Source organism: Snodgrassella sp. B3837 (genome assembly GCF_026535955.1).
Taxonomy (GTDB): domain Bacteria; phylum Pseudomonadota; class Gammaproteobacteria; order Burkholderiales; family Neisseriaceae; genus Snodgrassella; species Snodgrassella alvi_E.
Genome location: NZ_JAFNPI010000002.1, coordinates 48,859 through 106,529, shown reverse-complemented (window position 1 = coordinate 106,529; position 57,671 = coordinate 48,859). Strand labels below are relative to the sequence as shown.

Below are 57,671 nucleotides of genomic sequence, written 5' to 3'. Positions count from 1 at the left end.
GCTGAAACTCCATTTTGCGTGCTTTCTTATCAAGCATGGAAATGTGAATTTCAGTATCGTATATGCTCTTCAGCTCCAGCAGCTTTTGATATGTGGCAATTAATTCTTTATTTTCAGGAGTGCGCATGATTTGCCCTTCAAGAAATTCACGGCACTTATTAAATTCTTCGGTTCTCATGGCTGTCTTATTTTGATATTCATAATAATAATTAATTTTACACCATTTAATCTTTTAAGCGTTGGAAAAATGAGTATATGACAAATTTATGCTCAAGTTGTATTGAAGCTACAAGTCAAATCTATAGTGGCATTGAATTAATTGGATGTATCTATTGATATTTATGTTTCAAAATAAGAAATTGATTTGTTGTTGCTGAATAGTTTGTATATTGAATGGTTTTTCTGCTTAAATTTTAAGCACCTTAAAATTGGATTGATTCATCTTGTTTTTTTTAAGTTATCCACAGATATACTCACAAATTTTGTGAAATTCTAGTCAGGCATCTGCCCTAACAGCATAAAATAGATTTAGCATATAAATATTCTTTACAATATGATTTATATCAATTTTTATATTTTTATGATGTAGCACAAACTTTGCTTATTTTTTAAATTTTGCGCGTTATTAAAGAAAGAGGCATGTCTGATTATGCTTTGAATTTGGATACAGTTTTGGTTCTGAAATCGGGGAGATGATGTTTATAAAATCAATTGTTTCATACCATTATGATATGAAAACAATCGATCAATGAAACATAGAGATAATTCAATGCTGTTTAGGTTTGAGGAAATGGCCAATCTAGGCTGTTAATAACATTTCTATTTATTAAATTTATAAATCAGTAAGTTATAAATTAGATTCTATTTCAGCCATTTTAGGTCTTGACATTAATTTTCTAATACCAATATATCTATTAATTAAAATTTTAATAAAGGAAATCTGATGCGATTCGATAAGCTTACAGCAAAGTTTCAGCAGGCATTGCAGGATGCTCAGAGCATTGCTTTGGGTCAGGATGCCGGATATCTTGAGGCTGTTTTTGTATTGAAAGCCTTGCTTGATGATGTGGATAGTGGCAGCGCTGCAATATTGACACAGGCTGGGGCCAATCTGGCACAAGTGAAACAGCAAGTTGAAACCACTATTAATGGTTTACCTAAGGTATCTGGTCAGGGCGGAGAAATTCTGCCGAGTACCGAGTTACAGCACATTTTGAACTTGATGGATAAGGCAGCTACCAAGCGCAATGATGCGTATATCGCCAGTGAATTATTTCTGCTAGCTGCGGTACAGGAAAATGGGCAATGTGGCCGTATTTTGAAACAAGCAGGCGCTACTGAAGATAAATTGAATATGGCTATTGATGCCGTACGTGGGGGAGCGAGTGTGGATAATCCTAATGCAGAAGACCAACGTGAAGCACTGAAAAAATATACAACTGATTTAACGGAAAAAGCCCGTGCCGGCAAACTGGATCCTGTAATCGGACGAGACGATGAAATCCGGCGCACTATTTTGGTGCTGGAACGGCGTACCAAAAATAATCCGGTACTGATTGGTGAACCGGGTGTGGGTAAAACTGCTATCGTTGAGGGCTTGGCTCAGCGGATAGTCAATAATGAAGTACCAGACTCTCTACGCAATAAACGGCTGCTGATGCTGGATTTGGCGAGTTTGATTGCCGGTGCTAAATTTCGAGGAGAATTTGAAGAACGGCTTAAAGCTGTATTGAACGATTTGGCTAAAGATGAAGGCAATACGATTATTTTTATAGATGAAATTCATACTCTGGTTGGTGCTGGTAAGGCTGATGGAGCCATGGATGCAGGTAATATGCTCAAGCCAGCGTTGGCGCGTGGAGAATTGCATTGTATTGGTGCAACTACTTTGGATGAATACCGCCAGTACATTGAAAAAGATCCAGCCTTGGAACGGCGTTTTCAGAAGGTGCTGGTGAAAGAGCCTACGGTTGAAGATACTATTGCAATTTTGCGTGGCTTGCAGGAACGGTATGAAATTTATCATGGTGTGGAAATTACCGATCCGGCTATTGTGGCCGCAGCAGAATTGTCTAACCGCTATATTACTGACCGCTTTCTACCCGATAAGGCAATTGACCTAATTGATGAAGCTGCTTCACTGATTAAGGTGGAAAGCCAGTCTATGCCGGAAAGCATGGATAAGCTGAAACGGCGAGAAATTCAGCTAGAAATTGAGCGCGCATCTTTGGTGAAGGAAGATGACGAAGCCAGTAAAAAACGTCTGGCTTTATTGGATGAAGAATTGGATAACGTTAAGCGTGAATTTGCCAATCTGGATGAAATTTGGAAAGCCGAGCGTGCTAAAGCCCAAGGCAGTGTAACCATTAAAGAACAGATTGATCATCTTAAAGTTCGTATGGATGCACTAAAACGTGAGGGCAAATGGGAGGACGTGGCCAAGCTGCAATATGAGGAATTGCCACGACTTGAAGCTCAGTTACAGGCAGCAGACAGCGGTCAGCATGATACACAGCCAAACAAACTGTTACGCACTAAAGTTGGCTCGGAAGAAATCGCAGAAATTGTATCGCGTATGACAGGTATCCCTGTATCGAAAATGATGGCTGGTGAACGTGAAAAACTACTGAAAATCGAAGAAGTATTGCATGAACGTGTGGTAGGTCAGGATGAAGCTGTTAGAGCTGTAGCTGATGCAATTCGCCGCTCACGTTCTGGTCTGGCTGATCCTAATAAACCTTACGGCAGCTTTTTATTCCTTGGACCTACCGGTGTAGGTAAAACAGAGCTATGCAAAACACTGGCTAGCTTCCTGTTTGACAGTGAAACTCATCTTATTCGTGTAGACATGTCGGAATACATGGAGAAACACTCTGTAGCACGCCTAATTGGTGCGCCTCCCGGCTATGTTGGTTATGAAGAAGGCGGCTTCCTGACCGAGCAGGTACGACGTAATCCTTATAGTGTTGTGTTACTGGATGAAGTAGAAAAAGCCCATCCAGATGTTTTTAACATTTTGTTACAGGTACTGGATGATGGGCGTTTGACAGACGGACAGGGACGTACTGTCGATTTCAAAAACACGGTAATTGTGATGACATCTAATATTGGTAGTCAGGAAATCCAGAAGATGGTGAGTGATGATTACGAAGCCATTAAAGCAGTCGTAATGGAAGAAGTGAAACAATACTTCCGGCCTGAGCTAATAAACCGTATTGATGAAGTGGTGGTTTTTCATAGTTTGAATCAGTCTAATATCCGTGCAATTGCGAATATTCAGCTCGCAGGGCTGCGCAACCGCTTGGAAAAAATGGATTTGCACTTGCAAGTTGACGATGCTGCTCTGGATGTACTGGCTAAAGTGGGCTTCGACCCTGTATACGGAGCCCGTCCTTTGAAACGCGCTATCCAGACGGAAATTGAAAATCCGCTGGCTAAGGAATTATTAGCTGGTGATTACGCGCCTGACAGTACGATTATGTTAACTGCTCAGGATGGTGTTCTGACATTCGCCTGATTGTTGTAAAAGAAACCTGCTCAAAAGCAGGTTTCTTTTTAATAATGCATAACAATTGTATAAGCATAATTTTTGTATGATCAGAATTCGATTGATGGTTCATGAAATTGTCAGTTTCTAACTACATCTTTTTTATTGACTGATTTCTCATCAATCTTAAAAATAAATTCTCATTAATGTATTCCAATATTTAAACTTTATTCGTTTAAATAATTAAAATTATTAATTTTCAAAATTGTATTTATTAATATCATTCAAAAACTTTGATTTTAATCTCTAATAAGACTACATCCATTAAAATATAATTTATTAACATATTTACAACTCTATTTTAAAAGTAAGATAATGTTATTATCGCTTTTAAATATATTAGCGATGCATTACTTTTTATAGTTGTGATATTTTTTGGGAGATTTATATGCACTCTTCTTTAAAAACAATAAAAATAGCGCTATTAACGTTATGTCTTTCAGCTGCGTTTAACACTCAGGCAAACACAATTCAGAATAATTGCAAAACGCTACATCTGAATAACTGCCCTACACCTGTTGACAAAAAACTGCCAAATGTTAAAAACATGCTGACATGGAATCAGCAGCAGCGTGCAATTGGTTTTCGTAATGATTACCGCTCGTATGCTGGTGATGTGTTTCATGCAGCAGGCGGTAAACCTTTACCACGTGCAACACAAAATCTTAATCAGGTAAGTTATCAACTTCATGGCCAGTCTTATCTGTTGAAAGACTATTTAAAACGCAACAATGTAACCGGTATGATGGTTATAAAAGATGGTAAAGTGGTTTGGGATTATTATGCCAACGGTAATAACCCAACGACTTTATGGACGTCCCGGTCTGTAGGTAAATCGATTGTATCCACTCTAGTGGGTGTGGCTCTTAAAGAAGGTAAAATCAAATCTCTAGATGATAAGGTGGTCAAATATAATCCTGATGTACGTGGTACTGCATGGGAAAACGTTACAATTCGTCAATTGTTGCAACATACTTCAGGCGTCAACTGGAACGAAGACTACACCAATCCTCAATCTGATTTTGCGCAGCTAACCCAATGCGAAGCACATCCCAACACTTATACCTGTGTCAACAATTTAGTTAAAAACCCACAACGTAAAGCCTACGCCAAACCAGGTACAGCTTGGTCTTATTCTTCAGGTGGCGCATGGTTGCTAGGTGATACTCTTGAAAAAGCCACTGGTGAAAATATTGCCAAATATCTTCAGGATAAAATCTGGCAGCCTTTTGGCATGAGTCGTGATGGTGTATGGCATAGTTATGCAGTAGGCAAACATGATGTTGGTGCTCATGGTTTTAATGCCACACTTGAGGATTGGGGTAAATTTGGCCTGTTTGTGATGAATAACGGCAAATTACCGAATGGTCAGCAAATTCTGCCGGCAAACTGGGTAAAAGATGCGCGTAGCTGGAATCAGGCCAAAAATTCAGTAAGCAAGCTACATCCAGAGGGTACTTATGGTTATGAATGGTGGAATAATAGTGTACCGGCTAATGCTGCTGATGTAGCACCCAAAACTGGGCTAAACAGTAAAGATACCATGTGGGCTCTGGGTATTTACGGTCAGATTATAATGGTTAATCAGGCGCAAAAACTGGTTATTGTACAGTGGTCTACATGGCCGAAAGCTGAGCCTTCTATGCTGGAGCAGCCATTGGAAGCTTCACTGATGTTTAATGCCATTGCCAACAAACTGGCTTCTTAACTGCTATTATTAAGCTTAAGACCCCTGCACCAGCAAGCTAAAACACGGTTGCTGGTGTTTTTTCTTGTATATATTAGATGAAAGAAATTGATTGTGGCAAAAGAGATTGAACGTAAATTTCTGGTAAGAGGCAATGGCTGGCGGGGCATGGTACCTGCAAAACATTATTGTCAGGGCTACCTTTCCACCATCAAGGAGCGCACAGTGCGTGTGCGTTGCTGTGGTAATGAAGCATGGCTAACCATTAAAAGTACAACTCAAGGCATTACGCGTACAGAATTTGAATATCCTATACCGCCGGATGAAGCACGATATATGATTCAGCATCTGGCCGAACAACCTATTATTGAAAAATATCGTTATTGCATACCATTGAATGGTCTTGTGTGGGAGATTGATGAATTTCTGGGCGCTAATCAAGGACTGATTGTGGCTGAAGTGGAACTAAACCATGCACAGGACGAAATTATTTTGCCAGAGTGGATTGGCGAGGAGGTATCAGATGATCCACGCTATTACAACAGTAATCTGGTCAGCAAGCCATTTAGCCAATGGTAGAGTAAACTTTTATTGAAGCCAAACTGGCTTAACTGACCATAGATGTGTAGTTTATTCTTCACCCAACAGTTGTTCACGACTTAGCAAGAATACAAAACCATCGCCCCCGCTAGTGGATAGCCATGTAAATGGCAACTCTGGAAATGCCTGCTCAAGTATTTCTCGATTGTGACCAATTTCTACCACTAATACGCCATGAGGATTCAGATAACGAGCAGCCTGCTGAATGATTTGTCTGGTTACATCCAGCCCATCCTCACCACTGCCAAGTGCCAGCTCAGGTTCATGTAAATATTCTTCCGGCAGCTGCTCAACAGACTCTGCATCCACATATGGCGGATTAGAAACTATCAAATCATACGTATTGTCTATACCAGTAAATAAATCTGTATGAATTAAATTAATTCGTTCCTGCAATCCATAGTTTTCTACATTGATTGCGGCTACTTCAAGCGCATCTAGACTGATATCAACAGCATCAATTACCGCATCTGGATAGCAATGCGCCATCTGGATTGCCAGCGCCCCACTACCAGTACACAAATCCAGTGCACTGTGTACCAGCTCGTCATATTCTATCCATAACCGCAGAGGTTCGCCTAATAGTTCGTAAATAAATGAACGTGGCACAATCACACGTTCATCCACATAGAATTCATATTCGCCCTGCCAAGCCTGATTGGTTAGATAAGCTACAGGTATACGCTCACTGATACGGCGCTGTACCAGATGTAGCAAGGTGCCTTTTTCTGTATCCAGTAACCGCGCATCTAAAAAAGGCTCGAGAGTATCCAGCGGCAAATGTAAGGTATGCAAAATCAAATAGGCAGCCTCATCATAGGCACTATTATTTCCATGGCCGAAAAACAGTTTGGCTTCTTCAAACTGACTGACAGTAAAACGTAAAAAATCTCGTACACTATGCAATTGCTGTGCAGCTGCATCAAATACAGACATGAATCACTCCGGCAATAAAATCAAATGCAGATTATATCAGCTTGTGCGGGAATCTTTCGGAGGCTATTCTGGCTTGCTGTACGTTCAGTAATGAGGGAGTAAGCGCTGATTATGCGGATGATTGACAAACGGCTTCAGCAAACGACGGAAATGGAGTAGATGCGAATGCTGTCTACTATCACCGGCCAGTGCCAGAAAATAATCTTGTACCAGTTGTGCCTGCTGCTCCATATTTAGCTGGCCGAAGTATTTAATTTCATTCAAAGGCGGATAACGGTAGGCACGGCGGTGATGATAACCTGCTTTCATTGCTAGGTAGACACCGGCCAATAAAACTGGAAAACCATGCTGGCTCTGCCATACATGTATTAATTCATGAATTAGCCATGCTTGCCGGCTGAAAGAGGTGGCTACAAAATCATCTGTGAAATAAGCAGCTGGAAAATAAATACGATTGCCGCAGGTAATGGCTGCATGCTGATGAAACTGCCACCAAGCTCCGAAAACAATCTTTACTTCTGACCAATTAGCTGCATGACCAAGTAAATTTGTAACCAGACGCAATTCATTATCTGTTAACGAACGCTCTATCATATTAATTCCGGATATTACGGTGTGTTTTTCTGTACGCTACCCAATTCCAACCATTCCAGACCAAAAAATAGCCAAGAGTAGCCAGAATCATCCCTAGTATAGGTACGCCAGCAAGCAAAGGTTTGCCAAATTGTATCACCCATTGCCACAACTCCGAACCCAGATGACCAATGGTTAAAGCCGGCAAGGCAGGCATTTCTACACCCCATTGCCCATACATCAGACCGGCACCTATTTCATAAGCACAGTAATAAAGAGGTACATAAGTTAACGGATTAGTATAGAGTGTAGTTAACAATGCCAGTGGTAAATGTGTACGAACAAGGTAAGCCACAATAAGTGCGGTAAAAAATTGTGTTGGACCTGGCATCAGACCACAAAACATTCCAACAGCCACTGCCGAAGCAGCCCGTTCACGATTAAGCTGCCAAAAATAGGGTCGGTCAAACCAGCGTGCGAATGGCTTAAACCAAGGCGAGGCAAATAATGAAGCTTGTGTCGGCATTTTGTATTTAATCTGCCGTATCCATTTAGCCTTTTTATTACGCATTACATCTCTCGGGACAAGAAAGCTGCATTGTTAAATATTCCTATACAGATCTAACTGAATTGATGAAGTCGGAACCCTTTTTTGTTCATCTGCAAAAATTAATTTTTCTCCAGCATACGATGTTTCTTTTTAACCAAAACATACACAGCACCATCATTGCGCTCATTAGGCTGAGCATAGGCAAGAACTTCGGGATGGGCCATCAACCAGCGCCGTACCAGCGTTTTTAATATCGGCTGATAGTCTTTGGAACCCAGACCACTGCCATGAACAATTTCGCCCACGACACCGTATTGCTGTATATATGCGATAAATTCGTTAAGCACTTCCTGTGCTTCTTCTTGTCTGTAACCATGTAAATCCACATAAGCCACTATCGGCCAATGTCTGGCTTGCAAACGTTTAATATCAGCCATACCACGGCCATTTTTACTAAACACCACAGGTGCACTATCTTCCTGATTTTCACCAATATAAAAATAGCTTTCCGTATCCAGCAGCTCTTCCTGATGCTGACGAGGTTTAATCGGACTAGTGTCACGTGGATGCAGAAACTGATTTCTGGCTTTTAGCGGCACAATATCCTTACCCATCGCTTCACTGAAAGTGATATCTGTTTGACGCTTTGCTGCTTGCTGTGCCCGTTGCTGCTCTTCAGCCTGACGCTGAGCTCTGGCCTGTTTACTCAGTTGTTGCAACTTTTCTTGAAATGAATTTTCAGCCATATCTGTAACCATTCATATCTAAATACCATTTCCATGATTTTAGCAGAGGCGCAAACTCCAAGTTAAGCTTGACCTTTATTAACTTTGTAAGCGTTTTAGATAGGATTCGTGCTGATTTTCAGTTATCCTAGTGCTGTATAAAATATATTCATTCAGGAACAGATTTTATGACGGCAACTAATGTCTCTCCAAGCTCAGGTAAAGAAACTGATGTCATTATTGTCGGTGCCGGTCCGGCAGGATTGAGTCTGGCACGTGCACTGGCACCATCAGGACTATCAATTACCGTAGTAGAAAAGCAAGATTCGGCTACGCTGGCAGAACCACCGTTTGATGGCAGGGAAATTGCCCTGACCCATTACTCAAAGGAACTCATGCAACAGCTGGATATGTGGGACAAAGTACCGGCAAATGAAATTTATCCTTTGCGTGATGCCAAAGTAATCAATGGTTATTCGAATTATCAACTACATTTCGAACAACCAACTATGGCACGCGGTAAACCAGCGAATACTTTAGGTTTCCTAATCAGTAATCATCATATCCGCCGTGCGGCCTATGAAGCTGTCACCCCTTATAAAAACATCAACTTGATTGGTGGACATAGCATTATTGATGTCAGAAATGAAGATAGCAACCACATCGAAGCCACTCTGGATAACGGGCAAACCATAAGCGCCAGATTGCTCATTGCTGCTGATAGCCGCTTTTCAAACACTCGCCGTCAATTAGGTATATCCGCTCAGATTCATGATTTCGGACGTACGGTGATTGTATTCCGCATGCGTCATACCCTGAGCAATCAGCATACTGCTCTGGAATGTTTCCATTATGGCCGTACATTGGCTTTGCTGCCCTTAGAAGAAAATATGACCAACTGCGTGGTCACCATTAATAATGAACGCGCTGGTGAAATTCTAAATATGTCTCCTGCACAACTGGCGGCAGATATTACCAAGCAGCTCAAAGGCAAATTGGGTGACATGCATCTGGTCAGCACTGTGCATCATTACCCGCTTGTTGGCGTTCACGCCAATGCATTCTATGCCCACCGTAGTGCCCTGATTGGTGATGTCGCAGTGGGTATGCATCCGGTTACCGCCCATGGTTTCAATCTAGGGCTGAGTGGAGTTGGTATCCTATCCAAACTAATCATTGAAGCGGTACAGAAAGGTAAAGACATTGGCGGCCAAACCCTATTGGCACAATACCAGCGTCAGCATATGCCGCATACACGGATGCTTTATCATGGCACCAATGCCATGGTGTCGTTGTTCACCAATGACAGCCATCCTGCTCGGCTGATGCGATCTCTGGTATTACGCATCAGCAATAATCTACCACCAGTGAAAAAACTTATCAGCAAACAGCTCACCGGCTGATATACAAATAATATTTTGAAAAAATGCCTGCTGTAATTAATTTATAGCAGGCATAATTACATAAAAATTTCTAAGCTAAATTAGACCCTGATTGATTTGCTGTAACAATGCCGAAGAATGCTCACTTTGAGTAATTGGACGCCCCATAACCAAATAGCTGCTGCCTGCAGCCAAAGCAGCTTTAGGCGTCATGATTCGACGCTGATCGTCTTTGATGTCAGTACTGAGACGAATACCGGGTGTAACCAATAAAAACTCTTGTCCCAGCTGCTGACGCAGTAAAGTGGCTTCCTGTGCAGAGCAAACTACACCATCCATACCCGCTTGACGGCTCAATTCAGCCAAACGAACAACCGCTTCATCAATCGGCAGGTTTATGCCGGTTTCAGCCAGCTCTGACTGGGTTATACTGGTTAAAACTGTTACTGCAATCAATAATGGAGGCTGACTATAATTGCTGACGGCTTCGGCTGCAGCTTCCATCATTCTGCGGCCTCCCGAAGCATGCATGTCTACCATCCATACACCCATATCAGCGGCCACCTTACAGGCAGAAGCAACAGTATTGGGAATGTCGTGATATTTCAAATCCAGAAATATTCGATAGCCTTGCAACACCAATTGTTCCACCAGATACCGTCCGGTAGCGGTAAACAACTCTTTGCCGATTTTGAGTTGACATAAATCTGGTTCCAGCTGCTGCACAAAATCAAGCGTTTTTTCCGCACTGGCAAAATCCAGCGCCACAATAACTGGCTTAGCTGGTTGATTAATCAACGTGGTATCTAGCATTAATGGATTCATACTTTATATAGAAAAAAATTACAAAATAATAAGGACCAGTTAGCTTGTCAGAAGAGGCTTATCAATCTGAATGGTTCTGCTTATAAAAAAGATAACTAAACGCTAAGTCTGCTTAGACCAATCCGTTTCAGCTTGCAAACTATATATCAATGCGGTTTGGCGTAAACGTTTCCCATTTATTGCAGGCTGGGCAATGCCAGAAAAACACTTGTGATTTGAAATGGCAGTGTCGGCAACGATACATCACAGATTTTTGCATCTGCATTCCCACTACCGAACGCATCATATCCACTTCCGCCTTCCATTTCGGGTTTATACTATTCTGCAAAACCCCGAGCAAACGATAAGTTCCCGTGAGTGTAGGTTTGCGCCGTACCAAATCAATCACAATCTCCGTAGCTTTGTCTTCACCATATATAGGTACTGACTTTTCATAAATCACACCGGATAAATCCAACTGAGGAAAGGTCTGGGCAAATCCAATCAAAACTTCAATACCGTCGGCAGCTTTATGTAAACCATCATAAGCATCATACAGCCGCTCACCTACCTGACTCAGATACTCATAATTTTGCTTTTCTATTGCACTATAAGCATCTATCGCGGCCTGATAATTATGTTGTTTCAGCTCTACATCACCCAAAATCATATTCGCACGGCAGCATTTACGGTTTACCGCCAAAGCCTGAAAAATATATTCGCGCGCTTTATTGTATTCCGAATGGTATAAAGCCAGCTGAGCCAGCTCACAATAAAACTGGGCAATTTCAAACTGATATGTCTGATCACCAGTGCTTAACTCTTCAGCAAGTTTAATTGCTTTTTCCCAGTCGCGATCCTGCTGATAGATATTCAGTAGAATTTGTCGTGCCTGCCGAGCCTTACTGCCATCAAGCAAACCAACCAATATTTGTTCTGCACGATCTACTAGTCCGGCCGCCTGATAGTCTTGTCCGAGCTCAAAAGCAACAGTATCTCGTCGTTCTGCGATGGTTTCTGGTAATTCAAGCAAGCTTTGATGCAGAGCAATGGCTTTATCGTTTTCTCCACGCTGGCGATACAGCTTACCTAGTGTCAGATGCAGTTCATATGTACTCTGTCTGGCATCATTCTGCTGATCCACTACTTCAGCAAGCTCACGTACCGCAACCGCACTTTTGTGTTCCGCCAGCGCATCCAAACTTTTGTAAAATCCTTCTGGAATAGCTTTTGCTTGTTTCAGCACAGCACGCATATCAACACGTGCCGCAAACCAACCCATGGCAAAAAATACCGGTAATAGAAAAACCGGCGCCAGCCACATCCAAAAATCATTGCTATCCATGCTGATTATTTACCTTCTGCTCTTCAGAATGATTTTGGCCGTTCACACCAGCATTAGTGGCAATAGTTTCAGTATGGACTGACTGACTGGCAGCTTTTGTTTGCTTATCAATTTTAACCTGCAATTGATTAACCTTACTGCGCAGTCTTAACAGACGACCAAACATAGCAAACACCCCAAAAACCGCACCAATAATAAAAAATATCAGCAACAGTACAATCAGCGGTAAATTCAGCATCTGCCCAGGCAGATAATTAAATGTAATCAGTTGTGTGTTACTTACAGCCAGTAACAGCAAAGCCAGTAGCACCACTATCTTTATTAATGTGTAAATAATCTTCATACCTGTCTACCCCGTAATGTACTGTTTTCAGAAAAAACAATCATATGCCAGATAACAGCCTGTTTAGCCGAGAAACAACACAGTTTAAACGATTTCACGGCTTTTTAGCAAAAGCAGCCCATGTTTTCAGCATTGGCAAGCAAAACAGGCAGTGTATAATATTTATGTTTACATAAAGTAACAGCAACCACTGGCTAAAGCTAAGACCTTAGGCTGTTGTTACATTGATTCTTGCACTGCCCAAGTCTTAGACCCAGTTTTGCCCTATCCCATGCAGAGCTGAGTTTCGGCCACGCAGCTTAATGTCTTATTTTGGAGAAGTTTTACTATGTCTATGGCCGATCGCGACGGTTTTATCTGGTTTAACGGTAATCTTGTCGACTGGCGAAATGCCCAAACACACGTTTTAACACACACATTACATTATGGCATGGGCGTATTCGAGGGTGTCCGTGCCTACGAAACCTCAAAAGGTGCCGCTATATTCAGATTGCAGGATCACACTAAACGCCTGTTTAATTCGGCTAAAATTACCGGCATGCACCTGCCCTATACACAAGAACAGATTAATCAGGCTCACATTGAGGTAGTAAAGGCCAACAAACTGTCCTCCTGCTATTTCCGCCCTATGGCTTTTTATGGTTCTAACAAACTGGGGGTAGCTCCGGATCAGAATGATGTACAAGTCATAGTAGCAGCTTGGCCATGGGGTGCTTATCTTGGTGAAGAAGGCATGCAGCGTGGTATCCGCGTGCAAATCAGTTCATTTACCAGACATCACCCTAATATCACCATGATTAAAGCCAAGGCAAATGGCAACTACATGAATTCTATTATGGCCAATACCGAAGCCACCCGTAATGGCTACGATGAAGCCATTATGTTAGATGCTAACGGATTTGTAGCAGAAGGTTCAGGTGAGAATGTCTTTATTATCAATGATGGTAAACTTTACACGCCAGCACTGGATGCCGCACTCGATGGCATTACACGTCGTACTGTAATGGCCATTGCTGCAGATATGCAGTTAACGGTATCTGAAAAACGCATTACCCGTGATGAAGTTTATTGTGCCGATGAAGTATTCTTTACTGGTACCGCAGCTGAAGTTACCCCTATCCGTGAAGTTGATGGACGCACAATCGGCTGCGGCGCACGTGGCCCCCTGACTACTGAAATCCAGCAGCGATACTTCGACATCGTTCACGGCAAAAATGCTAAATATGAATCATGGTTAACCTATATTGACTAAAACTCAGCCAGCAGGCCTGAATAAAGGTATTTCCGCCTATCAAGCCTGCTGGATTTTTTTGTCTTATTGCCGATGTAAGGAAAATATAATGAGTCATTCAGCTCCATCTATGATCACCATCACTCCGCATGATTTACCGCTGATATGCACCGGACCAGAAAACGAAACTTGGAACGGTCATCCACGCGTATTCTTACCTATTCAGTCAAACAGCAGCATAGAATGCCCATATTGCGGCCAGCATTATCATCTGAATGGGATTGCTGAACAGCACCATTGATAAATAATTATTCTGCATAGTAGTGTCAATATTAATCAACCGCGGGTATTGTGGTACAGTAATTACTAATTTTTCACTCAAGCAATGCAAGCATAAGAAGGATTTGTCATGACAGAAACCACACACAGCCGTCTGATCATTCTCGGTTCCGGACCTGCCGGCTATACCGCAGCCGTATACGCTGCCCGTGCTGGATTGAATCCTACTCTGATTACCGGTATGGCACAGGGTGGTCAGCTGATGACAACTACAGAAGTTGATAACTGGCCGGCAGATGTGAATGGCGTACAGGGTCCAGAACTGATGGAACGCTTTCTGGCTCACGCTGAACGTTTCGGTACCAAGATAGTTTTCGATCACATTAATCAGGTACAGTTGCAGCAGCGTCCATTTACTCTCACCGGTGATATGGGTACATATAGCTGTGACGCATTAATTATTGCTACCGGTGCATCGGCCAAATATCTCGGCTTACCTAGTGAAGAAGCATTTGCCGGCCGTGGCGTTTCCGCCTGCGCCACCTGTGACGGATTTTTCTATAAAGATCAGGATGTAGCAGTGGTAGGTGGTGGTAATACAGCCATTGAAGAAGCACTCTATTTAGCCAATATCGCCCGTACTGTAACCGTCATTCACAGGCGAGAAAGTTTCCGTGCCGAAAAAATCATGATTGATAAGCTACTGGAACGGGAAAAAGAAGGCAAAATTATTCTGAAACTCAATGCCAATGTAGACGAAATTCTGGGTGACGATTCTGGCGTCAACGCAGTAAGAATCAACTATACAAACAATGAAAGTGAGCTTCTGGCCGTAAACGGCATTTTCATTGCCATCGGTCACCAACCCAATACCCAGATTTTTAAAGGCCAGCTGGATATGGATGCCACCGGATATCTCATTACCAAAGGAGGCAATGAAGGTAATGTGGGTGCTACCAATATTCCAGGTGTATTTGCTGCTGGCGACGTAAAAGATCACATATACCGTCAGGCCATTACCAGCGCCGCTTCCGGCTGTCAGGCAGCTCTGGATGCAGACCATTATCTTTCCGGCTTAAGCAGCTAATAATTTTTTCAGATATTACCGGCCTATCGGCGTAGTAGCCTGCGGCCGGTTTTAAAGTTTCTACTCTATACTAGCATTTCGCCTAAAAGTAAATATTAGTTATAATGCGGGCTTTAAGCTAACACAAATCACGTTCAAGGATAATAAATATGGGCTTTTTGCAAGGCAAAAAAATCCTCATCACAGGTATGATATCGGAACGCTCTATTGCCTATGGTATTGCCAAAGCCTGTCACGAACAGGGTGCGGAACTGGCCTTCACCTATGTCGTAGACAAACTCGAAGAACGGGTACGTAAAATGGCAGCCGGCCTTGGCTCAGAACTGGTATACCGCTGCGATGTGCAGAGTGATGATGAAATCAATCAGTTATTTTCTGACCTCGGTCAGAGCTGGTCGCAACTAGACGGACTGGTACATGCCATTGCTTTTGCACCCAAAGAGGCTTTAAACGGTGATTTTCTCGATAGCATTACCCGTGAAGCCTTTATGACAGCCCATGAAGTATCTGCCTATAGTCTGCCTGCACTGGCCAAAGCGGCACGCCCGTTAATGACTGGTCATAACAGTGCCATTCTGGCGTTGACCTATCTTGGTGCAGTTCGTGCCATTCCTAATTATAACGTAATGGGTATGGCTAAAGCTTCGCTGGAAGCTGGTATCCGCTTTACTGCCGCTTGTCTGGGACAGGAGGGTATCCGCTGCAATGGCATTTCTGCCGGCCCGATTAAAACCCTGGCTGCCTCTGGTATTGCCAATTTCAGCCGCCTGCTGTCCCACGTTTCAGCACAAAACCCAATTCGCCGGAATATTACCATTGAAGAAGTGGGCAATACGGCAGCTTTTCTGTTATCCGATTTAGCTACTGGCATCACTGGAGAAATCACCTATGTTGACGGTGGCTACAGCATCAATGCATTGGGTGTACCGGAAGATCTAGTCAGTACCCACAATAACGCTTAATTAACAAAAGCTTGTTTCAAGCTGCCTGAATTCAGAATCAGGCAGCTTTTATTATTTTTACACTGCATAACGCTTTCCCTGCATGCCGGCTGGTTTAATCGCGCTAATATAAATACGCAAGTATTTCATTTATAAGCCAACCATGGAGGCAAATATGAAATTTTTAGAACAGTTCAAAGCTTTTTTAATGCGAGGTAATGTCATTGATCTCGCTGTTGGTATGGTAGTCGGTACTGCATTTACCAATATGGTTAAATCATTGGTTGACGATGTAATCATGCCCCCTATTGGCTTACTAATTGGCGGAGTAGATTTTTCCAATTTGTTCTTTACCTTGCGTGATGGTTCCAAAGCCCCCGGCCCTTACGAGACACTGGGTGCCGCTCAGGCAGCCGGAGCCGTGACCATTAATATCGGTTTATTTATTAATACAGTTATTAGCCTGATTATCGTTGGCTTTGCTATTTTTATGGTGGTAAAAGGGATCAATCGTCTGCATAAAAGCCCACCACAGCAAAGCCATACCAAGCAATGTCCTGAATGCTGTACCGAAATTCCGCTTGAAGCAAAACGTTGTCCGAATTGCACTTCTGAGTTAAATTAATTTAAAAGATTAATCAGTATCCAAACCTAGTGTACACTGCACACAATTAATTAATTGATTCATACCCGATATGCAAAAGCTACATAAACCCTGTAGCTTTTTTTGCGCCGAAACCAAATGAGCATATTGCACGCCACAATGACACCAGATTTGCCTCAATAGTTGTCATCACATTTAAATGCTCATGTAAATTGTTTTGCCAGAATAAATCAATCAGACCAACAGGAACAACAATGCAGAATCAGCCCACTCCATTTTATAACCCTCTTCTAAGCTATGAAGAAAACTATCAGCAAGGTCCTTTTGGTGCATTCAGTCAGACACCACCATCTCTACCAGAGAAAAAGCAGCCAGAAACTTTTCTAAATCTGGAAGTGAATTTGCCTTTCGGTATTCCTGCAGGTCCATTACTGAATGCCAGCTTTATCAAAGCAGCATTTAACTATGGTTTTGATTTATGCGTGTACAAAACCGTACGTAGCCGTGCACATGCCAGCCATCCCTTACCTAATGTATTATCGGTGCACCCTGAGAACCAATTGTCTGCCGGCGTAGATACAGTTTTGGCTGATACCAATTACACCACGCCGTTATCAATTACTAATTCTTTTGGCGTGCCTTCCTTTAATCCTGATATCTGGCAGCCTGATATGGCTGCAGCTGTAAATGCGGCACATAAAGGGCAATTTGTGATTGGCAGTTTTCAAGGCACCGCAGGTAATGAAGCCAGTATCGAAAAAGATTATGCCAAAACTGCCCTTCTCGTAGCAGAAACAAAAGCCCCCATATTGGAGGCCAATTTAAGCTGCCCCAATGAAGGGGTAAACCAATTATTGTGCTTTGATTTTCCTAAGGTCGAACGCATAGCCAAGGAAATCAAAAACGCCGTACCTGATAAACCCCTATTTCTTAAACTTGCTTATTTTGCTAATGATGAAGCTATTTACCCGCTGCTGCACGTATTGGACGGTGTGGTAGATGGCTACAGTACCATCAACACATTGTCAGCCAGGCCGGTAAATGCAGATGGAGAACCAGCGTTGGGACAAAACCGGCCTACAGGCGGGGTTTGTGGTGATGCTATTCGCTGGGCGGGCTTAGAAATGGTAGAACGTTTGCACAGATTAAGAACCCGACTAAATAATCACTTTGCCATAATCGGCGTAGGTGGTGTCAGCAATGCAGAGCATTATCTGGCTTATCGAGCAGCCGGAGCTGATGCAGTGATGAGTGCAACCGGTGCGATGTGGAACCCTCAACTGGCTTTGCAGATAAAAAACAGTCTGAATAAATAAATAATTGCCGGTAACTTGATTAAGCTTACCGGCATTTTTATATCGATCCTTATTTCAGCGACAGATACGATAAGGTTCATCCATGATGACAAAATCTTTTTCTTCAAGAGCTTCAGCAATCCACTCAGCCACCGCTTCGGTAGTACATATAGTTTCAATGTAATGGTTCAGAACGTTTGAAACAGGTATCTGATATCCTTTTAATCTCAAGCATATCGGAGCATAAAATGCATCTGCAATGCTAAAATCACCAAACAGATACGGGCTATCAGATTTTGCAAGCAAAGATGATAAATGATTATCTAAAAAATTGATTTCATCTCTGAGTGTTGGAAAATCACGAAGTTTTATCTGTCCGATTTCAGGTAAGACTGCCTCAATATTCATAGCTAAATGCTGGCGTATATGACTATAACCACTGTGCATTTTGGCCGTTACGCTTCTTGCTTTTGCGCGAATTTTATAATTTTGAGGCCATAAAGGAAGTTGAGGATGCCGTTCGGCCAGATATTCGCAGATAGCAAGAGAATCGCTTATCACCAGTTCATTATCTGATAAAATCGGTACCGTACCATAAGGATTCAATGGCAAAATGGTTTGTTTGAACTTTGAATCGGCATCGAAGTTGTCAAAACGCACCATTATTTCTGTAAAATCTATCTGAAAATGTTTCATCACTAGCCAAGGTCGCATAGACCAAGTTGAATAATTTTTATTACCGATATAAAGAGAATAGCTCATCGCTTATGTTTTCCTTATAGAAAAATTTTTGTCAAAATAATTAATTTATTTACCTATTTTTTCTACTATATTAGAACATTTATACCATAAACAATGAAAGCCGAATCTTTCACCCTAATGCATAAATTCGGTACAATAAGAACTCAAATTTATTAGTCTTTACAACAGTCACACATACATGCTCAGCTATCGTCATGCATTTCACGCCGGTAATCATGCCGACATTCTAAAACATTATTGTCTGATATCAGTTCTAGAATATTTTAAGCTTAAAGACAAAGCATATTGCTATATAGACACCCATGCTGGAGCAGGTCTATACAGCCTGAACAGCAAAGAGGCTCAAAAAGTAGGCGAATACCGTGAGGGAATTAAAAGAATTTTAGATGAAGAAAATCTGGATGCCAGTCTGCAAACTTTCCGTGAAGTAGTTATAGCCAGCCTACCAGATACAAAAAATTATTATTGTGGTTCACCATGGCTTGCTCAGGCAGTGGCTCGCGAACAAGATCGTCTGAGACTGTTTGAATTACATCCAACAGATGCAGAATTATTACGAAGTAATATGCGCAATATAAAATTGCCCAACCGAGCTCAGGTCTTTTGTGATGATGGATTCAAGGGTTTATTGTCAATGCTGCCGCCACCAAGCCGTCGCGCAGTAGTATTAATCGATCCACCCTATGAAGTGAAACATGATTATCAGCAGGTTGTGGATACACTTAAAGCTGCAATAAAAAAATTTTCTAACGGCTGTTATATGGTCTGGTATCCTTGTCTGAGCAGCGCAGAAAGCCAGAAGTTGCCTATAAAACTGCAAAAACTTGTTCCAGATAATTTTGTGCAAGCAGAACTTCACGTTAAATCCCCGCAGCCAGACGGTTTTGGTATGCATGGCAGTGGAATGTTTATTATTAATCCGCCTTACACCCTGCCTCAGCAATTAGCAGAAGTTTTACCAGCATTAACCCAGCTACTGGCACAGGATAACAGTGCCCATTTTGTTTTACAGTCTCACATTGCCTGAAAATCATCTGCTTATCAGTCAAGCAAACAAGGCTACTGTATAATGGCCTAGAATTTTAAAAGGGAGTATTTGCATGTCCGTTTTACTGTCTGATTATTTGTATCAGCAACAACAAAACTATGCAGTCACACCATTATTACCTGAAGTTATCACCAGCATCAGCAATGCGTGTCTACTCATCAACCGCGAAATCCGCTTAGGTGCACTGGATAATATATTGGGTAGTGCCCATACTGGCAATATTCAGGGCGAGGAGCAGAAAAAGCTGGATGTACTGTCCAACCGGATAATGATTGACACATTGTCTTCCAATCCAGCTATCGCCGGTCTGGCCAGTGAAGAAGAAGATTCCTTTGTAAGTGCTAATAGCGATGGTCAATTTCTGGTTCTCTTTGACCCACTTGATGGCAGCTCCAATATTGATGTCAATATTTCCATCGGTACCATATTTTCGGTGCTGGCAAAACCCTCTGGTGCCCTGACTACCGAAAGCTTTTTACAGTGCGGCCGTCAGCAGCTGGCCAGCGGCTATGTTCTGTATGGTCCACAGACCATACTGGTACTGACGCTGAAACATGGCATCGCCATGTTTACCCTGAATGAACAAAACCAGTTTCAGCTGACACAGGAAAATCCGCAAATACCAGCCACTACAGCGGAATTTGCTATCAATATGTCCAATCAGCGACACTGGCAGCCGGCAATGCAGAAATACATAGCCGAACTGCTAGCTGGTAAAACCGGCAACCGCGGTAAAGACTATAATATGCGTTGGGTTGCATCCATGGTAGCGGAAGTGCATCGTATTCTAATGCGCGGCGGTATCTTTACTTACCCGCAGGATAATCGTAATCCTGACAAGCCAGGCAAGCTGAGATTAATGTATGAAGCTAATCCCATGAGTCTGTTAATTGAACAGGCACAGGGTGCGGCCACTGATACCAAACAAAATATTCTTGATATCCAGCCATATGGACTACACCAGCGAGTTGCTGTCGTACTTGGTAGCAAAGAAGAAGTGGATTACGTCACTGCCATGCATCAAGCAAATTAACCATTGCAGCTAAAAGCTGCAACTTTTTGTTTCACTCCCGTCTGGAGATTTCCATGATTAAATTAACTACCAATTTCGGCGTTATCGGCATCGAATTAGACCATGACAAAGCACCGAAAACCGCAGCCAACTTCGAACGCTATGTACGTGAAGGTTTCTATGATGGCACCATTTTTCACCGTGTAATCGATGGTTTCATGATACAAGGTGGCGGTTTCGACAAAGACATGCAACAAAAACCTACACATGAACCAATTGAGAATGAAGCAAATAATGGCCTGAAAAATGACCAATATACCATCGCTATGGCACGCACCATGCAGCCTCACTCAGCCAGCGCACAATTTTTTATCAATGTAAAAGACAATGACTTCCTGAATCACACCAAACCTGATTTACACGGCTGGGGTTATGCCGTATTCGGTAAAGTGGTTGAAGGACAGGATGTAGTTGATAAAATCAAAAGTGTTAAAACTGGTAATCATGGTGGCCATCAGGATGTACCTGTAGAAAATGTAGTAATTGAAAAAGCTGAAATTGTTTAATCAGCACAACAAAAAAGCAGCCATGACCGGCTGCTTTTTTAATATAGATATGCGTATAAAATTATAGAATTAAAATTTTGAACGCACAAAAATACCCAATCTTTCAACAGACAGGGTATTTTATTTTTACCTATTTATTGTAGCGGTTTCATATTCATTACTTCCATAAGGAAGTTTGTAAAAGCCGGATTGGCTGGTTTAGAACGCATTACCGGCCAACGCTGCTGCCAGCCAGACAAAGCATTCTGTATATAGGCCTTGGATTGTGCAGTATCAATTGTACCCTGCTGACTTTCCACTGCACTACGCAAATAAATGGCAAACATGTCATCGTCTACCATATTATGTCCTACCTGAGCCAAACGAAACTGATCCAGCAATTGTGCGGCCTGCACTTTGGTTATGCTACCCTGTGAAACCTGAAAACTTAAACGGGTAGCCTCATCGCGGATTTTGGCTACATCAGACCAGTGGCTGCTGGCCAGATGATACTCATTATTTACCGCAGTGCCGTCAACTACCTGTACCGGTTTGACTTCTTTATTTGCCTGCTTCGCGGATAAAGGTACATCTACAGATGAACAACCACCTAAAAAGGCTGCTACGACACATAATGCTAATGTTTTTTTCATCATTTGTTTACTCAACGTATATTGCTTAAAACAAAAATAAAAGCTAGCTAGCTTGAGCGTGTGGCTGTACATGATATCAGAAAAGAGGGTGTAAGCGACGCCTTTTGCTTCTCCAATGGTAAAGTTCCGAATATATACACATGCTGGCCTTTACATTTACACAGTTTATAAACAGATTTAAATAACTGATTTTTTTATGGATTTATAGAATTAAATCACTAAAAATTATTTCCTTCAATTTTATTAATTAATACAATATTTGTTTCATAAATAAATACACCGTCTATTTCTGATTTATGAACTAAACAAGAACCAACATGTTTTTTTATGTATATAACCATTCTCTTTTTTAGGAATGAATATTATCGAATAATTTATAATCAATATAAGGATGGATAATTGACACAGGTGCCATATATCATTTCCCCCAAAATTATGAATCTTAACTGAAGCAATGACATATAATTTATTTTTATAGTCTTTAGTTTTTATAATACGAATACATAAACAAACATCGAGATGATGATCCCTTATTGTTAAGGTAAGTGTATCCTTTTGTTTTTCAATAATTGTGAAAAATGGACTTTACTGCCTATGTCCGGCTCTGTTTCTTCCAATTTATTGAATCTATTAATTGGGTTGATTCCGACTCTTTTTTCCAAAAAATCTCTCATTTTAGAAAACCCTGCCAACCATTTGGGTTGGTGGAAAGTCATCAATCAATTCATAAGCTTCGTAGACAGTGACATTTTTGCAGACTTCCAAAGACTGGTAGCTTAAATAATCAACCTTTTCGTCTACTAATGTTATGTTACTCAATAAACCATTGAATCCTTCTAAAGAAAGCTTTTGTTTTTTTCATAAGACAATTAATTTTTTATGCTGCTTTTGTTTCAGAAGTTAGTAAAAAAAATATACTTTTATTTATAATATTTGTATCACAGCCTAGACTGCATAAAAAAAACCGAACCTTTTTTTCCGGTTCGGTTGCAATCATAGGGTTAAAACTTAGGCTAAATCTGCGAACAATGGCGTAGAAAGATAGCGTTCACCATAAGAAGGAATCAATACCACAATTAGTTTATTTTTGTTTTCCGGTCTAGCTGCCAGTTGCAAGCCTGCCCATACCGCTGCACCAGATGAAATTCCCACTAAAATACCTTCTTTGGAAGCCATTGCACGAGCAGTGTCAAAACAAACATCATTTGGTACCTGAATAATGCCATCATAAACATGGGTATTGAGGATTTTAGGTACAAAACCGGCACCAATGCCCTGTATCGGATGTGGTCCTTTGCAGCCACCAGACAATACGGCAGAAGCTTCGGGTTCTACAGCATATACTTCAACTTCAGGTTTTTTTTCTTTTAAAACTTCGCCTACGCCAGTGATAGTACCACCCGTACCAACACCAGCAACAAAAATATCTACTTTACCATCAGTATCGTGCCAAATTTCCTGTGCAGTAGTTTCACGATGAATTTCTGGGTTTGCCGGATTTTCAAACTGCTGTGGCATAAAATATTTCTGCGGATCTGAATCCACAAAAGCTTGTGCACGTGCAATCGCGCCAGACATGCCTTCTGCTCCGGGTGTTAACACCAGTTCAGCACCGTATGCACGCAATAGCATGCGCCGTTCCTTACTCATGGTTTCCGGCATAGTAATAATTAATTTATATCCACGTGCAGCACATACCATTGCCAGTCCAATACCGGTATTACCACTGGTTGGTTCCACAATCACCGTATCAGAATGAATCTTACCCGCCTTTTCTGCCGCATCAATCATGCTAGCTGCAATTCTGTCCTTGACACTGTTGCCGGGATTAAAAAATTCCAGTTTAACCACCACTTTGCCCGGTAAACCGGCACTCAGACGGTTGAGTTGTACCAGCGGGGTGTTACCAATCAGGTCAGTGATGCTAGAGGCGATATTCATTGTCTATCCTTTGTTATGAGAAACTGCATTGATTATCATCATAGATTAAAACCACTATCATCCTAAATAATTTATCAGTGGGTTAATACAATTAATATTTATATAGGCGGTGATAAAGGGAATTTCTGCTGAAATATAATTTTTTCTGATTATTACCTTAGAATGAGGTGATTAATTATAGCAGTAAGCCGCTGAATAATTCATATAAATTCTCTGAAGATGGCCAATTCAAGTAGTTCAACCGCCAAAGCTTAAGTTTGTATTTCAATTGTCATTTAAAAAGGACCACCTTTGCGGTAGTCCTTTTATTAGCTACAGATAAAATGCCGGTATTAAGCATCTACCTTAGCTGCTACATCTACATAATCCTGAATTTCATTGAAGTTCATATAGCGATAAATTTCAATGCCTTTATCATTAATAATGGCAATATTTTCGCGGTATTCATCGATGTTCGGGATATGTCCGAGTTTAGAGCAAATTGCCGCCAGCTCTGCTGAGCTCAGATAAACTTGCGTATTCTTACCTAATCGGTTTGGAAAGTTACGAGTCGAAGTGGAAACTACAGTAGAACCTTCACGTGCCTGCGCCTGATTACCCATACACAAAGAACAGCCCGGCATTTCCATCCGAGCACCTACTCGACCCAAGATACCATAATAGCCTTCATCAGAAAGTTCTTTGGCATCCATTTTGGTTGGAGGAGCCACCCACAGACGTACAGGTAAATCTGTTTTACCGTCTAACAAAGTGGAGGCTGCACGATAATGACCAATATTAGTCATGCAGGAGCCAATAAATACTTCATCAATATGTGTACCTGCCACATCAGACAAAGTTTTTACATCATCAGGGTCGTTCGGGCAGGCTAGAATCGGCTCTTTGATTTCATCCATATTGATATCAATAATGGCAGCATATTCTGCATCCGCATCTGCTTCGAGTAATTTCGGTTCAGCCAACCATTGTTCCATTTTCTGAATACGGCGTTTCAGCGTACGTGCATCCTGATAGCCATCGGCAATCATATTTTTTAAGAGCACTATATTGGATTTCAAATATTCTTCAATCGGCTCTTTATGCAGTTTCACTGTACAGCCGGCAGCAGACCGTTCCGCAGAAGCATCAGTCAGCTCGAATGCTTGCTCTACTTTCAAATCCGGCAAACCTTCAATTTCCAGAATACGACCGGAGAAAATATTCTTCTTACCTGCTTTAGCAACGGTAAGAAGTCCTTCTTTTATAGCCTGCAAAGGAATGGCATTTACCAAATCTCGCAGAGTGATACCCGGCTGCATTTTACCGGAGAAGCGTACCAATACTGATTCAGGCATATCCAATGGCATCACGCCAGTAGCCGCAGCAAATGCTACCAAACCAGATCCAGCAGGAAAAGAAATACCCAGAGGGAAACGTGTGTGTGAATCACCGCCAGTACCCACCATATCCGGCAACAGCATCCGATTTAGCCATGAGTGAATAATTCCGTCACCAGGACGCAAAGCCACACCGCCACGGGAAGACATAAATACTGGCAATTCCTTGTGGGTTTTGACATCCACTGGTTTAGGATAGGCTGCGGTATGGCAGAAAGATTGCATCACCAAATCAGCACTAAAGCCCAGACAAGCCAGGTCTTTCAGTTCGTCTCGTGTCATCGGGCCGGTAGTATCCTGCGAACCGACAGTAGTCATTCGTGGTTCACAATAGGTACCCGGACGAATACCCTGTCCTTCCGGCAAGCCGCAAGCACGGCCAACCATTTTTTGTGCCAAACTAAATCCAGCTGTGCTCGGTGCAGGAGCCTGTGGTAAACGAAATACGTCAGAATGTCCCAGACTTAATGCGTCACGAGCTTTTGCAGTCAGACCGCGGCCAATTATCAGATTAATGCGGCCACCGGCCTGTACTTCATCTAGAATAACCTGAGATTTAAGCTCAAATTCGGCGACAGTTTCGCCATTTTTGATAATTTTTCCTTCATAAGGCAGAATATCCACTACATCGCCCATGTCGAGTTTGGATACATCTACTTCAATCGGTAACGCACCTGAATCTTCCTGTGTATTAAAGAAAATTGGCGCAATTTTGCCACCTAAACATACTCCACCAAACCGTTTATTCGGTACATACGGAATATCTTGACCGGTATGCCAGATTACAGAATTAGTAGCTGATTTACGTGATGAGCCAGTACCTACAACATCACCAACGTAAGCCACCAGATTACCCTTGGCTTTCAACTCAGCTAATTGTTTAATTGGGCCTACTTCACCTGGTTTATCTGGATGTATGCCTTCACGTGGATTTTTAAGCATAGCCAGTGCATGTAGCGGAATATCCGGCCGGCTCCATGCATCCGGTGCCGGTGACAAATCGTCAGTATTGGTTTCACCAACTACTTTGAATACGGTAACAGTGATTTTTTCCGGTACTTTTTCACGAGAAGTAAACCATTCAGCATTAGCCCATGACTCTATTACTTCTTTTGCATACCGGTTACCGGCTCGCATTTTTTCTTCCACATCGTGGAAAGCATCAAACATCAGCAAAGTATGTTTTAAAGCATTTGCCGCAGTAGCCGCCAACTCTTCATTATCCAGAAACTCAATCAGAGGCTGAACGTTGTAACCACCCAACATGGTACCCAGTAGCTCTACCGCAAACACGGGCGTGATTAATGGACTACTTACGGTTTTCTCCGCAATAGCACCCAGAAAAGATGCTTTGACCTTAGAAGCATCATCTACACCAGGCGGCACTCGATGTGACAGTAAATCAACCAGAAATTTTTCTTCCCCTTTGGGAGGATTTTTTAGTAATTCAACCAACTCTTCTGTTTGCTTCGCTGTTAGCGGCAGAGGCGGAATACCCAGTGCTTCACGTTCAGCGGCGGCTGCGCGGTAGGCTTCTAACATCTTGAACATCCTTAATGTAATGGTTTTTTAAGTTTTTCTTGTAGATTTATTATGCATTACTGCTGCAATAATATGAATGATAACCGAAAACAGGGGCGATTGAAACAATTTGTAGTGTGATGTAGTCAATATTAGAAAATGTAAAGATTAAAATAAAAGCAGCCCGTTACAGGCTGCTATAGAGTAATAAAAATGAATACAATCATGGTGATTTCACATTGATTACACCATTTTAATATTTCAAACTTTCTGAAAAATCTTAGAAACGATTTCTCTTCTTACCACTGGCATTTTTGCGCAAGCTTGAGCCCACCTGACTATACTGGCTGCGACCGGTAGGATTTTGCAAAGCCGGCTGATTTAGTCTGGCCTGCTCATAAATCGGCATAACTTCCGGCAGCATTTTTTTCAGAGAGCTAATGCGTGCATTATTGCTCGGATGGGTAGACAAAAGGCTAGTACCACTATTGTTGCCCAAAACCTTATTCATTTTCTCCCATACTGTTATGGCAGCATTGGGGTTGTAGCCCGCCTGTGCCATTAGCCTCAGACCGCCTGCATCTGCCTGAGATTCCTGATAACGGGAAAAAGGTAAAGTCAGGCCATATTGACTTAGCACATCTTTATACACACCGACATTATCTGCATTGGCACCGGTTTTAGATTGCACCACTGCACTGCCTACTTCCAATGCCACGCTAGTCAAAATTTGCTGGCCAGCAGCTTTTTTACTGTGCTCCTGCAATGCATGTGTCATTTCATGCCCAATAATCGCAGCAATTTCATCATCGGTTAAATTCAGACGATCAACAATGCCTGTATACACCACCATTTTACCGCCTGGCATGGCAAAAGCATTTGCTTCATCACTACGGATAACATTAAGCTGCCAGTCAAAAGGAACTCCAGTAGTGTTTGCTTGATTGGCGTATGGTACCAGTCGTTGAAATACATTGCGTACCCTTCTGGCAACAGGTGTGTTGGTTTCAATCACCCCTTCTGCTTTAGCCTTACCAATCATCTGAGTATAGCTTTTGGCCGCACTGCTATTTAGAGTCTGGGTGTCATAGCCCATCACATCAGCCACCTGCGCACATCCACTTACAGCTATAAGCATGGCAGCCAGTGTAATTAGTTTAGATTGCCGTTTGATTGAATACATGATTTATCCACGGTAATACAACTGGTTGAAAAAATATCACTTTTTAATGTCTTACATTGAGTAATAAATGTAAAAAATGGTTTTATTATATGGTGTATATTTAATTTTAAAACCACTCTTATAACATGTACGCATAACAACACTTATGCGTATAAAATACCAACAAAGATAAATGGCTCAGATTATCCATCAAAATTAATAATATTCAGCAAATTATTAGTAACATCCGTCTTTACAACAGAACAAATATAACAAAATGATTAGAGCCAGCTTTTTTATACTTGTGTCGCGGTTTTACACCAATATTTGCACGCGGCACCACAAAGGCTACAATGCTATTGATTACCACAGAGATGATGTAAATTACGTGAAAATCCTTATTTTAGGCTGTGGACAAGTAGGTTCGACCATTGCCAGCAATCTGGCCAGAATGCCCAATAATGATGTCACTATTATTGACGTCAATGAAACTGCTTTACAGAAAATCAATCAGCGACTAGACGTACAAACCATTGTCGGCAACGGCGCGTGGCCGTCTGTCCTGTCTACAGCCGGTGCTCAGGATGCTGACATGATTCTGGCTCTGACCCAAAATGATGAAACCAATATGGCTGCCTGCCGAATTGCTTATGCGCTTTTCAATACGCCAAATCGTATTGCCAGAGTACGCTACAGTGATTTCGTTGAATTTGAAACAGGCAACAATCAATACAAAACCAGTTTAGACTTATTTAACATCACCGAAGCCATTAGCCCTGAACAACTTGTAACCGAACAGATAGTTAATTTGCTACTGCATTCTAGTGCCTTACAAATACTGCGATTTGCCAACGACAAAATCCGTTTACTTGTCATCCGCGCTCAAAATGGTGGTATGCTGATTAATCAACCTATTAGTGCACTGAAACAGCATTTGGAAGAAGGCGTGGATTGCCAAATTTGCGCCATCTACCGCAATAACCGTTTGCTGGTTCCCACTGGCAGCACCATCTTGCAGGAAGGTGATGAGGTTTTTGTTTTAACGCCAACTGCTTATTTGGAAAACATTATGCGCGAACTACGTCCAGTTACCAAGAGGACACGTCGCATTATGATTGCCGGTGGTGGCAATATCGGTTACCGCGTGGCTAAACAGCTGGAAGCTAGATTAGATATTAAAATTATCGAACGTAAACAAAATCGTGCAGAATGGCTTGCTGAAAACCTCAACAATTCACTGGTTCTGGTAGGGAATGCTTCGGATGAAAGCCTACTGGAAAACGAATATATTGATGAAATTGATGTATTTTGCGCACTGACCAACGATGATGAAAATAATATCATGTCGGCCATGTTGGCAAAAAACCTCGGAGCCAAACGCGTTATGGCCATTATCAATCGTTCCAGTTACGTGGATTTATTGCAGGGCAGTGCTATCGATATTGTAATTTCACCGCATCTGATTACTATTGGTTCTATTCTGACTCATGTACATTTGGGCGATATCATGGCAGTGTATCCATTACGCCGCGGTTCGGCAGAAGCCATTGAAGTTGTATTGCACGGTGACCGCCATACTTCTAAACTTATCGGCCGCACTATGTCTCAATTACGTTTGCCCGCGGGATGTTATTTTGGCGCGGTAGTACGTAATGAAAATATTACTATGTACCATCAGGATACAGTATTAGAAGATGGAGACCATGTAATCTTTTTCGTGGCTCGGCGCAAAGCGGTGCAGGATCTAGAAAAAATGATTCAGGTTAAACTGGGCTTTTTTGCATAGGCAGCATGTTATGAGCCATTTCAGCAACCGCTTTACTGTGCATCATAAGGCATCAGGTTTCGTCAACAAAATTGCGCCCACCGCTCATATTGTGGCCAAAACCGGTTTTTTATTTTCATTATTGCTACTGGCACCGACGGTAGTCTCATTACTGTACATGGATCATGTGTTTTCAGCATTTGCAGTTACGGCTGCTATTAGCATGAGTGTGTGTGCGCTGACTTGGCTGCTGACGATGCGTTATAACCGTGAACTGCGCCCGCGTGATGGCTATACATTGGTTTTTATGCTATGGATTGGTTTTGCCCTGATTGCTTGCCTGCCCTTTTATATTTATTTGCCCGGACTGGGTTTTACTAATGCCTATTTTGAAGCCATTTCCGGTCTCACCACCACAGGTGCCACCATCATCACCAGTCTGGATACACTTGCCCCGTCACTGAATTTCTGGCGTCATATGCTCAACTGGCTGGGCGGCATGGGGATTATTGTGCTGGCCGTAGCCGTCATGCCGATGCTAGGCGTAGGCGGAACTCAATTATTTAAAGCAGAAATACCGGGTGTAAACAAAGACAGCAAAATGGCACCACGTATTTCAGAAACGGCCAAACGCTTATGGAGCGTTTATGTATTATTTACCTTTGTTACATTGCTGGCCTTACGTCTGGCCGGCATGAGCTGGTTTGATGCGGTTTGTCACGCCATGTCTGCTTTTTCCCTTGGTGGTTTCTCTACACACGACAACAGCATTTCCTATTTTAATTCTGTACCGATTGAAATTATTCTTAGCATTGCCACCATACTAGGTGCTATTAATTTCACTAATCATTTTAATGCGCTACAAAAAAAATCATTACGTTATTACTGGCGTGATGAAGAAGTACGTGTACTACTATTTGTTTTGTTGTTCAGCATCATTGGCATCAGCTTGTATTTGTGGTGGCACAGTTTTTATTCGCTAGGTGAAGCATTTCGATACACGGCTTTCAATTTAATATCTATCGGGCTGGCAAATGGCTATTCCGATACTGATTTTGCCAAATGGCCATTAATCGCCTCCTTATGGATGTTTTTTCTGGCCAACATACTTTCTAATGGCGGATCAGCCGGCGGTGGTATTAAAACAGTTCGTGCGCTTGTGCTGTTTAAATTCAGTTTGCGCGAAATGCTGCTGATGCTGCATCCCAATGCAGTAAGTATGGTTAAAATTAACGGCAGCCATATTCCCGACCGGCGAGCTTTAACAGTGATGGCCTTTGTGTTTGTGTACGTAATCACCATTATATTATTCAGCTTTGCCTTGATGATGAGTGGTATGGATTTTCTGTCTGCCCTGACAGCCGCAATCAGCTGTATCACCAATGCAGGCCCTGGGCTAGGTACTGTGGGTCCAGCCAATAATTTTGCTTTTCTTTCAGACCTTCAGAAGTGGTTATGCATCATCATCATGCTGCTAGGACGTCTGGAAATATTTACCGTCTTTATCTTGTTTACCCCTGCTTACTGGAAAAAATAAAATACAACTTGAGAAAATTTGAAGGAAAAAAATTGATTAAACACTTAAAGATGCTGAAAGCAAAACTGACTAACCAACAACATCTCATTTCCGGCACTTTGCTGCTCCTTACCGCATGCAGCAATCAGCACGAAGTCGCACTTCAACCCATCAACAAAAACAGTGGTCAAGCCATCCTGCCTGGCACGCAAGCCACTGAAGCACCGGACAAAGTCATCAGCAGTTTCCAGCAATATCAAAATGCTCTTAAAGCAGCCAAAAATGGCGATGACATTTTACCGGCTCAGTTTCTGGCTCATCAGCCTGACAGTGCTATGAGCAATAGCATACGCAATAGTTGGTTACAGCAGTTAGGTAAACGTGGCAACTGGACAGTATTCCGCCAGCAATATGATTTTCTGGATAAAAATTTCCGCGATCTGGAAACACGGTGCTATGCCGCACAAGCAGGCATAGATAATGACAATGAGTTATTAGCCAGTTTGAGCATGGAATCCGGCAATCTTCCATTAGGATGCAATCGCTTGCTTGAACAGGCTGCTGCACGTCAAAAAATTAGTGCCCAAAGTGGGTGGCGACGTGTACGCAACCTGTTGGCACTGAATCAAATTACTAATGCACGTAATTTAGCTCAAGCTTTAGGCAGTCCCTTACCAGATCCGTTGGGCAGCAGCACTGGTGGAAGTCAGGGCGCACAAGAAGCTTTACTGTATCAAGTTATCAATAAGGATAATCGCAACAAAGACAGTGCCGCTAGCACCCTAGAGCAACTTTCAGCCAGTCTCACCAAAGAACAAATTGGCTTCGGCTGGGCGCAATTGGGGCTGGCTCAAGCAAATAGTCTCAATTCTGCTAAAGCTCTGAATTATTTTGACCGAGCCACCCCAGCACAGATGAATAACGAAATGTGGGAATGGTATGCTCGCTCAGCACTGCGTCTGCAGCGCTGGCAAAAACTTAATAGCATCATCCTCAGCATGCCAACAGCGCTACAGCAGCAAGTTACGTGGCAATATTGGCTGGCTCGCAGTTACCGCTCATTGGGGCAAAATAGTCAGGCGAACGCCATATTCCAAAAAACAGCTCAACGCGGACATAATTTTTATGCGTTGCTAGCTAAAGAAGCTTTGGGCAGCAAAGCCAACACCAGCAGCACTGTGGGCAAAAGCAGCCAGCAAGTTCAGAACAGAATAGCAGCTGACGGTAATATCCACCGTGCGCTGACATTATTTAAAACCGCACAAGCAGAAAATAACTGGCCAATGCGCCGACTGGCTCAGCAAGAATGGCGTTATGCTACACGTAACTTCAACGACGACACCCAAATCGCAGCTGCCACCCTTGCAGAAAACAATGGTTTTTATGAAATGGGAATTTACAGTGCAGACAAAGCGGATAACCTCCTCAACTACGAATTGCGTTATCCGGCGCCATTTAAAGAGCTCGCCGTACCATTTGCTCAAGAAGCCGGTATAGACCCTGCGTGGGTATATGGCTTAATCCGTCAGGAAAGCCGCTTTATGATCGGCGCCCGCTCCAACGTTGGTGCAGCCGGCCTGATGCAAGTGATGCCGGCTACAGCCCGTGACATCGCCAGCCGGCTAGGTATGGATAGTAATGAGCTGTATACCATGCGCGGCAATATCCGTATGGGAACTTGGTATATGGGCAATGTACGCAAACAGTTTGGCGATGAAGTGCTCACCACCACCGGCTACAATGCCGGACCTAGCCGCGCTCGCCGATGGCAGGCAAATACACCTCTGGAAGGGGCCATTTATGCCGAAACTATTCCATTTGACGAAACCCGTACCTACGTCAAAAATGTTATGGCCAATACCACTTATTATGCCAACCTTTTTGGCGAACAGCGTACCACGCTGACAGAACGTATGGGTACCGTACCGGCACGGTAACCTGCTGGCACTTACCAGCCTTGCCAGCCTTAACCCGTACTTACTTTCCGCTACCTATAAATAATGCATAATTATCGTGTAAATTACTCAACCCTTGGGAAAGCAAATTATGTTGTTAGACCGCAAACGCTCCGCCGTATTAATGATTGATTTACAGACACGCTTGCTGCCAGCCATCAGCAACACCGATGAACTACTAAACAGCAATGTATGGCTGGCCGAATTGGCAAATGATATGGCCATTCCAACCATCATAAGCGAACACTGTGTCGATAAAATTGGCTCTACCCGTGAAGAAATCATTACCGCTGCGCCGCAGGCTAAAATTGTACAAAAACAAAGCTTTTCTGTATATTCTGCTGGTGTACTTACAGCTGATAATCTGCAAAATGCAAGCCAGATTGTCATATCCGGTATAGAAGCGCATATTTGTGTATTACAAACAGCTCTGGACCTACGTTCGCAAGGATATGAAGTATTTGTTGTAGCCGATGCCATAGGTTCTCGCCGTCAACGTGATCTGGAGCTGGGTCTGTCTCGCATGCAGTCTAATGGATGCAATATAGTTAGCCGAGAAATGATAGCATTTGAATGGCTAGGTTCAGCCAATAATCCACAATTTCGAGAAATTCACAAAAAATTCATTCGTTAATTTAGTCTGAGTCCTCACATTACCACTGCACCCTTAATAAAAAATGGGTGCAGTTTTATTTTCATCCTCAGCACAATATTACAAAATAAAAAGCCGAATCCGTACCACCCCAGATTCAGCTTCATTTAAAGGATAATATATCCATTCTCAATTTCTGAATAAACCAGCGTTAGCCTTTAACCTTCCCCATTAGTATCACTTCGGATAATCAAGAGCGGCAAATTAGTTTCGCGCATCACTGTTTCAGCAAAACTACCCATAAGCAAATGCATTAGACCACTGCGTCCATGTGTACCTAAAATAATTAGATCACTACTTTTTTCGTCAGCATAATCCACCAGCATCTGAGCCATTTCCTTTGCTCCTTTATTAGCTATCAGCAAATGGCGGTGTACTCTGTCCTGCGGCAATTGTTTCAAAGCCTTATTTACCGCATCGTCCAGAACAGTATTCCCTTCAGACAATGCAGCCGCTTCGTAACTTTCATGCTGCAGAAACTCAGGTGCCAGCGCCATATATTCAGTCGGATTGGCCACATTTACCACTGTTAATTCTGCTTCTTCACTTTTAGCCAGTCCAATAGCATGCTCCAGAGCATTTTCTGAAGTATGGCTGCCATCCACCGCCACAAGTAAATGTTTGTACATGAAACTCTCCTTATCGTTTTTGCAATTCGAATCATCAGGCAGATACAGTATAATACCACTACCTGCTAAAAACGGCTTTTTGGATTTTACTACGTGTCGCAGATGTTCCATTCCTCAGTAAATTATCAGCGCCGCTTCGGTGGTATTGCACGATTATACGGCGAAGACTCCTTACAACGATTCGCCTCTGCACATATATGCATTGTTGGTCTCGGTGGCGTTGGCTCATGGGCTGCAGAAGCATTGGCACGCAGTGGTATCGGCTCTCTTACACTGATTGATTTGGACAACGTAGTTGAATCCAACATCAACCGACAGCTACCGGCTTTAATCAGCCTGATTGGCAAGCCAAAAGTAGAAGCACTGGCCGAACGCATTGCCGACATTAATCCCGATTGTCAGGTTAACTGCATCGAAGATTTCGTCGAGGTTGACAATATTAGCCAGATATTTAAACAACCCTTTGATTTTGTTATTGATGCTATTGATCAGGTGCGTGTCAAGGCAGCCATGGCTACTTACTTTATCGCACAGCACCAACCATTTATTGTTTCCGGTGGCGCCGGCGGACAGAAAAATGCCGCCCTAATTCAAAGTGCCGATTTAAGCCGTGTAACTAATGACCGCATGCTGGCCAGTATGCGTTACACCTTGCGCAAACGGCATGGTTTCAGTCACCAGCCGGCAGACAAGATGCACATACCCTGCATTTATTCGAGCGAAAATATTACTCCGCCACAAGCAGGTAGCTGCCAGACAGAATCAAGCGCTCCACAGGGGCTTTCCTGCGCTGGATATGGTGCTTCCATGGTGGTCACAGCCAGTTTCGGCCTGCGTTGTGCACAGGCGTGTCTTGATCATCTATGCAGACATACCTGAGCTCAAGCATGAATACCGTTAACCCAGCAGAACACACTGTTGCCATTTTATTCGGACAAGCTGTCACTGAAATTCCTCAGGATTTGTTTATCCCACCCGATGCATTACAAGTAGTTTTACAAAGCTTCGAGGGACCGCTGGATTTATTGTTATATTTGATCCGAAAACAAAATATCGACGTTCTCGATATTCCAATGCTCACCATAACCGAACAGTATCTCTCATACATTCAGCAAATGGAGCAGCATGAGCTGGATTTAACGGCTGAATATCTGCTAATGGCAGCGGTACTGATTGAAATCAAAACTCGCCTGCTCCTTCCTGCACCACCGGCCGAGGAAGAAGAAGTTGCTGACCCCCGCGCAGAACTGGTTCGCCGCCTGCTTGCATATGAACAGATAAAACTGGCCGCAGCCGGACTCGATGCCTTACCACGTGCTGGACGAGATTTCGGCTGGGCATGGCTACCAGTAGAACTCATTGCCGTCACTCAGCCACCTCAGGTACAGGTGGCTGATTTAACCCGCGCTTGGTTAGCGATTCTAGCGTGTTCACAGCACAATCGCAGCCATAATGTAATTAAAGAAACCTTATCAGTACGTGCTCAGATGAGTATGGTTTTGCGACACCTGCAAACTCGGCAGCAATGTTATTTCACCGAACTTTTCTGCCGTAATGATAGTTTGGCTTTGGTCGTTACCACATTCATTGCACTGCTGGAGCTCGCAAAAGAAGGTTTGGTGTACATTACTCAGCAACAAACAGATGATCCGATATCAATTAGAGCTGCCAGTAATAAATCTACTGACAATTAAGCGCCACATCAGAGACCAGTCACATAGTGACAAGTTTATTGAAAAACCCTAATATAAATAAATTTATATATCTGGATAAAGTCATGGCTGTCAACCCTACTATATTTAATACCGCTTTTAATACTTGTCTGGATTTACCTCATTGCCGTTGGCTAAAAATTTATGGTGAATGCACATCCGATGAACCTGTCATCTCTGTTGACTGGAGAGATGAACTGCTGGAAAACAAAGAAAGTGGCAATATCCATGGTGGTGTTATTACGACGCTAGTAGATATGGCTTCAGCCTGTACTCTTGCCTCCCAGTTCGAACGGTTTGAATCTATAGCAACACTAGATATGCGAATCGATTACCTGAAACAACCTGTATCCGGACAAGCTATTCACACACGTGCACATTGTTACAAAACCGAAGGACAGATCGCCTATATACGCAGCCATTGCTATCAAGAAGATGAAACCCAACCCTTTGCGCTGGGCATGGCTACCTTTGTTCACAGACTAATATCCCTTTCAGAGCTACAGGTAACAGTGAAACAGCTCAAAAATGAGCGATCCGAATTAAAAAGAGCCACAATTAATCATGACGCAGAATTAAAAAGAAAGGCCCATGAGTTGATGCCTTACAGCAAAGCCATCAATCTAAAAATCGGTACAGATACCGAAAATAGACGCATATATTGTCTACCTTTTTCTCCAGACCATATAGGTGATTTTATACAGATGGCATTACATGGCGGCCTAATCGGTGGTTTTTTACAAAGCTGTATAAATTTACATGTGATGGAAGAGTTAAATCTTTCTTCACCAGCCCGAATTATTGACTATTCAACTGATTATTTACTGAGTGGCAGGCCAGAGGACAGTTATGCCCGATGTGAGATCATTCATGCAGGTAAGCACATTTCACAGGTCACCGCAACCATGTGGCAAAGCCGAATTGAAAAGCCTATAGCTTTTGCTCGGGCACAGATACAAATGCCTGTAGTTGAATAAAGAAAATCAATTGTTTGTCCATTTCAGAAATTCAGTTACTCAATTTCTGTAACAGCAATATTTTAGTGAGTTGACCCAGCGTTATGGCTATTGATACCAACCGCCCGCCGATTATCCAGTCCTTACTGGACACAGACCTGTATAAATTCACCATGCTTCAGGTAGTCCTGCACCAGTTTCCACAAGCTACTGGGGTTTATGAATTTCGCTGTCGCAATAACCATGAAACCGCTTACCCGCTTGGAGATATTCTGGAAGAGCTTGACTGGGAATTAGATCGTCTATGCCAGATGAAATTCAACGAAGATGAATTACTATATCTGCGAAGCCTACGCTTCATCAAAAGCGATTTTGTCGACTACATGGAGCTGTTTCAGTTAAAACGTCGGTTTATCAGTACCAGTATCGATAACAATCATTATCTTAATATCCGCATAGAAGGCCCGATCATACAGGCCATGTTTTTTGAGATATTTGTTTTGTCGATAGTCAATGAACTTTACTTCCGTCGTCTAGAAACTCCTGAAATAATTGCTGAAGGAAAACGTCGATTAAAAAATAAAGCTGAGCTGATACACCAATATGCTAATGAACAGCAACATTATAGCTCACCTTTTATTGTTTCCGATTTTGGTACCCGCCGACGCTATCGTTATACATGGCAGAAACATGTCGTAAAAACCCTTCGCGAAGCCGCTCCCAACGTATTTCGCGGTACCAGCAATGTTCACATAGCCAAAGAATTTGGCCTAATACCTATCGGCACCATGGCACATGAATTCCTTCAGGCCTTTCAGGCGCTGGATGTACGTTTACGTGATTTCCAAAAAGCAGCTCTCGAAGCATGGGTACATGAATATCGCGGCGATTTAGGTATCGCTTTAACTGATGTAGTCGGCATGGATGCTTTCCTGCGCGATTTCGACCTATACTTTGCAAAGCTGTTTGATGGACTGCGCCATGACAGCGGCGATCCGTATATCTGGGGTGAAAAAGCCTACGATCATTATCAGAAACTGCGCATTGACACTCGTACCAAAATGTTAACATTCAGTGATGGACTCGACTTGCAGCGAGCATGGGATCTATACGTCCATTTTAACAAACGCTTCAAAACCAGCTTCGGTATTGGTACTAACTTCACCTGTGACATGGGATTGACACCATTAAACATCGTATTAAAACTGGTAGAATGCAATGGCCAGTCTGTAGCCAAAATTTCTGATTCACCTGGCAAAACCATGTCTGATAACAGCACATTTCTGGCTTATTTGCGCCAAGTATTCGATATATCAGATATCAACAAATATTAAACAAAATAAAGCCAGTGTATTATTTATAATAGCAACTCAGATAGAAAAGTTACTTTTTTACCGGCTTTAAATCATTTAAAAAAACACACCTATATAGGACACCCCAAAAATGAACAGAAATAACGATGCCAGCACCAACAGCATGCGACTGGACAAATGGCTATGGGCAGCACGTTTTTTTAAAACCCGAGCTCTGGCTCAGAAACACATCGAACTCGGACGCGTTTTGGTAAACGGAGCCAAAGTGAAAAACAGCAAAAATATTCAGGTAGGTGACAGTATAGACCTGACACTTAACTCATTGCCCTATAAAATTGAGGTTCAGCAACTCAATCACATGCGCCGACCCGCCTCTGAAGCACGTTTACTCTACAATGAAGACGAAAGCGTCGCCACCAAACGTGCAGAACTCAAAGCCCTCAAACAGGCCAGCCAGATAAGTGCTGCTTATCCCGATGGGCGGCCAACCAAACGAGATCGCAGAGCACTAGATAAAGTAAAAAGACACTGGGAAGACTGAATATAAATTCAACAGCAGCTCGGATAAAGCAAGTACCCTACTCATCTTACATAGTAAGCATATAATTATTAGGCTTAATGTGGGTATTCCTAACAAAATTACTCTTTTTAAGCGCCTTAGCTACCATTTCTTTATTGAATGGAACATGCAACACCGGCACCTGAGATTTTAACTTTTTAAAAAGCGGTAACTTATTCCAGAAATAGTGAACCTTAAAGTTCATATTATTTTTACCACTAACCAGCATATCTTTCTTTTCGCGTATTTCTGTATAAATCACAATTACCGGTAGCCTCAAACGCCCGATTCCATATTCAAGTTCCTCTTTCAAACTGCGTGACTGAAAAGTATCCTCACTTAATATTAAAATAATATTATCTGCTCGGTTTAAACGCTCTTTAATACGTGGCTTTAACACCCCTTCCCAATCACTACCGTCGCGTACATCATATTTTTTAGCATGAATATCATCAAACAGAAATTGCTCATCCTGAGTTTTCCACGTTTTCAGCTGATTATAAAAAAAATAGTCTCTTTGTATTAACGCCCCCGCCGCATACTCATTAAATGGTTCATCAACATAAAAAATACTGTAATTACTAGGCATAACATTTCTCCTCAATTATTATCCAGACCATCACCACACATCGGTAAATATTACAGTAAATATAAACAAAATCCCACTAAAAAACTTTAAAATACAGACACATATAATCAAATGTAATAATTAAGATAAAAAAAACCGCATCCCAGAGGATGCGGTTGATACTTACTTCTAATATTTATTTAATAGAAGAAGCAGCCTCATGCATAGCTTCAGACAAAGTCGGATGGGCATGAACAATACGGGTAATATCCTCACTAGAGGCTTTAAAGTCCATAGCCATTACTGCTTCGGCAATCAGCTCAGAAGCCACCGGCCCAATGATATGCGCACCCAGCACACGATCAGTTTCCGCATCGGCTAGAATCTTAACAAAACCTTTTGCCTGTCCCATACCCAGCGCACGACCATTTGCAGCAAAACTAGACTGACCTTTTTTATACTTCACGCCAGCAGCTTTCAACTGCTCCTCAGTCTGACCAACCCAAGCGATTTCCGGATGAGTATACATCACAGCAGGAATGGTATTCATATCTACAAACGGTTTCTGACCAGCAATACGTTCAGCCACTGCCACACCCTCAGCAGAGGCTTTATGAGCCAGCATCGGGCCTCGTACTACGTCGCCAATCGCCCAAACATTAGGCAGATTAGTACGGCATTCATCGTCCACTACAATAAAACCACGTTCGTCTTTTTGCAGGCCAACACCCTCAGCATTCAGACCATTGGTATTTGGAATACGGCCAATCGCAATAATTAACTTATCAAAAGACACGGTTTTTTCTTCACCGCCAACAGTATATTTAACCGTCACACTGTTTTCAGCTTTAACAATTTCATTCACCGTTACACCCAGATGAATGTTCAGACCCTGCTCTTTAGTGAAAACCTTAAATGCTTCTTTTGCCACCTGCTGGTCAGCAGCAGCTAAGAAAGTAGGCATTGCTTCCAGAATGGTTACTTCTGAGCCTAGACGATTCCATACAGAACCCATTTCCAGACCAATCACACCGGAACCAATCATACCCAGCTTAGTTGGTACCGCTTCAAGATTCAGCGCACCTTCATTATCCAATACATTAATATTATCAATTTCAGTAATTGGCAGCGGGCGCGGTACAGATCCAGTAGCAACAATCACATGCTTAGCTGTAACCTGCTGTTTGTTACCATTGGCATCTACTTCAATCTGCCATAAACCATCAGCCTGACCAACCAGAGAACCTTTACCAAAAATACTTTCAACTTTGTCTTTTTTGAACAGAAAACCAATACCATTTGTCAGCTTACTAACAATAGCATCTTTACGTTCAATCATTTTTTTTGCATCAAAGCCCTTAACCTGAACATCAATACCATGTTCAGCAAATTCAGATTGCGCGGCATGGTAATTCTCACTGGTCTGCAACAAAGCTTTAGAAGGAATGCAACCTACATTTAGACAAGTACCACCCAGAGCCGGACCATCCCCTTTTTTATTTAAACCAGCATCAATACAGGCAGTTTTAAAACCCAGCTCAGCCGCACGAATGGCTGCAACATAGCCCCCAGGACCAGCACCGATTACCACAACGTCAAATTGAGACATTAAAATTCCTTTCAATCATGAATATTTCTGACTGATAAAATAAAACCGTAATGTGGCACAAACGCCATTTGATTCGGTGTGGCCAGCATTACGGTTTATCTTCATCAAGCTGCCATAATTTGAGAATACGGCAGCCAGCAAATCAAATTACAGTTCCAGCAACAAGCGAGCAGGATCTTCCAGCGCATCCTTAATAGCTACCAGTGTCAACACAGCTTCACGGCCATCAATCAGACGATGGTCATAAGACAGAGCCAGATACATCATCGGACGTACCACTACCTGACCATTTTCTACTACTGCACGTTCTTTGGTTGCATGCATGCCCAAAATAGCAGACTGAGGTGGATTAATAATCGGTGTAGACATCATAGAACCGAATGTTCCACCATTGGTAATACTGAATGTACCACCAGTCAGGTCTTCCAGAGCCAGCTTACCGTCTTTAGCTTTAACTGCATAATCATGAATGGCCTGCTCAATATCAGCAATGCTCATCTGATCTGCATCACGCAAAATAGGCACAACTAAACCACGAGGACTGCCAATAGCAATACCAATATCAAAATAGCCATGATAAACAACATCAGTGCCATCAATAGAAGCATTAACCACAGGGTATTTCTTCAACGCAGCCACTGCAGCTTTAACAAAGAAAGACATAAAGCCCAGTTTAATACCATATTCTTTCTGGAACTGTTCTTTATAACGGTTACGCAAATCCATAACCGGCTTCATATTCACTTCGTTAAATGTAGTCAGAATCGCATTTTCATGCTGAGACTGCAGCAAACGTTCAGCAACACGTGAACGCAGACGAGACATCGGCACGCGCTGTTCTACACGATCACCGGCAGCCACAGGTGTAGCAGCTTTAGTAGTAGCCATGGTCGGAGCAGCAGCCAATGCAGAGGCTGCAGCAGCAACATCTTCTTTTAATACACGACCATCACGACCAGAACCTTGGATCGTAGCAGTATTTACACCTTTTTCCGCAGCCAGCTTAGCAGCTGCAGGCATAGCTACACCAGCCTGAGACTGATTTGCCGGTGCAGCAGGAGCAGAAGTTGCAGCAGCAGGGGCAGATTCCGCAGGGGCAGCAGCGGCTGGCGCAGATGCTTCAGCAGTAGCTGAAGTATCAATTTTGGCCAGTAACTGACCAGCAGTCACAGTAGCACCATCTACTTCAATAATTTCGACCAACTTACCTGCTTGCTGAGCAGGCAGCTCCAACACAACTTTATCCGTTTCCAGATCAATCAGGTTTTCATCACGCTGTACGAATTCACCCACTTTTTTATTCCAGGTCATCAGAGTGGCTTCAGTCACACTTTCCGGAAGCATGGGAACGGTTACATCAATAATCATGGATTACTCCTAAAAAAGGGCCAAAGGCCACCACACAGGTGGCCGGTTATTCATTACAGATTCGGATTATTTCAATTCCAGAGCATCATCAACCAATTGTTTCAGCTGAGCAACATGTTTGCTCATATAGCCCACAGCTGGAGAGGCGCTGGCAGGACGGCCGGCAAAAATAACTTTCTGCTTGCTGCTGGCAATCGCTTCAATGCGGTGACGGATCTGGAACCATGCACCCTGATTTTTCGGTTCTTCCTGAGCCCACAGAATTTCAGTAGCATTCGGGTAGCGGCTTAGTTCAGCAGCCAGTTGCTCGTAAGGGAAAGGATACAACTGTTCAACACGCACAATCGCGATATCCTTGCCTAAATCACGTTCCATACGTGCTTTATTGATATCGTAGTACACCTGACCGGCGCACAGAATCACACGCTTAACAGTATTTTCATTGCCCTCAACCTGATCACCGATTACCGGTCGGAAAGAATGGCCTTCAGTGAAATCACTGAGCGGACTCATAGACTCATTGAAACGCAACAGACGTTTGGACATGAAAATAACAAGAGGTTTACGATACGGACGCAATACCTGACGACGCAACACATGGAACATCTGCGAAGCTTCAGACGGCATTACCACCTGAATATTTTCTTCAGAACACAATTGCAGCCAGCGTTCCAGACGACCAGAAGAGTGCTCAGGACCTTGTCCATCATAACCGTGCGGTAAAATCACCGTTAGACCACACAGACGACCCCATTTGGTTTCACCTGAAGTGATGAATTGGTCAATGGCAACCTGTGCACCATTGGCAAAATCACCAAACTGACCTTCCCAGATAACTAAACGATCTGGAGCACTGCAAGCAAAACCATATTCATAAGCCAATACAGCTTCTTCATTCAGAATGGAATCAATTACCAAGAAAGAAGCCTGATTATCACTCAAGTTACGCAATGGTACGTAAGCACCAGCATCACTTTTTTCCCGTTTCTGATCATGCAGCACAGCATGGCGATGCGAGAATGTTCCGCGACCGGAATCTTCACCAGAAATACGTACACCATTACCATTGGTTACTAAGCTTGCATAAGCAAGTGTTTCAGCCATACCCCAATCAACAGGTTGAGTACCCTCTGCCATAGCAACACGGTTAGCCAACATTCTTTTAACAGTATTATGTGGCGTAAAGCCCTCAGGCAGCGCAGTAAATTTAGCAGTAAGACGTTTAATATCGGCCTCAGGAATACCGGTTTCTACCGGATGATTCCAGTGAGTACCAATATATGGTGTCCAGTCTACAGCATGCTTGTGGTTGTAATCAGTCAGCGTGGTCTGTTCTACATGCTCACCTTTATCCAGCGCATCACGATAAGCCTGAATCATTCCATCAGCTGCTTCTTTGCTAATCACATTTTCATTTACCAGACGGTCTGAATACAATGCACGGGTACCCGGATGCTGATGAATCTTGTTGTACATCATAGGCTGCGTGAGCATCGGGTCATCACCCTCGTTATGACCCAGTTTGCGGAAGCAAACGATATCCACAACTACATCTTTGCCAAAAGACTTACGATAATCCATCGCTAGTCCCATTACATAGCTCACTGCTTCAGGATCATCACCGTTTACATGGAAAATCGGCGCATCAACCATTTTAGCCAAATCAGTGCAGTACACGGTAGAACGGGTATCGCGTAAATCAGAAGTCGTAAAACCAATCTGATTATTAATTACAATATGAATCGTGCCACCGGTAGTATAACCACGGGTTTGAGACAGGTTGAAATTAGCCTGATTCACACCCAGACCAATAAACGCAGAATCACCATGAATCAGTACCGGTAATACTGCTTTACGACCTGATTCCCCACGGCGTTTCTGGCGTGCACGCACAGCACCTTCCACAACCGGATTCACAATTTCCAGATGAGATGGATTGAATGCCAGAGAAACATGCAGCGGACCATTACCAGTAGCCAAGTCAGATGTGAAGCCCATATGGTATTTCACGTCACCACTTGGTAGCGTCGTAGTATATTTACCTTCAAACTCGCTAAACAAATCGCGAGGTTCTTTGCCTAGGATGTTAACCAGCACGTTCAAACGGCCACGGTGCGCCATACCAATCATGACTTCTTCTACACCCTGACTGCCACAATGCTGCATCAGATAATCCAGCGCAACAATAGTACTTTCGCCGCCTTCCAGAGAAAAACGTTTTTGACCTACATAGCGAGTATGCAGATAGCGCTCTAGGGTTTCAGCCGCAGTAAGCTGCTTCAGAATACGGCGTTTGTGTTCAGGAGTATAACTACCGGCAGACAAATCTTTTTCTACACGATCTTGCACCCAGTTACGCTCATCTGGACGAGTAATGTGCATAAATTCCACACCAACCGTACCACAATAAGTCTGATCCAGTTTATTTATAATTTCAGACAAAGGCAGCTGCTGGCTGCGGGAAAAATCACTGCCAGTATAGAATTTAGTAGACATATCAGCAGCAGTCAGACCGTACTGTGCCGGATCCAGCTCAGCCAGATATTCTTTTGGACGCCGTTTCAACGGATCCAGATTAGCATTACGGCTGCCCAGAATACGATAAGCATTCATCAGATTTAAAACTGATACTTGCTTTTGCAACATATTTAAATCAACACTACCCTGTGCAGCACCATGCTGTTTGGACAGATTTACAAACGACTCTTGAATCGGTAATTGCGGTATATCTTTGGCAACATAGCCCGGCAAAGCAGCCACTTTGTCAAAATAATCTTTCCAGTATTCATCAACTGAATCTCTATCTTTCAGGTAGCTCTCATATAACTCCTCTATATAAGGAGCATTGGCACCGTATAAATAAGAAAGACTGGTTTTTTCTTCCATCATGGTAAAAACCCTTTTTTACCTTAAACTATAAAACAGGAATATAACTATCCCCTACCAATATTCAACTCGAGAATCGAATGCCGATTCCAGATTACCGCATATCAACATACCGATTCCAGATCACCACGCAAGCACATGGGGATGAAGCATTAGTATGTTTCAGGCAGCTAAAAAGCTGCCTGAATACACCAACTAAATTAGCGTTTATCTACAGGTAGATAATCGCGACGGCCGGCACCAGTATATAACTGCCTTGGACGGCCGATTTTCTGATGTGGGTCAGCAATCATTTCATGCCAGTGTGAAACCCAGCCTACTGTTCGCGCAAGAGCAAACAAAACAGTAAACATCGTTGTAGGAATGCCCAATGCACTCAGAACAATACCAGAGTAAAAGTCTACATTTGGATAAAGCTTGCGTTCAATGAAATAAGGGTCTTCCAATGCGATTTTTTCCAAAGCCATTGCCAGCTTGAATTTAGGACTATCGTGTAAACCCAGCTCATTGAGCACTTCATCACAAGTCTGTTTCATGATTTTGGCTCGAGGATCCATGTTTTTATAAACACGGTGGCCAAAACCCATCAGACGATAACGTTTTTCTTTAACTCCCTGCATAAATTCTTCAACGCGGGATACATCACCAATCTCATCCAGCATTTTCAGTACAGCCTCATTGGCACCGCCATGAGCCGGACCCCACAAACAAGCAATACCTGCTGCAATACAGGCGAAGGGATTGGCTCCAGACGAACCGGCCAAACGTACAGTAGAAGTGGAAGCATTCTGCTCATGATCAGCATGCAGGATAAAAATCCGATCCAAAGCACGTTCTAACACAGGATTAACCACATAATCCTCAGTTGGCTTGGCAAACATCATATGCATGAAATTGCCAGTATAAGACAGACTGTTACGCGGATAATTGAAAGGTAAACCTTTTGAATAGCGATAGCACATGGCCGCCAGTGTCGGAACCTTGGCAATCATACGGTATTCAGCGATCCGACGATGCTCAGGATTGCTGATATCCAGACTATCCTGATAAAACGCCGCCAGTGCACCTACAACCCCCACCATCATTGACATCGGATGAGCATCACGACGAAAACCTCGGAAGAACCAAGTCAACTGCTCATGCACCATGTTATGACGCAACACACCCAGTTCAAATTTCTGTTTTTCGACTGCATTAGGTAATTCACCATAGATAAGCAAATAACAGGTTTCCAAATAATCACTCTGTTCTGCCAGTTGCTCAATGGGATATCCCCGATAATATAACTGCCCCTTTTCACCATCAATGAAGGTGATTTTCGATTCACAGGATGCGGTTGAAGTAAAACCTGGATCAAACATAAACATGTTGGTAGTACCATACAGTTTACGAATATCAACCACATCTGGTCCCAGCGTACCAGATAACACTGGCATTTCAAAAGGCTCTTGCCCCTCGACGTTGAGTATAGCGTTCTTGGTCATCCCTAACTCCTTAATTTTCAATTTTTCTATTTAAATAATCTAAACTTAAATACATTAACAAAAGTAAGGCGTTTCACAACCTCTCAGCCTGTCTGATTTTTTCCAGAACAGGCTCAAATTCAGGGTACGCACATTCTTCCGCTTTATTGATTAATGCCAGAATTTCCGGATCCGGCAAATCCATTAACGCCACAAAAGCTGCCAGCTCACTATCCGACAAATGGTCAAAAACCTGTGTCATGAATCTGCCTAGAATAATATCTAGTTCCAGCAGACCCCTACGAGCTAACCAACGAATGCGGCGTTTGGCATTATCATCAAAGTGTTGCATCAAATTGCTCTTCTTAACATTAAATCTTTAATCTTGCCTATAGCTCGAGTCGGATTAAGGTGTTTCGGACACACATCCACACAATTCATAATCGTATGGCAGCGAAACAAGCGATATGGATCATTAAGATTATCGAGTCGTTCATTAGTACGCGTATCACGAGTATCGGCAATAAAACGATAAGCATTGAGCAGGCCAGAGGGACCTACAAACTTATCGGGATTCCACCAAAATGAAGGGCAAGAAGTTGAGCAGCAAGCACAAAGAATACATTCATAAAGACCATCTAGCTCCTTACGCTCAGCCTGTGTTTGCAAGCGTTCACGCGTTGGTGCTGCTGTATCATTAACCAGATAAGGTTTAATAGAATGATATTGATTAAAAAACTGTGTAAAATCAACAATCAAGTCTCGGATCACCGGTAGGGCCGGCAAAGGTTTCAACACAATCGGCTGCTTCAGGCTACGAATATCCGTCAAGCAGGACAATCCGTTTTTACCATTGATATTCATACCATCCGAACCACAGATACCTTCACGGCAGGAGCGACGGAAAGACAGACTATCGTCCTGTGCTTTCAGTTTAATCAGTGCATCTAGCAGTTTGACATCTGTTGGTTCAATTTCAAGTTCATAATCTTTCATGTACGGCTTATCATCCACATCGGGATTATAGCGGTACACCTGGAAGCGGATTTTTTCCATCTTGATAGTTCCTTAGTAAACGCGTTCAGCCGGTTTTATATATTCCACACTCAAAGGTTTAGTGTGTACTGGTTTATATTCCAGATGCTGATCTTCAGCGTAATACAATGTGTGTTTCATCCAATTTTCATCGTCACGTTTAGGGTGATCATCAGAAGCATGAGCACCACGTGATTCTTTACGTGCAGCAGCAGAAACCAGTGTAGCCTGAGCCACTTCAATCAGGTTATCCAGTTCCAGCGCTTCAAGTCGTGCTGTATTCCAAACCTTACTCTTATCGTGAATCTGAGATTTAGCCACACGAGTAGCTATCTCATTGATTTTATCTACGCCTTCTTTTAACAAGGCATCGGTGCGGAATACACCAGCATGCGACTGTACACAACGCTGCAAATCAGTACGAACATCAGACACTTCTTCACCATTCGTCTGATTTTCCAGTCGGCTGAGACGTGCCAAGGTTTTCTCACCGGCATCAGCTGGCAATTCACGATGAGCAACCTGCTGATTAATATACTCAATCATGTGGTCACCGGCCGCTTTACCAAACACCACCAAATCAAGTAAAGAATTAGTACCCAGACGGTTGGCTCCGTGCACAGATGCACACGCACACTCACCTGCAGCATAAAAACCAGGTACAGGAGCTTCCAGATCATCACCTTTGGCCATAACTACCTGACCGTGATAATTAGTCGGAATACCACCCATCATATAATGACAGGTTGGCACCACCGGTATCGGGTCTTTAATCGGATCCACACCGGCAAACTGAATGGAAATTTCGCGAATACCCGGCAATTTTTCCATAATTTTCTGCGCACCTAGGTGGTCCACTTTTAGCAAAACATGATCTTTATTTTTACCGACACCACGGCCTTCATGAATTTCAATAGCCATCGCACGAGACACTACATCGCGGCATGCTAAGTCTTTTACAGTAGGTGCATAGCGTTCCATAAAACGCTCACCTTCACTGTTTAGCAAGATTCCACCTTCACCACGTACGCCTTCAGTAATCAGCACACCAGCACCTGCCAAACCTGTAGGGTGGAACTGCCAAAACTCCATGTCTTCCAATGGAATACCTGCACGAGCTGCAATCCCCAGTCCATCGCCGGTATTCATATAGGCATTAGTAGAGGAAGCATAAATACGACCGGCACCGCCAGTTGCAAAAAGCACAGCCTTAGCATGCAGAATGTAAACTTCACCAGTTTCCATTTCCATGGCAACGACACCAATGACCACACCCTCCGAATCCCGAATCAGATCCAGCGCTGCCCACTCTACAAAGAACTGAGTTTCAGCATGAACATTTTGCTGATACAAAGTATGCAGCATGGCATGGCCAGTACGGTCAGCCACGGCACAAGCACGCTCGACAGCTCTTTTACCAAATTCGGCAGTATGCCCGCCAAAAGGACGCTGATAAATTTTGCCGGATTCAACACGGTCAAATGGCATACCCATGTGTTCCAGCTCTACCACCGCATCAGGTGCACGACGAGTCATGAACTCAATTGCGTCCTGATCACCCAGCCAGTCAGAACCCTTTACGGTATCGTACATGTGCCAGCTCCAGTGGTCTTCCTGCACATTACCCAGCGAGGCGGAAATACCACCCTGAGCAGCAACCGTATGCGAACGAGTTGGGAAAACTTTAGATAGCACCACTGTATTTAAACCTGCTTTAGATAATTGCAGAGCCGCACGAAGCCCTGCACCACCGCCGCCAACAATTACTGCATCAAAACGACGTACCGGCAAACTCTTGGGCATACTCATGCTAACCCCCAAATCACTTTAACAGAATAAATCAGACTGCCTAACAGCCATAAAATAGTAGCCACATGTAAAAACAGGCGTAAACCCGCCGGTTTAATGTAATCCATCCATAAATCACGAATACCAATCCAGGCATGCATCACCAGTGCCAGCACAAATATCTGAGTTACCACGCGCACCCAAGTCAAGCTAAAAAAACAGCGCCAATCCTGATAAGTATGGGGTAAACAGATGATCATGATTAAAAACAGCACTGAATACACCAGCATGATGACAGCGGTGATGCGCTGCATAATCCAGTCGCGCAAGCCATAGTGCGCGCCAGCTAATTTACGGTCTATCATGATAATAAACACGCTCCATAAATAATAACGGTCAATACAATTGCACATACCACCACAGCTTTGGCAGAAGCTCGTGCTGTTTTCAGTTCTGTACCTTTATGTATATCCAGAAGCAGAAAGCGAATACCGGCCAGACTGTGATAAACGTAAGCCAGCAACAGCACAAAAAGAATGCACTTAACCAAAGGATGGTGTACTAATGCCTGATAAGTATTAAACGCAGATTCATGGGACAGCGTACCTGCAAACAGCCACAATAAAACCGGAATACAGATAAACAGTGCCACACCACTGAAACGATGAAAAATAGATACAATACCCGGAATGGGTAATCGTATCTTTTGAATATCCAGATAAACTGGCCTTTCCTTTTGCATCGGTAACTCCTCTTGATTATTAGAAGATTTAACTCAAAACCAGCGACTCACGCCGCCTCAAACCGAAATTTACTGCAATTGACCCAGTTTTTAACAAACCAGTCAAAAAACAACAGATAAATTATTTACAATTCAGTCTTCAAAAATCTGCTGAGCTTTTTAATGAAAGCTGCAAAGCCTGACTTCCGAATTGTAAATAACGCCGGCGCCACTCATACGCTACACCGTCAACACTCTGACTTAGGCGCCCCAGACAAAGTGCAGATGTAACCACATCCGCTTTTAACAGTTTGGCTGTTTCTGCACGCAGCGAAGTCTGCCAGAGCCATTGTTGCGCAGTATCCACCAGAACATCATATTCAATCAACAAAAAAGCATAAAAACTACCGCGGCGACGCACAAAACGTACATTTAAATCCGGTAATAATGCAACAGGTAAATACATTTCATCTACTGCCACCTCTGTATAACCAGTACGCCACAGCAGCATAATTTTCCAAACAGATTCTGACACCTTAATACCCAGCTGCTCAGCCGTTTCTTCATCAGCAGCGGCAACCGCAAGACTCAATACTTCAGCCACAGGCCAGATTTTTTCCAGCCTATCCTTGTGTAAGGCAGGTATTTCCGTAAAAGGAAAACAACCCCAATCCCAGTTTTGCTTAGTAACAAAAGTACCCACCCCTTGCTGGCGCTGCAAAATACCACGCGCCGCCAATTCACTCAGACCCTTACGTATCGTACCCTGACTGACTTTCCACTGCTCTGCCAGATTCCATTCGCTTGGAAGAGGCTGGCCAGGTTTGAAATCGCCATCCACAAGTAGGTGTACTACCCGCTTCATGACAGACTGATATAGAGGAATATGCCTTTTAAGCGGATTAAGTTTGAATCTATTGTACGACATTTCTAACTCAAGTAAACAAAGTCTTATATAAGACATAAGATATCACAAAAATTGCTAAAATATTCTCAAAAAACATCATTCCATTACGTCAATTAATTTAATTTTGAACAAAATTTTGCTATCATACCGACCATAATTTTGTGGTGCAGCATCATCAACCACCTTGTAAAGACAAGAAAAACTATTTGTTGTCGTGTTTATTTATTAATTAAGAGGACAAGTTATGAAAAAACCTGTACGCATTGCCGTAACGGGTGCTACTGGCCAGATTGGTTATGCTCTGCTATTCCGTATCGCCAGCGGCGATATGCTTGGAACCGATACACCGGTTATTCTTCAACTGCTTGATTTGCCACAATCACAGACTGCTGCACAGGGTGTCATGATGGAATTGCAGGATTGTGCATTTCCCCTGCTGGTTGATATGTTTGCAACTCATGATCCGGAAGTAGCATTTAAAGATGCGGATATTGCCATTCTCGTGGGCGCTCGCCCGCGCAGCAAAGGAATGGAACGCAGCGATTTACTTCAAGCAAACGCCGAAATCTTCGCAACTCAGGGTGCGGCGCTAAATAAAGTAGCCAGCCGCAATGTTAAAGTAGTAGTGGTTGGCAATCCAGCCAATACCAATGCTTACATTGCCATGAAATCGGCGCCCGATTTACCCGCTAAAAATTTCACTGCCCTGATGCGTCTGGATCACAATCGCGCACTCAGTCAATTGGCAGAAAAAACGGGTAAGCCAGTAAGTAAAATCAGTAAATTATGCGTTTGGGGCAATCATAGTCCCACCATGTATGTAGATTATCGCTTTGCCACCATTGATAACGAAAATATAGCAGAGATGATTAATGACCAAAGCTGGTATGAGAACGAATTTCTGCCTAAAGTTGGTAAGCGGGGATCAGCAATTATCGAAGCACGTGGCCTTTCCTCTGCAGCTAGTGCGGCCAATGCCATCATTGATCAAATTCATGATTGGGTAATCGGTACTGACGGCGAATGGGTTACTATGGGTGTGCCTTCTGATGGTTCTTATGGCATTCCGGAAGAAATGGTATTTGGCTTCCCGATGACCTGCGAAAATGGTGAGTACACTATCGTCAAAGATTTGCCAATAGATGAATTCAGCCAGCAACGCATTAATCAGACTCTGGCCGAGCTTGAAGAAGAAAAAGCCGAAGTCAGCAATTTAATTTAACATTTCAAACCTGTTTTCGGCCAGCACTAATTGCTGGCCGTTTTATCTTAGCGAAGCTTCAGTCTCCTTTTAGCACATATAACAAGCATATCAGCGCTGCCATACTTAACAATATTATCGCCAGACTGTTCACCCAGTAATTTATTGATTCTCTATTCCGCTTTCTCAGTACGCATCTGTATATCACCACCAAAAACAAAACAATTATCAACAGACGCAGTAATCGTCCAATCATTTACTTTCCAAAACATGTAATTCTGTGCAAACAACGTAAAGTCGTTATAATGCCCATTTTCTATTCTTTTACATATTCTCATGAAAGAAATAGACAGTATAGGCCTTGTCACCCCTCAGAAGCTGTTTTTTGACTGCCCGCTCACCCTGCAGAATGGTAGCGTTTTACCACATTTTGAGCTAATGATAGAAACCTATGGCTGTCTAAATGCAGATAAAAGCAATGCGGTACTGATTTGCCATGCGTTGTCTGGAAATCATCATGTTGCAGGTTACCACAATCGCGATGACAAACATCCCGGCTGGTGGGATAACATGGTTGGTCCTGGCAAACCAGTTGATACCAATCATTTTTTTGTCGTGGGACTGAACAATCTGGGTGGGTGCCATGGCAGCACCGGACCTTTAAGCATCAATCCCACTACCGGACAGGCTTATGGTGCTGAATTTCCAATAGTTACTGTAAAAGATTGGGTGAAAAGCCAAGCTATGCTGGCCGATCGGCTGGGTATCCAGCAATGGGCTGCTATCATGGGTGGCAGTCTAGGTGGAATGCAGGCACTACAATGGGCCATTGATCAACCAAAACGATTACGCCATGCGCTGATTATCGCTTCAGCACCCCGTTTATCTACCCAGAATATTGCTTTCAACGATGTCGCTCGACAAGCCATACTGACTGACCCCGACTTCTGTCAGGGTCACTACGTACAACAACAAAAAATTCCACGTCGTGGTTTGCGCATTGCACGAATGATGGGACACATCACTTATCTTGCTGAAGACGGTTTGGGCAAAAAATTTGGCCGGCAAATGCGTCAGCCAAATTATCAATATGATTACAATGTCGAATTCGAAGTAGAATCTTACTTACGTTATCAGGGTGACAAATTTGCCGAAATGTTCGATGCCAATAGTTATTTACTAATGACAAAAGCTTTGGATTATTTCGATCCGGCAAAAGATTTTGATGGCAATTTGGTAGCCGCAGTCTCAACAATTCAAGCTAAAATATTTCTGGCCAGCTTCAGCAGTGACTGGCGTTTTTCACCTAGACGATCACAGGAATTGCTGGACGCATTGGTGGCAGCCAACAAACCTGTACAATATATCGCGCTTAACTCCGTTCACGGCCATGATGCTTTTTTAATGGAAGACAAGGATTATCAGGCCGCCATCCGCATTTACTTCAATAACATAGCTAGCGAACTTACATTATGAACACTTCTACTACGCCATTGCGTGGTGACTTACAACTAATTTTCGACTGGATAACTCCAAATAGCCGTGTTCTGGATTTAGGTTGCGGAGATGGAGAATTGCTGGCTGCACTGGTTAAACACAAAAATTGTCAGGGTTATGGACTGGAAATTGCCACAGACTACGTTCTGGCGGCCATGCAACGTGGTATCAATGTCATACAGGCTGATCTGGAAGCAGGACTGCAACACTTCAATGATAATAGCTTTGATATTATCGTTTTAAGCCAAACCATTCAATCCATGCAGAATACAGAAAAAATTTTACAGGAAATGAAACGTGTAGCACGTGAAGCCATCGTTACTTTTCCCAATTTTGGTTACTGGCGCAACCGTTTGCAAATTGCTTTACGTGGCCACATGCCCGTATCTGAACGCATGCCCTATCAATGGTATAACACACCAAATATACATTGGTGTACCTTACAGGATTTTGACAAGTTATGTGCCAAAAACCATTTAAATGTGCTGCAACGCGCCGTAATGAGTGGCAATAAACGTATCTCATTGTGGCCAAACCTATTAGGTAGTCTAGCTTTTTATCGCGTAGGTTAAAAATAAAAAGAAATAGTAGCTTCTGCTCTAAGCCTTAAAACAACTGCTAGGGTAACCATCATGTACGCTCTCATTTTAAACCCAGAAAACGTCACATCAACCAAAATTCAGCCCCCAGCACACTCATATTTATAACACCAATCTGGGTAAAACTATCATTTATCTCACAATCAGCAGCAATCCAACAATCCCCTTGCCGATAATAGTCTTTGCGGATGCGATTTAAGCGTATTTGTGCGAAAATTAGCCATTTTCTTAAGTACTGAATCAACATGAAATTACATCAACAAGTTGCTGCTGAAGTAACAAAAGCTTTCAGCGCAACCGGACTTGCTGAACACCAGATCGTATTACAACCCGCCAAAAACCGCGATTTTGGTGATTATCAAATTAACGGCGTAATGGGTGCTGCCAAAAAAACAAAGCAGAATCCACGTGAACTGGCAAAAAAAGTTGCTGACGCTCTATCAGACAACCCGTTGATAGCCTCCGCCGAGGTTGCCGGTCCCGGCTTCATCAACTTACGATTGCGCCCAGAAAAATTGGCTCAGTACATCCAATCAGCTTTACAAAACGAAAATCTGGGGATTGCCCAAAGCAGCACTCCTCAAACAGTAGTAATCGATTATTCCTCGCCTAATCTAGCCAAGGAAATGCACGTCGGACACTTGCGATCAAGCATCATAGGCGATAGTCTCAACCGCATACTGTCCTTTCTTGGCCATAAAGTAATCCCGCAAAATCACGTTGGAGACTGGGGCACCCAGTTTGGCATGCTGGTAGCCTATCTGATAGAACAGCAGAAAAACGGCAATGCAGCACTAGAACTAGCTGATTTAGAACAATTCTACCGCAATGCCAAAGTTCGATTTGATGAAGACGAAAACTTTGCCAATACTGCGCGCGAGTATGTCGTAAAACTTCAGAGTGGCGACAAAGAAGTTTTAGCATTATGGCAGCAATTTGTACAAACATCACTGCAGCATGCACAGGCCATATATCAAAAACTAGGACTGAAACTGCAACCTGAAGATGTAACCGGAGAATCCTTTTACAACGATCAGTTGCAATCTACAGTCAACGAATTGCTGGATAAAGGTATCGCCGTAGACAGTGACGGCACCAAAGTTGTTTTTTTGGAAGAATTTAAAAACCAAGATGATGAACCAGCACCTTTTATTATTCAGAAAAAAGATGGCGGCTTTCTGTACGCTAGCACTGATTTAGCTTGCCTGCGCTATCGCATCAATACCTTGCATGGTGACCGATTAATGTATGTAGTTGATGCACGTCAGAGCCTGCATTTCGACGAACTATTTACCGTAGCACGTAAAGCCGGCTGGCTACCCGATCGCGTGCATGCAGAACATGTACCTTTCGGTACCATGATGGGTAAAGATGGTAAACCGTTCAAAACCCGCAGTGGCGATACCGTAAAATTAATGGATTTAATTCACGAAGCTGTGAATCGCGCTTCCGCCTTAGTAGCTGCTAAAAATCCTAATTTGAGTGCTGACGAAATAGCTCATATCGGACAGGTAGTTGGCATAGGTGCAGTAAAATACGCAGACTTAAGCAAAAACCGAACCAGTGATTATGTATTCGACTGGGACAGTATGCTGTCACTAGAAGGCAACACTGCCCCTTATTTACAATATGCCTACACCCGCGTACAAAGCGTCTTCCGTAAATCAGGCACATGGAATGAACAGGCTCCGATTAGCCTCAAAGAACCATTAGAACTGCAGTTGGCTGTAGAACTACTCAAGTTTGAAGATATACTCGATAGCGTGGCAGAAACATCTTTTCCACATTATCTTGCTGCCTATCTGTACCAAATTGCCACCCTATTCAGCCGTTTCTATGAAGCCTGTCCTATTCTTAAAGCAGATGAATCCACGCGCAATAGCCGTTTACAGCTCACCAGCCTGACCGGTAAAACCTTACGACAAGGTCTGGCTTTACTGGGTATTGACACACTGGAAACCATGTAAACCTATTTTCATATGCAGAGAATACAGTACAGTCTGAAGCAAAGTAATTCAGACTGTACTGTATTGAACGACTACATAAATCATATTTGATTAATATCTGTATATGGTATGAAATTCTATTCAACCACAAGTTACTTAAATGAAATCAGTTTATTTCGTCTTTCTAGCAAGGTTTGTCTAGAATATTTTTATTGCCTTTAAACCGAATATTTATCTGTTTGTATATTCTTAATTTATTTTTCTTGGCACGTTTTTCAAACTATCTTATAATAATTGTCTGAATCAAGTTTTGATTTATGCGGATATGGCGAAATTGGTAGACGCACCAGATTTAGGTTCTGGCGCCGAAAGGTGTAAGAGTTCGAGTCTCTTTATCCGCACCACATATTTAAAAAAGGTATCTTTATTTAAGATACCTTTTTTAATACCTCACATTTTCATCATAAATCATATCAACCAGTCTCTGAATCTAGTCCATAATATCTGGTTTTTTCTAAACGCAAACTAACTGAATTCTCCATATACCAATATCTTCATTATCTCTATAAACCTTCAAACAAAAGATTAAATGATCTATAGAAATTTGCTCTCCACCCAAATCCAAGAACAATTTTCAAATTTTTTATTCTTCACTCAGATGATATGATGTACGGATGCGCTCAAAGCAATCACAAATATGATCATATACTGTTTTCAACAAACCAAAATTAAATTATGCAGAATAAGTTGAATATTTACTGAATATAAGTTAAATTGTTTTGCATATATCTATATTAAGCTGTCGGCACCACTAAGAAAGCTAATAACTAGGCAAAAATGAATAAAACTAGAATGATATAAAAAGATATGTTTGGTGGGTGATGACGGAGTCGAACCGCCGACATTCTGCTTGTAAGGCAGACGCTCTACCAACTGAGCTAATCACCCAAAAGAAAACAGCTAAATGGGTATANTGGCGCGGCGGACGGGGCTCGAACCCGCGACCCCCGGCGTGACAGGCCGGTACTCTAACCAACTGAGCTACCACCGCGCAAATTTTATGCTAATGCATAAAAT

Annotated in this window: 52 protein-coding genes and 3 tRNA genes (1 of these 55 running past the window's edge); 27 read left to right on the top strand and 28 right to left on the bottom strand. The window is 42.8% G+C overall.

Annotated elements, in window-relative coordinates; all coding sequences use genetic code 11:
* Window positions 1–178 carry the 5' portion of a hypothetical protein gene (locus J3U67_RS00915; protein WP_100141483.1) on the bottom strand. The gene continues 176 nt to the left of window position 1, outside the view, so the window shows 178 of its 354 coding nt (coding positions 1–178); it begins with the start codon at window positions 176–178; its stop codon lies beyond the left edge, outside the window.
* A 765-nt stretch (window positions 179–943) separates the two neighbouring features.
* Here J3U67_RS00915 and clpB point away from each other — a divergent pair.
* From clpB to J3U67_RS00900, 3 genes are all read left to right on the top strand, one after another.
* Window positions 944–3,517, top strand: coding sequence for an ATP-dependent chaperone ClpB (gene clpB / locus J3U67_RS00910; protein ID WP_267403366.1), 2,574 nt, complete (start codon window positions 944–946; stop codon window positions 3,515–3,517).
* 418 nt (window positions 3,518–3,935) lie between these two features.
* Window positions 3,936–5,255 (top strand): serine hydrolase domain-containing protein, encoded by a 1,320-nt coding sequence (locus tag J3U67_RS00905; RefSeq protein WP_267390005.1) that lies wholly within the window; start codon window positions 3,936–3,938, stop codon window positions 5,253–5,255.
* A gap of 93 nt (window positions 5,256–5,348) precedes the next feature.
* The gene (locus J3U67_RS00900; protein WP_100152077.1) at window positions 5,349–5,813 is read left to right on the top strand and encodes a CYTH domain-containing protein; all 465 of its coding nucleotides are present in this window, start codon (window positions 5,349–5,351) and stop codon (window positions 5,811–5,813) included.
* A 51-nt stretch (window positions 5,814–5,864) separates the two neighbouring features.
* Here the strand turns inward: J3U67_RS00900 and prmB are convergent, their stop codons facing one another.
* The 4 genes from prmB to J3U67_RS00880 form a co-directional block, all read right to left on the bottom strand.
* The gene (gene prmB / locus J3U67_RS00895) at window positions 5,865–6,770 is read right to left on the bottom strand and encodes a 50S ribosomal protein L3 N(5)-glutamine methyltransferase (protein WP_100156429.1); all 906 of its coding nucleotides are present in this window, start codon (window positions 6,768–6,770) and stop codon (window positions 5,865–5,867) included.
* Between the two features lie 84 nt (window positions 6,771–6,854).
* On the bottom strand, window positions 6,855–7,364 hold the full coding sequence (locus J3U67_RS00890) for a type IV secretion protein Rhs (RefSeq protein ID WP_267390002.1): 510 nt from the start codon (window positions 7,362–7,364) through the stop codon (window positions 6,855–6,857).
* Window position 7,365: 1 nt separating this feature from the next.
* Complete coding sequence (locus J3U67_RS00885; RefSeq protein WP_267403364.1) at window positions 7,366–7,914, bottom strand: DUF2062 domain-containing protein; 549 nt, start codon at window positions 7,912–7,914, stop codon at window positions 7,366–7,368.
* Between the two features lie 98 nt (window positions 7,915–8,012).
* Window positions 8,013–8,639 (bottom strand): Smr/MutS family protein, encoded by a 627-nt coding sequence (locus J3U67_RS00880; RefSeq protein ID WP_267390000.1) that lies wholly within the window; start codon window positions 8,637–8,639, stop codon window positions 8,013–8,015.
* 167 nt (window positions 8,640–8,806) lie between these two features.
* On the opposite strand from J3U67_RS00880, the gene ubiM reads away from it, so the two are divergent.
* A complete protein-coding gene (gene ubiM / locus J3U67_RS00875) occupies window positions 8,807–10,021 on the top strand; it encodes a 5-demethoxyubiquinol-8 5-hydroxylase UbiM (protein ID WP_100156427.1) in 1,215 nt (404 codons plus the stop codon).
* A gap of 75 nt (window positions 10,022–10,096) precedes the next feature.
* Here the strand turns inward: ubiM and pyrF are convergent, their stop codons facing one another.
* The 3 genes from pyrF to J3U67_RS00860 all read right to left on the bottom strand — a co-directional run bounded on the left by pyrF (window position 10,097) and on the right by J3U67_RS00860 (window position 12,492).
* Window positions 10,097–10,825 carry an orotidine-5'-phosphate decarboxylase gene (pyrF, locus tag J3U67_RS00870; protein ID WP_267389999.1) on the bottom strand — a complete coding sequence of 243 codons (729 nt, stop codon included), beginning with the start codon at window positions 10,823–10,825 and terminating at the stop codon, window positions 10,097–10,099.
* 139 nt (window positions 10,826–10,964) lie between these two features.
* The gene (lapB, locus tag J3U67_RS00865; protein WP_100152083.1) at window positions 10,965–12,149 is read right to left on the bottom strand and encodes a lipopolysaccharide assembly protein LapB; all 1,185 of its coding nucleotides are present in this window, start codon (window positions 12,147–12,149) and stop codon (window positions 10,965–10,967) included.
* The gene (locus J3U67_RS00860; RefSeq protein ID WP_100141493.1) at window positions 12,142–12,492 is read right to left on the bottom strand and encodes a lipopolysaccharide assembly protein LapA domain-containing protein; all 351 of its coding nucleotides are present in this window, start codon (window positions 12,490–12,492) and stop codon (window positions 12,142–12,144) included. The genes lapB and J3U67_RS00860 overlap by 8 nt, the downstream gene beginning before the upstream one ends.
* Before the next feature lie 328 nt (window positions 12,493–12,820).
* Here J3U67_RS00860 and J3U67_RS00855 point away from each other — a divergent pair, with 328 nt between their 5' ends.
* From J3U67_RS00855 to J3U67_RS00830, 6 genes are all read left to right on the top strand, one after another.
* The gene (locus J3U67_RS00855; protein WP_267403355.1) at window positions 12,821–13,744 is read left to right on the top strand and encodes a branched-chain amino acid transaminase; all 924 of its coding nucleotides are present in this window, start codon (window positions 12,821–12,823) and stop codon (window positions 13,742–13,744) included.
* Window positions 13,745–13,832: 88 nt separating this feature from the next.
* Window positions 13,833–14,024, top strand: a complete 192-nt coding sequence (locus J3U67_RS00850; protein WP_100141495.1) for a zinc-finger domain-containing protein — start codon at window positions 13,833–13,835, stop codon at window positions 14,022–14,024.
* A gap of 108 nt (window positions 14,025–14,132) precedes the next feature.
* Window positions 14,133–15,089 (top strand): thioredoxin-disulfide reductase, encoded by a 957-nt coding sequence (trxB, locus tag J3U67_RS00845; protein ID WP_100141496.1) that lies wholly within the window; start codon window positions 14,133–14,135, stop codon window positions 15,087–15,089.
* A gap of 149 nt (window positions 15,090–15,238) precedes the next feature.
* The gene (fabI, locus tag J3U67_RS00840) at window positions 15,239–16,051 is read left to right on the top strand and encodes an enoyl-ACP reductase FabI (RefSeq protein ID WP_100141497.1); all 813 of its coding nucleotides are present in this window, start codon (window positions 15,239–15,241) and stop codon (window positions 16,049–16,051) included.
* Window positions 16,052–16,205: 154 nt separating this feature from the next.
* Window positions 16,206–16,655, top strand: coding sequence for a large conductance mechanosensitive channel protein MscL (mscL, locus tag J3U67_RS00835; RefSeq protein ID WP_267403350.1), 450 nt, complete (start codon window positions 16,206–16,208; stop codon window positions 16,653–16,655).
* A gap of 233 nt (window positions 16,656–16,888) precedes the next feature.
* The gene (locus J3U67_RS00830) at window positions 16,889–17,950 is read left to right on the top strand and encodes a hypothetical protein (protein ID WP_267403348.1); all 1,062 of its coding nucleotides are present in this window, start codon (window positions 16,889–16,891) and stop codon (window positions 17,948–17,950) included.
* 54 nt (window positions 17,951–18,004) lie between these two features.
* Here J3U67_RS00830 and J3U67_RS00825 read toward each other — a convergent pair whose 3' ends face one another.
* A complete protein-coding gene (locus J3U67_RS00825) occupies window positions 18,005–18,691 on the bottom strand; it encodes a glutathione S-transferase family protein (protein ID WP_267403346.1) in 687 nt (228 codons plus the stop codon).
* A gap of 178 nt (window positions 18,692–18,869) precedes the next feature.
* Here J3U67_RS00825 and J3U67_RS00820 point away from each other — a divergent pair, with 178 nt between their 5' ends.
* The 3 genes from J3U67_RS00820 (at window position 18,870) to J3U67_RS00810 (ending at window position 21,317) form a co-directional block, all read left to right on the top strand.
* Window positions 18,870–19,718, top strand: coding sequence for a 23S rRNA (adenine(2030)-N(6))-methyltransferase RlmJ (locus J3U67_RS00820; RefSeq protein WP_267403344.1), 849 nt, complete (start codon window positions 18,870–18,872; stop codon window positions 19,716–19,718).
* 73 nt (window positions 19,719–19,791) lie between these two features.
* Window positions 19,792–20,772, top strand: a complete 981-nt coding sequence (locus J3U67_RS00815; protein WP_267403342.1) for a class 1 fructose-bisphosphatase — start codon at window positions 19,792–19,794, stop codon at window positions 20,770–20,772.
* Window positions 20,773–20,825: 53 nt separating this feature from the next.
* On the top strand, window positions 20,826–21,317 hold the full coding sequence (locus tag J3U67_RS00810) for a peptidylprolyl isomerase (protein WP_267389994.1): 492 nt from the start codon (window positions 20,826–20,828) through the stop codon (window positions 21,315–21,317).
* A gap of 134 nt (window positions 21,318–21,451) precedes the next feature.
* Here J3U67_RS00810 and J3U67_RS00805 read toward each other — a convergent pair whose 3' ends face one another.
* From J3U67_RS00805 to J3U67_RS00790, 4 genes are all read right to left on the bottom strand, one after another.
* Window positions 21,452–21,949 carry a prokaryotic membrane lipolipid attachment site family protein gene (locus J3U67_RS00805; protein WP_267403380.1) on the bottom strand — a complete coding sequence of 166 codons (498 nt, stop codon included), beginning with the start codon at window positions 21,947–21,949 and terminating at the stop codon, window positions 21,452–21,454.
* 1,008 nt (window positions 21,950–22,957) lie between these two features.
* On the bottom strand, window positions 22,958–23,890 hold the full coding sequence (gene cysK, locus J3U67_RS00800) for a cysteine synthase A (RefSeq protein WP_100141505.1): 933 nt from the start codon (window positions 23,888–23,890) through the stop codon (window positions 22,958–22,960).
* 332 nt (window positions 23,891–24,222) lie between these two features.
* The gene (acnB, locus tag J3U67_RS00795) at window positions 24,223–26,808 is read right to left on the bottom strand and encodes a bifunctional aconitate hydratase 2/2-methylisocitrate dehydratase (RefSeq protein WP_267403340.1); all 2,586 of its coding nucleotides are present in this window, start codon (window positions 26,806–26,808) and stop codon (window positions 24,223–24,225) included.
* 259 nt (window positions 26,809–27,067) lie between these two features.
* The gene (locus J3U67_RS00790) at window positions 27,068–27,970 is read right to left on the bottom strand and encodes a M48 family metallopeptidase (RefSeq protein ID WP_267403338.1); all 903 of its coding nucleotides are present in this window, start codon (window positions 27,968–27,970) and stop codon (window positions 27,068–27,070) included.
* A 367-nt stretch (window positions 27,971–28,337) separates the two neighbouring features.
* Between J3U67_RS00790 and trkA the strand changes: the two genes are divergently transcribed.
* The 4 genes from trkA (at window position 28,338) to J3U67_RS00770 (ending at window position 33,819) form a co-directional block, all read left to right on the top strand.
* Complete coding sequence (gene trkA / locus J3U67_RS00785) at window positions 28,338–29,735, top strand: Trk system potassium transporter TrkA (protein ID WP_267389990.1); 1,398 nt, start codon at window positions 28,338–28,340, stop codon at window positions 29,733–29,735.
* A gap of 10 nt (window positions 29,736–29,745) precedes the next feature.
* A complete protein-coding gene (locus tag J3U67_RS00780) occupies window positions 29,746–31,251 on the top strand; it encodes a TrkH family potassium uptake protein (RefSeq protein WP_100152094.1) in 1,506 nt (501 codons plus the stop codon).
* Window positions 31,252–31,283: 32 nt separating this feature from the next.
* Complete coding sequence (locus tag J3U67_RS00775; protein WP_323811374.1) at window positions 31,284–33,167, top strand: lytic transglycosylase domain-containing protein; 1,884 nt, start codon at window positions 31,284–31,286, stop codon at window positions 33,165–33,167.
* Window positions 33,168–33,276: 109 nt separating this feature from the next.
* Entirely contained in the window at window positions 33,277–33,819 is a 543-nt protein-coding gene (locus tag J3U67_RS00770; protein WP_267403335.1) for an isochorismatase family protein, read from the top strand.
* Window positions 33,820–33,995: 176 nt separating this feature from the next.
* On the opposite strand, the gene J3U67_RS00765 is transcribed toward J3U67_RS00770, so the two are convergent.
* Window positions 33,996–34,466 (bottom strand): universal stress protein, encoded by a 471-nt coding sequence (locus J3U67_RS00765; RefSeq protein WP_100141511.1) that lies wholly within the window; start codon window positions 34,464–34,466, stop codon window positions 33,996–33,998.
* 102 nt (window positions 34,467–34,568) lie between these two features.
* Here J3U67_RS00765 and J3U67_RS00760 point away from each other — a divergent pair, with 102 nt between their 5' ends.
* From J3U67_RS00760 to J3U67_RS00740, 5 genes are all read left to right on the top strand, one after another.
* Window positions 34,569–35,345 (top strand): tRNA threonylcarbamoyladenosine dehydratase, encoded by a 777-nt coding sequence (locus tag J3U67_RS00760; protein ID WP_267403376.1) that lies wholly within the window; start codon window positions 34,569–34,571, stop codon window positions 35,343–35,345.
* An 8-nt stretch (window positions 35,346–35,353) separates the two neighbouring features.
* A complete protein-coding gene (locus tag J3U67_RS00755) occupies window positions 35,354–36,160 on the top strand; it encodes a segregation and condensation protein A (protein ID WP_267403332.1) in 807 nt (268 codons plus the stop codon).
* 83 nt (window positions 36,161–36,243) lie between these two features.
* Window positions 36,244–37,155 (top strand): PaaI family thioesterase, encoded by a 912-nt coding sequence (locus tag J3U67_RS00750; protein ID WP_267403330.1) that lies wholly within the window; start codon window positions 36,244–36,246, stop codon window positions 37,153–37,155.
* An 83-nt stretch (window positions 37,156–37,238) separates the two neighbouring features.
* Complete coding sequence (gene pncB, locus J3U67_RS00745) at window positions 37,239–38,468, top strand: nicotinate phosphoribosyltransferase (RefSeq protein ID WP_267403328.1); 1,230 nt, start codon at window positions 37,239–37,241, stop codon at window positions 38,466–38,468.
* Between the two features lie 109 nt (window positions 38,469–38,577).
* The gene (locus tag J3U67_RS00740; RefSeq protein WP_267403326.1) at window positions 38,578–38,988 is read left to right on the top strand and encodes an RNA-binding S4 domain-containing protein; all 411 of its coding nucleotides are present in this window, start codon (window positions 38,578–38,580) and stop codon (window positions 38,986–38,988) included.
* A 46-nt stretch (window positions 38,989–39,034) separates the two neighbouring features.
* Here the strand turns inward: J3U67_RS00740 and J3U67_RS00735 are convergent, their stop codons facing one another.
* The 11 genes from J3U67_RS00735 to J3U67_RS00685 form a co-directional block, all read right to left on the bottom strand.
* On the bottom strand, window positions 39,035–39,595 hold the full coding sequence (locus J3U67_RS00735; protein ID WP_267389982.1) for a TIR domain-containing protein: 561 nt from the start codon (window positions 39,593–39,595) through the stop codon (window positions 39,035–39,037).
* Between the two features lie 175 nt (window positions 39,596–39,770).
* Window positions 39,771–41,183, bottom strand: coding sequence for a dihydrolipoyl dehydrogenase (gene lpdA, locus J3U67_RS00730; protein WP_267403324.1), 1,413 nt, complete (start codon window positions 41,181–41,183; stop codon window positions 39,771–39,773).
* Between the two features lie 147 nt (window positions 41,184–41,330).
* On the bottom strand, window positions 41,331–42,551 hold the full coding sequence (gene odhB, locus J3U67_RS00725) for a 2-oxoglutarate dehydrogenase complex dihydrolipoyllysine-residue succinyltransferase (protein ID WP_267403322.1): 1,221 nt from the start codon (window positions 42,549–42,551) through the stop codon (window positions 41,331–41,333).
* Between the two features lie 66 nt (window positions 42,552–42,617).
* Window positions 42,618–45,440: a 2-oxoglutarate dehydrogenase E1 component gene (locus J3U67_RS00720; protein WP_100141519.1), complete on the bottom strand. Its 2,823-nt coding sequence runs from the start codon at window positions 45,438–45,440 to the stop codon at window positions 42,618–42,620.
* A 197-nt stretch (window positions 45,441–45,637) separates the two neighbouring features.
* Entirely contained in the window at window positions 45,638–46,921 is a 1,284-nt protein-coding gene (gltA, locus tag J3U67_RS00715; RefSeq protein ID WP_100141520.1) for a citrate synthase, read from the bottom strand.
* 73 nt (window positions 46,922–46,994) lie between these two features.
* Window positions 46,995–47,252 carry a succinate dehydrogenase assembly factor 2 gene (locus J3U67_RS00710; protein ID WP_100152102.1) on the bottom strand — a complete coding sequence of 86 codons (258 nt, stop codon included), beginning with the start codon at window positions 47,250–47,252 and terminating at the stop codon, window positions 46,995–46,997.
* On the bottom strand, window positions 47,252–47,956 hold the full coding sequence (locus J3U67_RS00705) for a succinate dehydrogenase iron-sulfur subunit (protein ID WP_100152103.1): 705 nt from the start codon (window positions 47,954–47,956) through the stop codon (window positions 47,252–47,254). Before J3U67_RS00705 ends, J3U67_RS00710 begins: the two co-directional genes overlap by 1 nt.
* A gap of 12 nt (window positions 47,957–47,968) precedes the next feature.
* Window positions 47,969–49,738: a succinate dehydrogenase flavoprotein subunit gene (sdhA, locus tag J3U67_RS00700; protein WP_100141523.1), complete on the bottom strand. Its 1,770-nt coding sequence runs from the start codon at window positions 49,736–49,738 to the stop codon at window positions 47,969–47,971.
* Between the two features lie 2 nt (window positions 49,739–49,740).
* Entirely contained in the window at window positions 49,741–50,088 is a 348-nt protein-coding gene (gene sdhD / locus J3U67_RS00695) for a succinate dehydrogenase, hydrophobic membrane anchor protein (RefSeq protein WP_267389978.1), read from the bottom strand.
* Entirely contained in the window at window positions 50,085–50,465 is a 381-nt protein-coding gene (gene sdhC / locus J3U67_RS00690; protein ID WP_100152105.1) for a succinate dehydrogenase, cytochrome b556 subunit, read from the bottom strand. Before sdhC ends, sdhD begins: the two co-directional genes overlap by 4 nt.
* A 139-nt stretch (window positions 50,466–50,604) precedes the next feature.
* Window positions 50,605–51,372, bottom strand: coding sequence for a GntR family transcriptional regulator (locus J3U67_RS00685; protein ID WP_267389977.1), 768 nt, complete (start codon window positions 51,370–51,372; stop codon window positions 50,605–50,607).
* Between the two features lie 223 nt (window positions 51,373–51,595).
* Here J3U67_RS00685 and J3U67_RS00680 point away from each other — a divergent pair, with 223 nt between their 5' ends.
* Entirely contained in the window at window positions 51,596–52,573 is a 978-nt protein-coding gene (locus tag J3U67_RS00680) for a malate dehydrogenase (protein WP_267403318.1), read from the top strand.
* A 58-nt stretch (window positions 52,574–52,631) separates the two neighbouring features.
* Here J3U67_RS00680 and J3U67_RS09180 read toward each other — a convergent pair whose 3' ends face one another.
* A complete protein-coding gene (locus J3U67_RS09180; RefSeq protein WP_416384666.1) occupies window positions 52,632–52,808 on the bottom strand; it encodes a protein MIGRI in 177 nt (58 codons plus the stop codon).
* Window positions 52,809–52,888: 80 nt separating this feature from the next.
* Here J3U67_RS09180 and metX point away from each other — a divergent pair, with 80 nt between their 5' ends.
* The 4 genes from metX to J3U67_RS00660 all read left to right on the top strand — a co-directional run bounded on the left by metX (window position 52,889) and on the right by J3U67_RS00660 (window position 56,998).
* Window positions 52,889–54,028 carry a homoserine O-succinyltransferase MetX gene (metX, locus tag J3U67_RS00675; RefSeq protein WP_267389974.1) on the top strand — a complete coding sequence of 380 codons (1,140 nt, stop codon included), beginning with the start codon at window positions 52,889–52,891 and terminating at the stop codon, window positions 54,026–54,028.
* Entirely contained in the window at window positions 54,025–54,621 is a 597-nt protein-coding gene (gene metW, locus J3U67_RS00670; RefSeq protein ID WP_100141529.1) for a methionine biosynthesis protein MetW, read from the top strand. The genes metX and metW overlap by 4 nt, the downstream gene beginning before the upstream one ends.
* Before the next feature lie 272 nt (window positions 54,622–54,893).
* The gene (argS, locus tag J3U67_RS00665) at window positions 54,894–56,615 is read left to right on the top strand and encodes an arginine--tRNA ligase (protein ID WP_267403316.1); all 1,722 of its coding nucleotides are present in this window, start codon (window positions 54,894–54,896) and stop codon (window positions 56,613–56,615) included.
* Window positions 56,616–56,913: 298 nt separating this feature from the next.
* Window positions 56,914–56,998 (top strand) — tRNA-Leu (locus J3U67_RS00660).
* Window positions 56,999–57,466: 468 nt separating this feature from the next.
* Here J3U67_RS00660 and J3U67_RS00655 read toward each other — a convergent pair.
* Window positions 57,467–57,542, bottom strand: a tRNA-Val gene (locus tag J3U67_RS00655).
* Window positions 57,543–57,568: 26 nt separating this feature from the next.
* Window positions 57,569–57,645 (bottom strand) — tRNA-Asp (locus J3U67_RS00650).
* Window positions 57,646–57,671 lie beyond the last annotated feature (26 nt).

Bases quoted from the DNA above. Each gene is read 5' to 3' on its own strand.
- clpB (WP_267403366.1), top strand. From the start codon at position 944: ATGCGATTCGATAAGCTTACAGCAAAGTTTCAGCAGGCATTGCAGGAT.
- J3U67_RS00905 (WP_267390005.1), top strand. From the start codon at position 3,936: ATGCACTCTTCTTTAAAAACAATAAAAATAGCGCTATTAACGTTATGT.
- prmB (WP_100156429.1), bottom strand. From the start codon at position 6,770: ATGTCTGTATTTGATGCAGCTGCACAGCAATTGCATAGTGTACGAGAT.
- J3U67_RS00890 (WP_267390002.1), bottom strand. From the start codon at position 7,364: ATGATAGAGCGTTCGTTAACAGATAATGAATTGCGTCTGGTTACAAAT.
- J3U67_RS00885 (WP_267403364.1), bottom strand. From the start codon at position 7,914: ATGCGTAATAAAAAGGCTAAATGGATACGGCAGATTAAATACAAAATG.
- J3U67_RS00880 (WP_267390000.1), bottom strand. From the start codon at position 8,639: ATGGCTGAAAATTCATTTCAAGAAAAGTTGCAACAACTGAGTAAACAG.
- ubiM (WP_100156427.1), top strand. From the start codon at position 8,807: ATGACGGCAACTAATGTCTCTCCAAGCTCAGGTAAAGAAACTGATGTC.
- pyrF (WP_267389999.1), bottom strand. From the start codon at position 10,825: ATGAATCCATTAATGCTAGATACCACGTTGATTAATCAACCAGCTAAG.
- lapB (WP_100152083.1), bottom strand. From the start codon at position 12,149: ATGGATAGCAATGATTTTTGGATGTGGCTGGCGCCGGTTTTTCTATTA.
- J3U67_RS00860 (WP_100141493.1), bottom strand. From the start codon at position 12,492: ATGAAGATTATTTACACATTAATAAAGATAGTGGTGCTACTGGCTTTG.
- J3U67_RS00855 (WP_267403355.1), top strand. From the start codon at position 12,821: ATGTCTATGGCCGATCGCGACGGTTTTATCTGGTTTAACGGTAATCTT.
- J3U67_RS00850 (WP_100141495.1), top strand. From the start codon at position 13,833: ATGAGTCATTCAGCTCCATCTATGATCACCATCACTCCGCATGATTTA.
- trxB (WP_100141496.1), top strand. From the start codon at position 14,133: ATGACAGAAACCACACACAGCCGTCTGATCATTCTCGGTTCCGGACCT.
- fabI (WP_100141497.1), top strand. From the start codon at position 15,239: ATGGGCTTTTTGCAAGGCAAAAAAATCCTCATCACAGGTATGATATCG.
- mscL (WP_267403350.1), top strand. From the start codon at position 16,206: ATGAAATTTTTAGAACAGTTCAAAGCTTTTTTAATGCGAGGTAATGTC.
- J3U67_RS00830 (WP_267403348.1), top strand. From the start codon at position 16,889: ATGCAGAATCAGCCCACTCCATTTTATAACCCTCTTCTAAGCTATGAA.
- J3U67_RS00825 (WP_267403346.1), bottom strand. From the start codon at position 18,691: ATGAGCTATTCTCTTTATATCGGTAATAAAAATTATTCAACTTGGTCT.
- J3U67_RS00820 (WP_267403344.1), top strand. From the start codon at position 18,870: ATGCTCAGCTATCGTCATGCATTTCACGCCGGTAATCATGCCGACATT.
- J3U67_RS00815 (WP_267403342.1), top strand. From the start codon at position 19,792: ATGTCCGTTTTACTGTCTGATTATTTGTATCAGCAACAACAAAACTAT.
- J3U67_RS00810 (WP_267389994.1), top strand. From the start codon at position 20,826: ATGATTAAATTAACTACCAATTTCGGCGTTATCGGCATCGAATTAGAC.
- J3U67_RS00805 (WP_267403380.1), bottom strand. From the start codon at position 21,949: ATGAAAAAAACATTAGCATTATGTGTCGTAGCAGCCTTTTTAGGTGGT.
- cysK (WP_100141505.1), bottom strand. From the start codon at position 23,890: ATGAATATCGCCTCTAGCATCACTGACCTGATTGGTAACACCCCGCTG.
- acnB (WP_267403340.1), bottom strand. From the start codon at position 26,808: ATGTTAGAAGCCTACCGCGCAGCCGCCGCTGAACGTGAAGCACTGGGT.
- J3U67_RS00790 (WP_267403338.1), bottom strand. From the start codon at position 27,970: ATGTATTCAATCAAACGGCAATCTAAACTAATTACACTGGCTGCCATG.
- J3U67_RS00780 (WP_100152094.1), top strand. From the start codon at position 29,746: ATGAGCCATTTCAGCAACCGCTTTACTGTGCATCATAAGGCATCAGGT.
- J3U67_RS00770 (WP_267403335.1), top strand. From the start codon at position 33,277: ATGTTGTTAGACCGCAAACGCTCCGCCGTATTAATGATTGATTTACAG.
- J3U67_RS00765 (WP_100141511.1), bottom strand. From the start codon at position 34,466: ATGTACAAACATTTACTTGTGGCGGTGGATGGCAGCCATACTTCAGAA.
- J3U67_RS00760 (WP_267403376.1), top strand. From the start codon at position 34,569: ATGTTCCATTCCTCAGTAAATTATCAGCGCCGCTTCGGTGGTATTGCA.
- J3U67_RS00755 (WP_267403332.1), top strand. From the start codon at position 35,354: ATGAATACCGTTAACCCAGCAGAACACACTGTTGCCATTTTATTCGGA.
- J3U67_RS00750 (WP_267403330.1), top strand. From the start codon at position 36,244: ATGGCTGTCAACCCTACTATATTTAATACCGCTTTTAATACTTGTCTG.
- pncB (WP_267403328.1), top strand. From the start codon at position 37,239: ATGGCTATTGATACCAACCGCCCGCCGATTATCCAGTCCTTACTGGAC.
- J3U67_RS00740 (WP_267403326.1), top strand. From the start codon at position 38,578: ATGAACAGAAATAACGATGCCAGCACCAACAGCATGCGACTGGACAAA.
- J3U67_RS00735 (WP_267389982.1), bottom strand. From the start codon at position 39,595: ATGCCTAGTAATTACAGTATTTTTTATGTTGATGAACCATTTAATGAG.
- lpdA (WP_267403324.1), bottom strand. From the start codon at position 41,183: ATGTCTCAATTTGACGTTGTGGTAATCGGTGCTGGTCCTGGGGGCTAT.
- odhB (WP_267403322.1), bottom strand. From the start codon at position 42,551: ATGATTATTGATGTAACCGTTCCCATGCTTCCGGAAAGTGTGACTGAA.
- J3U67_RS00720 (WP_100141519.1), bottom strand. From the start codon at position 45,440: ATGATGGAAGAAAAAACCAGTCTTTCTTATTTATACGGTGCCAATGCT.
- gltA (WP_100141520.1), bottom strand. From the start codon at position 46,921: ATGACCAAGAACGCTATACTCAACGTCGAGGGGCAAGAGCCTTTTGAA.
- J3U67_RS00710 (WP_100152102.1), bottom strand. From the start codon at position 47,252: ATGCAACACTTTGATGATAATGCCAAACGCCGCATTCGTTGGTTAGCT.
- J3U67_RS00705 (WP_100152103.1), bottom strand. From the start codon at position 47,956: ATGGAAAAAATCCGCTTCCAGGTGTACCGCTATAATCCCGATGTGGAT.
- sdhA (WP_100141523.1), bottom strand. From the start codon at position 49,738: ATGCCCAAGAGTTTGCCGGTACGTCGTTTTGATGCAGTAATTGTTGGC.
- sdhD (WP_267389978.1), bottom strand. From the start codon at position 50,088: ATGATAGACCGTAAATTAGCTGGCGCGCACTATGGCTTGCGCGACTGG.
- sdhC (WP_100152105.1), bottom strand. From the start codon at position 50,465: ATGCAAAAGGAAAGGCCAGTTTATCTGGATATTCAAAAGATACGATTA.
- J3U67_RS00685 (WP_267389977.1), bottom strand. From the start codon at position 51,372: ATGTCGTACAATAGATTCAAACTTAATCCGCTTAAAAGGCATATTCCT.
- J3U67_RS00680 (WP_267403318.1), top strand. From the start codon at position 51,596: ATGAAAAAACCTGTACGCATTGCCGTAACGGGTGCTACTGGCCAGATT.
- J3U67_RS09180 (WP_416384666.1), bottom strand. From the start codon at position 52,808: ATGATTGGACGATTACTGCGTCTGTTGATAATTGTTTTGTTTTTGGTG.
- metX (WP_267389974.1), top strand. From the start codon at position 52,889: ATGAAAGAAATAGACAGTATAGGCCTTGTCACCCCTCAGAAGCTGTTT.
- metW (WP_100141529.1), top strand. From the start codon at position 54,025: ATGAACACTTCTACTACGCCATTGCGTGGTGACTTACAACTAATTTTC.
- argS (WP_267403316.1), top strand. From the start codon at position 54,894: ATGAAATTACATCAACAAGTTGCTGCTGAAGTAACAAAAGCTTTCAGC.